This is a genomic window from Actinomadura litoris (genome assembly GCF_009733595.1).
Lineage (GTDB): Bacteria > Actinomycetota > Actinomycetes > Streptosporangiales > Streptosporangiaceae > Spirillospora > Spirillospora litoris.
Map to the genome: position 1 here is coordinate 399673 of NZ_WOFH01000008.1, position 49687 is coordinate 449359.

At 74.1% G+C, this 49687-nt stretch carries 51 protein-coding genes (1 of these 51 cut by a window edge); 28 read left to right on the top strand and 23 right to left on the bottom strand.

Going from position 1 to position 49687, the window contains the following annotated elements:
- Both GNZ18_RS23965 and GNZ18_RS23970 read right to left on the bottom strand, forming a co-directional pair.
- Positions 1–205, bottom strand: the 5' portion of a protein-coding gene (locus tag GNZ18_RS23965) for a polyprenyl synthetase family protein (protein WP_156218759.1). The gene continues 875 nt to the left of window position 1, outside the view; only the first 205 of its 1080 coding nucleotides appear in the window; the start codon lies at positions 203–205; its stop codon lies off the left edge, out of view.
- Positions 206–340: 135 nt separating this feature from the next.
- Positions 341–1072, bottom strand: a complete 732-nt coding sequence (locus tag GNZ18_RS23970) for an IclR family transcriptional regulator (protein ID WP_173390874.1) — start codon at positions 1070–1072, stop codon at positions 341–343.
- A 629-nt stretch (positions 1073–1701) separates the two neighbouring features.
- Here GNZ18_RS23970 and GNZ18_RS23975 point away from each other — a divergent pair.
- The 3 genes from GNZ18_RS23975 to GNZ18_RS23985 are packed head-to-tail and all read left to right on the top strand — an operon-like array spanning position 1702 to position 4834.
- Entirely contained in the window at positions 1702–2607 is a 906-nt protein-coding gene (locus GNZ18_RS23975) for a metallophosphoesterase family protein (RefSeq protein WP_156218761.1), read from the top strand.
- A 53-nt stretch (positions 2608–2660) separates the two neighbouring features.
- Entirely contained in the window at positions 2661–3887 is a 1227-nt protein-coding gene (locus tag GNZ18_RS23980) for an MFS transporter (RefSeq protein WP_214619971.1), read from the top strand.
- Positions 3884–4834, top strand: a complete 951-nt coding sequence (locus tag GNZ18_RS23985; protein WP_156218762.1) for a beta-propeller domain-containing protein — start codon at positions 3884–3886, stop codon at positions 4832–4834. The genes GNZ18_RS23980 and GNZ18_RS23985 overlap by 4 nt, the downstream gene beginning before the upstream one ends.
- Before the next feature lie 95 nt (positions 4835–4929).
- Here the strand turns inward: GNZ18_RS23985 and GNZ18_RS23990 are convergent, their stop codons facing one another.
- Positions 4930–7572, bottom strand: coding sequence for a bifunctional acetate--CoA ligase family protein/GNAT family N-acetyltransferase (locus GNZ18_RS23990; RefSeq protein WP_156218763.1), 2643 nt, complete (start codon positions 7570–7572; stop codon positions 4930–4932).
- Between the two features lie 187 nt (positions 7573–7759).
- Complete coding sequence (locus GNZ18_RS23995; RefSeq protein ID WP_173390875.1) at positions 7760–8635, bottom strand: universal stress protein; 876 nt, start codon at positions 8633–8635, stop codon at positions 7760–7762.
- A 227-nt stretch (positions 8636–8862) separates the two neighbouring features.
- Here GNZ18_RS23995 and GNZ18_RS24000 point away from each other — a divergent pair, with 227 nt between their 5' ends.
- From GNZ18_RS24000 to GNZ18_RS24015, 4 genes are read left to right on the top strand one after another with little or no spacing between them, the layout of a single operon-like run.
- Positions 8863–9234 carry a hypothetical protein gene (locus tag GNZ18_RS24000; protein ID WP_156218765.1) on the top strand — a complete coding sequence of 124 codons (372 nt, stop codon included), beginning with the start codon at positions 8863–8865 and terminating at the stop codon, positions 9232–9234.
- 43 nt (positions 9235–9277) lie between these two features.
- A complete protein-coding gene (locus GNZ18_RS24005) occupies positions 9278–9505 on the top strand; it encodes a hypothetical protein (RefSeq protein ID WP_156218766.1) in 228 nt (75 codons plus the stop codon).
- A gap of 24 nt (positions 9506–9529) precedes the next feature.
- Complete coding sequence (locus GNZ18_RS24010) at positions 9530–10372, top strand: universal stress protein (RefSeq protein WP_156218767.1); 843 nt, start codon at positions 9530–9532, stop codon at positions 10370–10372.
- Positions 10373–10418: 46 nt separating this feature from the next.
- Positions 10419–10871 (top strand): pyridoxamine 5'-phosphate oxidase family protein, encoded by a 453-nt coding sequence (locus GNZ18_RS24015; RefSeq protein WP_156218768.1) that lies wholly within the window; start codon positions 10419–10421, stop codon positions 10869–10871.
- A gap of 44 nt (positions 10872–10915) precedes the next feature.
- Here the strand turns inward: GNZ18_RS24015 and GNZ18_RS24020 are convergent, their stop codons facing one another.
- Positions 10916–11071: a hypothetical protein gene (locus GNZ18_RS24020; protein WP_156218769.1), complete on the bottom strand. Its 156-nt coding sequence runs from the start codon at positions 11069–11071 to the stop codon at positions 10916–10918.
- 219 nt (positions 11072–11290) lie between these two features.
- On the opposite strand from GNZ18_RS24020, the gene GNZ18_RS24025 reads away from it, so the two are divergent.
- Complete coding sequence (locus GNZ18_RS24025; RefSeq protein ID WP_156218770.1) at positions 11291–11968, top strand: CBS domain-containing protein; 678 nt, start codon at positions 11291–11293, stop codon at positions 11966–11968.
- Positions 11969–11974: 6 nt separating this feature from the next.
- Positions 11975–13468, top strand: coding sequence for a bifunctional aminoglycoside phosphotransferase/ATP-binding protein (locus tag GNZ18_RS24030; protein WP_156218771.1), 1494 nt, complete (start codon positions 11975–11977; stop codon positions 13466–13468).
- Between the two features lie 12 nt (positions 13469–13480).
- Here the strand turns inward: GNZ18_RS24030 and GNZ18_RS43745 are convergent, their stop codons facing one another.
- The 7 genes from GNZ18_RS43745 to GNZ18_RS24065 all read right to left on the bottom strand — a co-directional run bounded on the left by GNZ18_RS43745 (position 13481) and on the right by GNZ18_RS24065 (position 18670).
- Positions 13481–14443: a 4Fe-4S dicluster domain-containing protein gene (locus GNZ18_RS43745; protein WP_312874693.1), complete on the bottom strand. Its 963-nt coding sequence runs from the start codon at positions 14441–14443 to the stop codon at positions 13481–13483.
- A 135-nt stretch (positions 14444–14578) separates the two neighbouring features.
- Positions 14579–15109: a hydrogenase maturation protease gene (locus GNZ18_RS24040; protein WP_156218772.1), complete on the bottom strand. Its 531-nt coding sequence runs from the start codon at positions 15107–15109 to the stop codon at positions 14579–14581.
- Positions 15106–16401 (bottom strand): Ni/Fe hydrogenase subunit alpha, encoded by a 1296-nt coding sequence (locus tag GNZ18_RS24045; RefSeq protein ID WP_156218773.1) that lies wholly within the window; start codon positions 16399–16401, stop codon positions 15106–15108. The genes GNZ18_RS24040 and GNZ18_RS24045 overlap by 4 nt, the downstream gene beginning before the upstream one ends.
- The gene (locus GNZ18_RS24050; protein WP_156218774.1) at positions 16385–17176 is read right to left on the bottom strand and encodes an NADH-quinone oxidoreductase subunit B family protein; all 792 of its coding nucleotides are present in this window, start codon (positions 17174–17176) and stop codon (positions 16385–16387) included. Before GNZ18_RS24050 ends, GNZ18_RS24045 begins: the two co-directional genes overlap by 17 nt.
- A 2-nt stretch (positions 17177–17178) precedes the next feature.
- Positions 17179–17979 carry an FAD/NAD(P)-binding protein gene (locus GNZ18_RS24055; protein WP_156218775.1) on the bottom strand — a complete coding sequence of 267 codons (801 nt, stop codon included), beginning with the start codon at positions 17977–17979 and terminating at the stop codon, positions 17179–17181.
- Between the two features lie 5 nt (positions 17980–17984).
- Positions 17985–18458 carry a cyclic nucleotide-binding domain-containing protein gene (locus GNZ18_RS24060; protein ID WP_214619983.1) on the bottom strand — a complete coding sequence of 158 codons (474 nt, stop codon included), beginning with the start codon at positions 18456–18458 and terminating at the stop codon, positions 17985–17987.
- A gap of 8 nt (positions 18459–18466) precedes the next feature.
- Entirely contained in the window at positions 18467–18670 is a 204-nt protein-coding gene (locus tag GNZ18_RS24065; RefSeq protein ID WP_156218776.1) for a DUF1918 domain-containing protein, read from the bottom strand.
- 296 nt (positions 18671–18966) lie between these two features.
- Here GNZ18_RS24065 and GNZ18_RS24070 point away from each other — a divergent pair, with 296 nt between their 5' ends.
- The 3 genes from GNZ18_RS24070 to GNZ18_RS24080 all read left to right on the top strand — a co-directional run bounded on the left by GNZ18_RS24070 (position 18967) and on the right by GNZ18_RS24080 (position 21004).
- Positions 18967–19182 carry a hypothetical protein gene (locus GNZ18_RS24070; RefSeq protein WP_156218777.1) on the top strand — a complete coding sequence of 72 codons (216 nt, stop codon included), beginning with the start codon at positions 18967–18969 and terminating at the stop codon, positions 19180–19182.
- Between the two features lie 395 nt (positions 19183–19577).
- The gene (locus GNZ18_RS24075) at positions 19578–20462 is read left to right on the top strand and encodes a universal stress protein (protein ID WP_156218778.1); all 885 of its coding nucleotides are present in this window, start codon (positions 19578–19580) and stop codon (positions 20460–20462) included.
- A 137-nt stretch (positions 20463–20599) separates the two neighbouring features.
- On the top strand, positions 20600–21004 hold the full coding sequence (locus GNZ18_RS24080) for an STAS domain-containing protein (protein ID WP_156218779.1): 405 nt from the start codon (positions 20600–20602) through the stop codon (positions 21002–21004).
- A gap of 34 nt (positions 21005–21038) precedes the next feature.
- Here GNZ18_RS24080 and GNZ18_RS24085 read toward each other — a convergent pair whose 3' ends face one another.
- The 3 genes from GNZ18_RS24085 to GNZ18_RS24095 form a co-directional block, all read right to left on the bottom strand.
- Entirely contained in the window at positions 21039–21884 is an 846-nt protein-coding gene (locus GNZ18_RS24085) for a universal stress protein (protein ID WP_246250226.1), read from the bottom strand.
- Positions 21885–21960: 76 nt separating this feature from the next.
- Entirely contained in the window at positions 21961–22818 is an 858-nt protein-coding gene (locus tag GNZ18_RS24090) for a universal stress protein (protein ID WP_156218781.1), read from the bottom strand.
- A 73-nt stretch (positions 22819–22891) separates the two neighbouring features.
- Entirely contained in the window at positions 22892–23455 is a 564-nt protein-coding gene (locus tag GNZ18_RS24095) for a DoxX family membrane protein (protein ID WP_156218782.1), read from the bottom strand.
- A gap of 239 nt (positions 23456–23694) precedes the next feature.
- Between GNZ18_RS24095 and GNZ18_RS24100 the strand changes: the two genes are divergently transcribed.
- The 5 genes from GNZ18_RS24100 (at position 23695) to hypE (ending at position 31154) form a co-directional block, all read left to right on the top strand.
- Complete coding sequence (locus tag GNZ18_RS24100; RefSeq protein ID WP_156218783.1) at positions 23695–26280, top strand: cation-translocating P-type ATPase; 2586 nt, start codon at positions 23695–23697, stop codon at positions 26278–26280.
- A gap of 92 nt (positions 26281–26372) precedes the next feature.
- Positions 26373–28715 carry a carbamoyltransferase HypF gene (hypF, locus tag GNZ18_RS24105; RefSeq protein WP_156218784.1) on the top strand — a complete coding sequence of 781 codons (2343 nt, stop codon included), beginning with the start codon at positions 26373–26375 and terminating at the stop codon, positions 28713–28715.
- Positions 28716–28720: 5 nt separating this feature from the next.
- Positions 28721–29026: a HypC/HybG/HupF family hydrogenase formation chaperone gene (locus GNZ18_RS24110; protein WP_156218785.1), complete on the top strand. Its 306-nt coding sequence runs from the start codon at positions 28721–28723 to the stop codon at positions 29024–29026.
- Positions 29023–30111: a hydrogenase formation protein HypD gene (gene hypD, locus GNZ18_RS24115; protein ID WP_214619991.1), complete on the top strand. Its 1089-nt coding sequence runs from the start codon at positions 29023–29025 to the stop codon at positions 30109–30111. The genes GNZ18_RS24110 and hypD overlap by 4 nt, the downstream gene beginning before the upstream one ends.
- Positions 30108–31154 carry a hydrogenase expression/formation protein HypE gene (gene hypE, locus GNZ18_RS24120; protein WP_156218786.1) on the top strand — a complete coding sequence of 349 codons (1047 nt, stop codon included), beginning with the start codon at positions 30108–30110 and terminating at the stop codon, positions 31152–31154. The genes hypD and hypE overlap by 4 nt, the downstream gene beginning before the upstream one ends.
- A 13-nt stretch (positions 31155–31167) precedes the next feature.
- Here the strand turns inward: hypE and GNZ18_RS24125 are convergent, their stop codons facing one another.
- The gene (locus GNZ18_RS24125; RefSeq protein ID WP_156218787.1) at positions 31168–32178 is read right to left on the bottom strand and encodes an Acg family FMN-binding oxidoreductase; all 1011 of its coding nucleotides are present in this window, start codon (positions 32176–32178) and stop codon (positions 31168–31170) included.
- Positions 32179–32339: 161 nt separating this feature from the next.
- Between GNZ18_RS24125 and GNZ18_RS24130 the strand changes: the two genes are divergently transcribed.
- On the top strand, positions 32340–32801 hold the full coding sequence (locus GNZ18_RS24130) for a pyridoxamine 5'-phosphate oxidase family protein (RefSeq protein WP_156218788.1): 462 nt from the start codon (positions 32340–32342) through the stop codon (positions 32799–32801).
- On the opposite strand, the gene GNZ18_RS24135 is transcribed toward GNZ18_RS24130, so the two are convergent.
- Complete coding sequence (locus GNZ18_RS24135; protein WP_156218789.1) at positions 32796–33308, bottom strand: universal stress protein; 513 nt, start codon at positions 33306–33308, stop codon at positions 32796–32798. The genes GNZ18_RS24130 and GNZ18_RS24135 overlap by 6 nt on opposite strands.
- 358 nt (positions 33309–33666) lie before the next feature.
- Here GNZ18_RS24135 and GNZ18_RS24140 point away from each other — a divergent pair, with 358 nt between their 5' ends.
- From GNZ18_RS24140 to GNZ18_RS24170, 7 genes are all read left to right on the top strand, one after another.
- Positions 33667–34284, top strand: a complete 618-nt coding sequence (locus GNZ18_RS24140; RefSeq protein WP_156218790.1) for an amino acid permease — start codon at positions 33667–33669, stop codon at positions 34282–34284.
- A gap of 12 nt (positions 34285–34296) precedes the next feature.
- Entirely contained in the window at positions 34297–35511 is a 1215-nt protein-coding gene (locus GNZ18_RS24145; protein WP_214619996.1) for an arginine deiminase, read from the top strand.
- Positions 35508–36443, top strand: coding sequence for an ornithine carbamoyltransferase (gene argF, locus GNZ18_RS24150; RefSeq protein WP_156218791.1), 936 nt, complete (start codon positions 35508–35510; stop codon positions 36441–36443). The genes GNZ18_RS24145 and argF overlap by 4 nt, the downstream gene beginning before the upstream one ends.
- Entirely contained in the window at positions 36440–37339 is a 900-nt protein-coding gene (locus GNZ18_RS24155; protein WP_156218792.1) for a carbamate kinase, read from the top strand. The genes argF and GNZ18_RS24155 overlap by 4 nt, the downstream gene beginning before the upstream one ends.
- A complete protein-coding gene (locus tag GNZ18_RS24160; protein ID WP_156218793.1) occupies positions 37336–38151 on the top strand; it encodes a DUF6544 family protein in 816 nt (271 codons plus the stop codon). The genes GNZ18_RS24155 and GNZ18_RS24160 overlap by 4 nt, the downstream gene beginning before the upstream one ends.
- A 103-nt stretch (positions 38152–38254) precedes the next feature.
- Complete coding sequence (locus GNZ18_RS24165; RefSeq protein ID WP_173390876.1) at positions 38255–38686, top strand: universal stress protein; 432 nt, start codon at positions 38255–38257, stop codon at positions 38684–38686.
- Between the two features lie 241 nt (positions 38687–38927).
- Positions 38928–39503 carry an Rv1733c family protein gene (locus GNZ18_RS24170; RefSeq protein WP_156218795.1) on the top strand — a complete coding sequence of 192 codons (576 nt, stop codon included), beginning with the start codon at positions 38928–38930 and terminating at the stop codon, positions 39501–39503.
- 13 nt (positions 39504–39516) lie between these two features.
- On the opposite strand, the gene GNZ18_RS24175 is transcribed toward GNZ18_RS24170, so the two are convergent.
- The gene (locus GNZ18_RS24175; protein WP_156218796.1) at positions 39517–41238 is read right to left on the bottom strand and encodes a sensor histidine kinase; all 1722 of its coding nucleotides are present in this window, start codon (positions 41236–41238) and stop codon (positions 39517–39519) included.
- A gap of 139 nt (positions 41239–41377) precedes the next feature.
- Between GNZ18_RS24175 and GNZ18_RS24180 the strand changes: the two genes are divergently transcribed.
- Both GNZ18_RS24180 and GNZ18_RS24185 read left to right on the top strand, forming a co-directional pair.
- Positions 41378–42067, top strand: coding sequence for a response regulator transcription factor (locus GNZ18_RS24180; RefSeq protein ID WP_156218797.1), 690 nt, complete (start codon positions 41378–41380; stop codon positions 42065–42067).
- 68 nt (positions 42068–42135) lie between these two features.
- Positions 42136–42570 carry a pyridoxamine 5'-phosphate oxidase family protein gene (locus GNZ18_RS24185; protein ID WP_156218798.1) on the top strand — a complete coding sequence of 145 codons (435 nt, stop codon included), beginning with the start codon at positions 42136–42138 and terminating at the stop codon, positions 42568–42570.
- Between the two features lie 56 nt (positions 42571–42626).
- On the opposite strand, the gene GNZ18_RS24190 is transcribed toward GNZ18_RS24185, so the two are convergent.
- Both GNZ18_RS24190 and GNZ18_RS24195 read right to left on the bottom strand, forming a co-directional pair.
- Positions 42627–43502: a universal stress protein gene (locus GNZ18_RS24190; protein WP_156218799.1), complete on the bottom strand. Its 876-nt coding sequence runs from the start codon at positions 43500–43502 to the stop codon at positions 42627–42629.
- Between the two features lie 53 nt (positions 43503–43555).
- The gene (locus GNZ18_RS24195; protein WP_156218800.1) at positions 43556–44053 is read right to left on the bottom strand and encodes a flavodoxin domain-containing protein; all 498 of its coding nucleotides are present in this window, start codon (positions 44051–44053) and stop codon (positions 43556–43558) included.
- Positions 44054–44359: 306 nt separating this feature from the next.
- On the opposite strand from GNZ18_RS24195, the gene gap reads away from it, so the two are divergent.
- Positions 44360–45358: a type I glyceraldehyde-3-phosphate dehydrogenase gene (gap, locus tag GNZ18_RS24200; RefSeq protein ID WP_156218801.1), complete on the top strand. Its 999-nt coding sequence runs from the start codon at positions 44360–44362 to the stop codon at positions 45356–45358.
- 76 nt (positions 45359–45434) lie between these two features.
- On the opposite strand, the gene GNZ18_RS24205 is transcribed toward gap, so the two are convergent.
- The 3 genes from GNZ18_RS24205 to GNZ18_RS24215 all read right to left on the bottom strand — a co-directional run.
- Positions 45435–46475: a zinc-dependent alcohol dehydrogenase family protein gene (locus GNZ18_RS24205; protein WP_156218802.1), complete on the bottom strand. Its 1041-nt coding sequence runs from the start codon at positions 46473–46475 to the stop codon at positions 45435–45437.
- Between the two features lie 234 nt (positions 46476–46709).
- Entirely contained in the window at positions 46710–47813 is a 1104-nt protein-coding gene (locus GNZ18_RS24210) for an acetate/propionate family kinase (protein WP_156218803.1), read from the bottom strand.
- Positions 47814–47831: 18 nt separating this feature from the next.
- The coding region (locus GNZ18_RS24215) for a phosphoketolase family protein (RefSeq protein WP_156218804.1) at positions 47832–49687 on the bottom strand (1856 nt) is incomplete at its 5' end.

Genomic DNA, 49687 nt, shown 5'->3' on the forward strand with positions numbered 1-49687 from the left:
CACGCCATCCCCAGTAGCAGAGCATCGGCCGGATTCGCTTTCCGCCCGACAGAACATACGGTCGGAGCAGTTCGAAGGCCGACGCGTCGTCCAGCCGGCTCAGTTCGCCCAGCCGATCGTCGAGGAACTCGGCCAACGCGCGGTCGATCCGCCCCTTCACCTCCAGCGCGGCCGCGGCGGACGTGGACCGTGTACCCGCTGTCATCGCCCCTTCGCCTCCCAGCCTGGGAATCAACCGTCGGACCAGCACGCTGCCGCCCCGGGCTCCCCGCCACCAGCGGCTGTTCCGCTGCCCGGAACAACCGCGTCCCGCGCACGGAGACCCGGCGCGGACCGCTCCTCACCCGTGGCGTGTTCCGCAGGCCACGACGGACATCGCGTAGGCGGTCCTTCGCAGCAGCGGGGCATGGTGCACGGGATCGAACCCCCGGGCTCGGCCCGCGAGCGACACGGCGGCGATGACCTCGCCCTTGCGGTCGCGTACCGGCGCGGCCACGCAGTACACACCGGCCGTGAGATCTCCGTAGTTGTAGGCCACCCCCTCGCGGCGGATGCCGGTCAGCACCGACTCCAGATCATGCCCGTTCGCCCGGACCGGCCCGTCGTGCGCCGGCTCCGGCGCGATCTGGCCGGGATGCGGCCGGTAGGCGAGGAGCAGCCGGCCCCCCGCGGTCAGGCGCGCCGGTGCCCGGTCGACCCCGTCGGAACGGCTGGCGACCCGATCGCGCCCGTAGACGCGGTCCACGTAGACGACCTCGTCGTCTCGCAGCACCACGAGGTTGACGGTCTGGCGACTCGCCTCGTACAGGCCGACCATGTGCGGAAGCAGTCCGCGGCGAAGTCGCCGTATCCGGCTTACCCGGTGGTCCGCCGGGGGCACGAGCCAGCTCACCCCGTCGTTCAACCGGTAGCGGGTACCGTTGCGGCGCACCAGGCCACCCTCAAGCAGGGCGCCGAGCAGGCGGTACGTGGTCGTCTTCGCGAATCCGGTGCGGCGGGCCAGTTCCGACAACGTCAGCGAGGACGGCGCCGTCGCGAGCGCGGCCAGGAGCGCCGTCGCCTTCCCCGCCATGCTCAGGGCCGTGTTCTCCCGCCGGCCTCTCGCCCCGCGCGGGTCCGGCGGCGCGGCGCCGGCGGGCCCGGCGGCCGGTAACGCGATCGGCTTTCCGGAAGCCGAGAAAGCGCACATTTCAACTCCTGTAAGGCGAATGTACCCGACGCCCGTTTTTATCACCACCATCTGGCTGAATTTTGGCGGGTGGAAATCTCTGCCGCGACCGGCGGGTCCGGCGAATTGTTCCGACGTGCGGCAGCGAGATCAAAGGCGCCGCGAGTCGCGCATTCCCTCGCTCTCGCGGAGCTTTGATCAACATTACGGCCTCGGGGGCGCGCGAGGGCGCGCCGCCGTCGACACCGCGGGCGCCCCCCCTGATCACCGCACGGTCGACGGCGGGATCGGGCGCCGCGGAATTGGTCCGGGTCGCCGCCGAGAAATCGTGTCAAAAATTGTGCTTACCGGTTTTGGGTTCGGAGGTTACCGGGGTGGCGCGATGGCCCTATTAATGACTCCGGTTTTTTACGGATCTTCGGGCTTCGGCGTCATTCATCCGATGGACGGCGGGTGCTCGCCGGGGCATTGCCGGGGCTTGTAATGGCGGAATTACCGTCCGGAGTGCTCAATTCCCCCGCAAAGGAGTGGACATGACCCGAAGCAGAAGCGCGGTCGCGGTCGCCCTCACGGGCGTGCTCGGGGCCGCCGCGATCGCGGCGTTCGCGCTGCCCGGCGGCGCGGCCTCGGCGGCGGCCGACCCGGTCCTCGTCGGCGCCGGCGACATCAGCAACTCCGGCAGCGGCGACACCGCGACGGCGGCGCTGCTCGACAACATCGGCGGGACGGTCTTCACCGCCGGCGACAACGTCTATGACAGCGGCACGACCAGCGAGTTCAACACCTACTACAACCCCACCTGGGGGCGCCACAAGGCGCGCACCCGGCCCTCCCCCGGCAACCACGACTACAACACGGCCGGCGCCACCGGCTACTACGGGTACTTCGGCGCCGCCGCGGGCGACCCGTCCAAGGGCTACTACTCCTACGACATCGGGAGCAACTGGCACGTCGTCGCCCTCAACTCCAACTGCGGGTCGATCAGCGGCGGCTGCGCGGCGGGCGGCGCGCAGGAGCGGTGGCTGCGGGCCGACCTCGCCGCCAACCCCAAGCCGTGCACCATCGCCTACTGGCACCACCCGCGGTGGACGTCCGGCGCCAACCACTCCCCCAGCACCGCCGTGGCCCCGCTGGTGCAGGCGCTCTACGACAACAACGCCGATGTCATCGTCACCGGCCACAACCACCAGTACGAGCGGTTCGCGCCGATGAACCCGAGCGGCGCCGCCGACAACGCGCGCGGCATCCGCGAGTTCGTCGCCGGGATGGGCGGGGCGAGCCACTACTCGTTCGGCACCATCCAGCCGAACAGCCAGGCCCGCAACAGCGACACCTACGGCGTCCTCAAGCTGACGCTGCACGCCGGAAGCTACGACTGGCAGTTCGTCCCGCAGTCCGGAAAGACCTACTCCGACAGCGGCACCACCAACTGCCACTGATACCAGGGGTCCCGGCGCGGCGGGGGCGCGCCGGGCCCGTCCAAGGAGCCGGCGTGTACCTTTCCACCCTCACCCGTCCGGGCAGGAGCCTCCGCGGCGCGGGCCCGGTCGCCGCCAACGTGGTCGCCCTCGGCGCCGTCAGCCTGATCACGGACGTCTCCGCCGAGATGGTCACCGCGATCCTGCCGCTCTACCTGGTGGTCGGGCTCCAGTTCAGCCCGGCGGCCTACGGGGCGATCGACGGGCTCTACACCGGCGCGACCGTCCTGCTCCGCCTCGCCGGCGGGTACGTCTCCGACCTCGTCGACCGGCGCAAGCCGGTGGCGCTGCTCGGGTACGCCGCGTCCGCCGCCGCGAAGCTCGGGCTGCTCGCCGCGGCGGGCTCGGGCGCCGGGATCGGCCTCGCCCTCACCGCGGACCGCGCGGGCAAGGGCCTGCGCACCGCGCCCCGGGACGCCCTGATCACCCTGTGCACCCCGCCCGAGCAGCTCGGCCGCGCGTTCGGCGTGCACCGGACGATGGACGCCGCCGGGGCGTTCGCCGGTCCGCTCGTCGCGCTCGCCGTCCTCGCCGCCGCGCCCGGGTCCTACGACTCGGTCATCATGACGAGCTTCTGTGTCGCGCTGCTCGGCGTCCTCGTGCTCGTGCTGTTCGTCCGGGACGCGCCGGGGCCGCGGACCCGGCGCGAGGCGCTGCGCTGGCGGGAGCTGCTGCGCGGGCCCGCCGCGCGGCGGCTGCTCCCCGCCTCGTTCCTGCTCGGGCTGGCCACGATCGGGGACGGCTTCACCTACCTGCTGGTCGCCGAGCGCGCGGACCTCGCGCTCGGCTGGTTCCCGCTGCTCGCCGTCGCCACCAGCGGCGTCTACCTGTTGCTCGCCACGCCCGCCGGGATGCTCGCCGACCGGGCCGGGCGGCTGCCCGTCGTGCTCGGCGGCTACCTGGCGCTCACCGCGACCTACCTGCTGCTCGCGCTCGCGTCCGGCGGCGGGCTCCGGCTCGTCGGCGCCACCGTCGTCCTGCACGGGGTGTTCTACGCCGCGACCGACGGCGGGCTGATGGCGCTCGCCGGGCCGCTGCTCCCGGCGGGCCTCCGGACGACCGGCATCGCGCTCGTGCAGAGCGGGCAGGCGCTGGCCTACCTGGTGTCGTCGGTGCTGTTCGGGGCGGCGTGGCAGGTGTGGGGCACGCGTCCGGCGCTGCTGGGCGCCGCCGCCGTCAGCGCCATCGCCCTCGCCGGGACCGCCGCCGTCCTCCGTCCGTCAGAAAGGGCCGTCCATTGAACACGCGCTCCCGCGCCGCCGCCCTGGCGGTTTCGGCCGTGCTTCTCGCCGCCGTGGCGGTCACCTACACGGTGTCGCACGACGCGGAGTCCGCGCCCGCCTCGGGCCGGACGTCCGCCGACGGCCGGCGGCTCCAGTTCCTCGCCAACGGCCGGCTCTCCTACACGTCCCCGCCGGGGTCGCGGCGGGTGACCTCGGTGGTCTGCGACCGGGCCTACGCCGCCGCCGGCACCGTCGCGTGCCTGCGGCCGGTCGGGGCGCTGAGCGCGGGCGCGCTGGTCGTCATGGACGCCGGGCTGCGCGAGCGGCGGCGCGTCCCGCTCACCGGGTTCCCCAACCGGCTGCGGGTGTCGGCGTCCGGCCGGATGGTCGCCTGGACGCTGTTCATCGACGGCCACAGCTACGCGACCACGGGGTTCTCCACCCGGGCGGGCATCCTCGACACCCGGACCGGGCGCCTCGTCACGACCCTGGAGGACTTCACGATCATCAAGGACGGCGCCCCGTACCGGAACCGGGACGTGAACTTCTGGGGCGTCACGTTCGCCGCCGACGACAACCGGTTCTACGCGACGCTGTCCACGGGCGGCGGGCGCCACCTCGTCCAGGGCGACTTCGCGGCCCGGACGGTCCGGACGCTCGCGCCCGGCGTCGAGTGCCCGTCCCTGTCACCCGACGGCACCCGCCTGGCCTTCAAGTCCGCCGTCGCCGGGAACCCGAAGCGCGGCTGGCGCCTGTCGACGCTCGACCTCGCCACGCTGCGCAGGACGCCGCTCGCCGAGACCCGCGGCGTCGACGACCAGCCCGTCTGGCTGGACGGCCGCACCGTCGGCTACACGCTCCAGCTCAGCGACGGGAAGAACCAGACGTGGGCCGTCCCGGCGTCCGGGGGCGGAAGGCCGCGGCTCCTGCTCGACAACGCGAGTTCGGTGTCGCCGCCCCCCTGAGTGTTTTCGGCCACCGAGTCGGACGATCCCATCTACAGCCGGGGCCTCGTGCAGCGGATCTCGACCCGGCTCGCCGCCATGCGCGAGAGTGCCGGTCAGCGGAGACGGCGCAGGTAGGGGTCCCATGCCCGATGGGGGGCGAGGCGGAGGCGGGCGTCGACGGCCACGGCCCCGTCGGGGCGGACGATCGTGGGGTTGAGGTCGAGTTCGATGATCTCGGGGTGGTCGGCCGCGAGCCGCGACAGACGGAGCAGGGCGTCGCGCAGTGCCGGGACGTCCCCGGCCGGGCGGGCGGCGTGGCCCCTGAGCAGGGTGGACACGCGGGGTTCGCGGATCAGCTCGTCGGCCTCGCCCGCCGTCAGCGGGGCCAGCCGGGCCGTACGGTCGGCCAGCGCGTCGGTGTCCACGCCGCCCGCCCCGAAGATCACGACGGCGCCGAAGACCTCGTCCTGGACGGCGCCGCACAGCAGCTCGACGCCCTCGTCCGCCATCGCCTGGACGAGCACGCCCTCCAGATCGGCGCCGAAGCGCCCGGCCAGGCCCTCGAAGGCGGCGCGGACGGCCCGCTCCCCGTCCAGGTCAAGGCGCAGCGCGCCCGCCGCCGACTTGTGCAGGACCCCGGGGACGTGCGCTTTCAGCGCCACCGGGGCGGCCAGCTCGCGGGCGGCGGCGACGGCCTGGTCGGCGGTCTCCGCCCAGCGCCAGGGGGCCAGCGGCAGCCCGTAGGCGTCCAGCAGCCGGAAGGCGGCGGCGGGCGGCAGCCAGCCTCCGGCGGGGTTGTCGACCAGGAAGCCAGCGATGATCGCCGCCGCCTCGTCCGGGCGGAGTCCGGGCAGGGCCGGGGGCTGTTCACGGGGGAGGTCGCGGCGCCGGGCGTAGGCGCGGGCGTGGGCGAGCGCGCGGACGGCGCTCTCGGGATAGGCGTAGCAGGGCACGCCCGTCTCGGTGATCACGACGTTCTCGGCCTGGCCCAGCACGACCGCCGCGGTCGGCTTGGCGGTGCCGCCGAGCGCTTCCCGCAGGTCGGCGAGCGCCGTCGGGGCCACCAGGGCCAGGACGGCGTCGACCGACGCGTCCGCGGCGATCACGTCGAGCGCCTCGCGGAACGCGTCCGCGGAGACGGCGGCGGTGGTGTCGACGGGGTTGGCGGTCGCCGCGCAGGCCGGGAGCATCCGCGCGAGACGCGCCCGCGTCTCCTCGCCCAGGGGCGGGACGGTGAGCCCCGCGTCGGCGCACGCGTCGGCGGCCAGCACCCCGGCCCCGCCCGCGTTGGAGACCACCGCCACCCTCGGGCCGCCCGGCGCCGGCTGGGTCGCCAGCAGCGCCGCCGCGTCCACCAGCTCGCCGAGGTCGTCGGTCGCGACGACGCCGGCCTGCTCGAACAGCGCCCTGCGGGTGGTCTCCGGGGTGGCGGCGGCGGCGGTATGGGACGCGGCGGCCCGCGCGCCCGGCGCGGACCGCCCGGCCAGGACGGTCAGCAGCGGCATCCGGGCGGCGACCCGGCGGGCCGTCCTGGCGAACTTGCGGGGGTTGCCGAACGACTCCACGTGCAGGATCCCGAGCCGCGTCGTCTCCTCCGACTCCCACCACATGAGCATGTCGTTGGCGCTGACGTCGTACTTGTCCCCGACGGAGGCGAAGGAGGAGACGCCCACGCCCAGCCGGGACAGCTCCTCCAGCAGCGCGATCCCGACGCCGCCCGACTGGACCGCCACGCCCGCGCGGCCGGGCGCGGGGTGTCGGGCGCCGAACGTCGCGTCCAGCGAGACGCCGGTGTTGGCGACGCCCAGGCAGTTCGGGCCGACCAGCCGCATCCCGTGCTCGCGGCAGACGGCCACGAGCTCCCGCCCGTCCGCCGCGGTCAGCCCCGAGCTGATCACCACGATCGCGGCGGCCCCGGACCGCCCGCAATCGGCGGCCACGCCCACCACGGCGTCCGCGGGCACCGCGACGACCACGAGGTCGGGCCGCTCCGGCAGGTCGGCGAGCGTCGCCACGCAAGGGACCCCGTGCAGGTCGGCCCCGGCGGCGTGCGGGTTCACCGCGAAGACAGCGCCCTTGAAGCCGCCGGAGACGATGTTGCGGACGACCTCGGCGCCCACCGTCCCGCGCCGCCGGGACGCCCCGATGACCGCGACCACCCGCGGCCGCAGCAGCGGTTCCAGGCTCGCCACGTCCGCGCGCCGCTCCCGCTCGGCCACCGCGTCGAGGTATCCGTCGTCGGAGACCAGCGGCAGCGTCACCTCCACGAGGTTCTCGGCGAAGCGGCGCCGCGCGGGCATCCCGGCGTCGGCGAAGACCCGCAGCATCGCGGTGTTCGCGGCGAGCGCGTCGGCGCGGAAGGCCGCGACCCCGCGCGTCCGGGCCAGCGACCCGAGGTGCTCCAGCAGCAGCGTCCCGACACCGCGCTGCTGCACGCGGTCGGCGACCACCAGCGCGACCTCCGCCTCGCCCGGCACGCCGGTCGGCTCGTACTCGGCCACCCCGACCAGCTCGCCGCGCAGCCATGCCCCGAGCGCCGCGTGGTCGGTGCCGCTCGTCCGGCAGATCCGGTCGGCCACCTGTGCGCCCATGCCCCGGTTGAGACCGAAGAAGCGCAGGTAGAGGCTCTCCTCGCTCAGCTCGCGGTGCAGGTCGCAGACCGCGTCGAAGTCGGACGCCCGCAACCGCCTGATCTCCACCTGGACGCCGTCGGTCAACAGCGCGAACACCGGCGCGCTGGGAGGGTTTCGTGTCATGTCCCCAGCGTCGGACGGGACGGGCCGCCGGATCAGGTCCCCAAGGTCATCGCTCCCCGGGACCTTCGTCCCTCCCCCGGCCGGCCCGTGGCGCCGGACGGCGGCTCCACCGGCACCGCCCTGCCCATGGCCGGGCCCCGGCGCGGAGGCGTGGACTCCTCGCCGGGGCCGTGGGAGACACCGCGGGCTAGCCGCCGACGCCGCTCTCCGAGGCGTGGACGACCACCACCGTGCAGGGGGCGTGGTGGACCAGGGCGTGGCTGACGGAGCCGAGCAGCAGCCCGCGGAAGCCTCCGAGACCCCGCGAACCGACGACGAGCAGGCCGGCGCCGTCCGCCGCGTCCATGAGGACCTCCCGGGGCGTCCCGGCGACGACCTCGGCCGTCGCCTTCACCGAAGGGTGGACCTCGCGCAGCGGGATCACCATGCGCTCCAGCCGCGACTCGGCCGCGCTCCGCATGCCGGCCTCGTCCACCAGTGGCGGCAGGTCCCCTCCGGGCAGGCGGTCCCAGACGATCACCGCTCTCAGATCGAGCCCGCGGGAGTCGGCTTCGGCGAAGGCCACGGCCAGCGCCGCACGGGACGCCGGTGAGCCGTCCACCCCCACCACGACCGGGCCCGGCTCCGGGCCCGTGTCGGCGCCGCCTCGGACGATCACCACGGGACAGGTCGCGTGCGCGGCGACCTGGGCGCCGACCGAGCCGAGCACCAAGCCCACGAAGCCGCCGACGCCCCGCCGGCCGAGCACGATCAGGTCGGCGGTCCTTCCCGCCGCGACCAGTTCCGCCGCCGCTCGCCCGCGGGCGAGCACCGCGCGGACCTTCAGGTCGGGCGCCGCGCCCCTCAGATGCTCGACGCCCGCCTCCAGGGTCCGCCCCGCCATAGCGCGCAGATCGGCGGTGGGCACGGCGATCGGGGCGCCGACATAGACGTCCCACGTGTGCAGGACGGTCAGCGGCGCCCCGCGCGTCCGGGCCTCGTCCGCGGCCCAGTCCAGCGCCCGGACCGCGCCCTCGGAGCCGTCGTAACCGACGACCACGCCCGTGATCGGCTGTTCGTTCATGCTCTCCCCCACCGTCGAATCCATCGGCGTTCTCTCTGATCAGGCTCACCTCCGGGCGTTTCGCGGGGGAAGGGGCGTCCGTCCGGACCGGGCGGGACCTTCGGCCTTTCGGCGTCACCGCGCCGAGGCCCAGACCTCCGGCGCCCCGGAGGGGCCGAAGGTCCCTGGGCCCGCCTCCGGCACGGACCGATGCTGAGAGCGCTGACCCTTCGCAGAGGAGACCGAGGATGCCTGGCACAGACTCATACGAACTTGACATCCATCTCACGGCCACCAGGGACGTGCCGCAGGAGGACATGCGGCACGCGCGCGAGGTCGTCGTCCGGGCACTGGCGTACGTGCCGCGTCCGATCCTCTTCGCGAAGGCCACGCTCAGCGTTCTGCCGGACCCCGCGGTGCCCCGCCCCCACCTGGTCCATTTCCAGGCGGATCTCAACGGCATGCCGGTCAACGCCCACGCCGCGGCGGCGACGATGCCCGAGGCCATCGCGCTCGCCGGAGTCCGGCTGCGCACCAGGGCGGAGAACATCACCCGCCGCCCCGAGCACCACAAGGCGCACCGGCACCCCCAGGGGGACCGGAACGGGCACCGCCTCTGACGTGTCGCCGACCGGCGGCGCGCCGACACGAGGGAGCATCGCAATGACGAGGCAGATCACCCCTGGATTCTCCGTCCTGTCCCTGGAGAACCGCATCGCGGTCCTGGAGCGGCAGGTCGCCCTGCTGACCGAGGCGGCCACGCTGATGGCCGCGGCTCTGGAGGGCACCCCCCTGGACCCGCCGAGCGACGGCGGCGCGGAGCCGGCGCCGTTGCGGCGAGCGCGCGAACTCCTGCTCCTGCCGCCGCTGAGGTCCGGCGCTCACCGTTGACGACGACCATCCAAGGAGAGGCATATGTCCGAGCGACGCACGGCGATCCTCGTCGGAACCGATGGTTCCGCGCGATCCGAGCGCGCCATCGCCTGGGCGGCCGACGAGGCCGCGCGGTCCGGTCGGGAACTGCGCATCCTGCACGTCCTGAAGACCCGCCACCGCCTGTTCGCGGAGAGCGCGACCTACGACGGGCCATCGCGGGAATCCCAGAAGATCCTGGAGGACGGACGCGACGCGGCCTCCCGCCGACAGCCCGGCATCAAGGTCGAAACCATGATCGTCCACGACCGGAGCGTGGCGGACGGGCTGCGGCAGTACGCCGACGAGGCCGCGATGGCGGTGATCGGCGATCGCGGCCTGGGCGGGTTCGCCGATCTGCTCCTCGGCTCCACCGGCCTGCATCTCGCCGGGCGCTTCCCCGGCCCGGTGGTCGTCGTCCGCGGCCCGGCGGAGCCGACCGCGGGCGAGGTCGCGGCGGGGCTCGACCTGCTGGAGGACCCCGCGCCCGTGCTCGACCACGCCTTCGCCGCGGCGGCGGCCCGGGGGGCGCGGCTGCGCGTCCTGCACGCCTGGCGCCCGGCGGTCCTCGCCATCGAGGCGGGGGTGGACCTGCGCGCCGCGACCGACACCTTCCGCGGCCATCTCGCCGCGGCCGTGGCCCCCTGGCGCGAACGCCTACCCGGCGTCGAGGTCGTCGAGGACGTCGTCATCGGGCATCCGGTGGAGATGCTGGCATCGGCCTCCGGGAACGCCGAGCTGCTGGTGGTGGGGTCCCGTGGCCGAGCGCTCCCGCTCGGTTCCGTGAGCCACGGCGTGATCCACCACGCCCGCTGCCCCGTCGCGGTCGTCCGCCCTCACGGCTGACGCCCGCTCCGCGACGTCCCGGGGCGTGTGACACCATCGAGACATCATGACCAGCGAGCTGGAACCGCTCGATCCCGGAACATGCCTGGCGCTGCTCCAGGACGTGCCGGTCGGACGGATCGCCTGGGCCGGGCAGGACGGGACCGTCACCGTCCTGCCGGTCAACTTCGCCATGGACGGGGACGCGCTGGTCTTCATGACCGCGCCGGGCGCCAAGCTCGACGCCGTCCGGGGCGGCCGGCCCCTCACGTTCGAGGCCGACGACCTCGAACCCGCGCTGCGCACGGCGTGGAGCGTGCTGCTGACCGGCCCGGCGGAGGTCGTCACCGATCCGGCCGAGACCGAGCGGCTCGGCGCCCTGCCGCTCGCCCCGTGGGCCCGCCCGGCCGGGGCGCGGTTCGTCAGGCTCACCCCCCACAAGATCACCGGGCGGCGCATCCCGCTCCATCCAGGCGGGGTGACCAGCGAGCGGGTCGACCCCCCGGACGACCCCGGCTGACCGGCCGCTCCACCGGCGGCAGGGCTCACACGCTCACCGACGGGTCAGGCGGCTTCGACCTCGACCTCGGCCCCGGCCTCGATGCCGACGTCCATGCGCGGCGCGTCGAGGATCGAGTCGTGGACCGTGCAGGCCATGACCGCGTCCAGCAGCGTGCCGCGCTCCCCGTTCTCGCGGTGCACGACCGCCATCTCGCCCACCGGGCTCCCTTCCCCGTGTTCGATGACTCGTCTTCGGTCTCGATTTCCGGGGTATTCGCAGGTAGAGCCGAAGGTATCCGGGGGCGGGCAGGGCCGTCCGCGCTTGCCCGCCCCTTTTCGGGCCGAAGGTCCCTGCCGGGCGGGACTCCGGGCACTGACCCGCGGGCGGCCTGCGGCGAGAGGGTGGGAGCGGTTCAGGGAACCCCCGGAAGGAGAGCCATGAAGCGCCTCACGGTCGAGGACGTCATGACCAGGGACGTCGTGACGGTGACCGAGGAAACCCCGTTCGTGGAGATCGCTGAGGCCATGACCCGGCACCGCATCAGCGCGGTCCCGGTCCTGGACGCCGAAGGCCGCCTCGTGGGCGTCGTCACCGAGTCCGACCTTCTCCGCAAGGAGGAGTCCAGAGACGACACCGGGCGGCGGCGCCTCGGGTTGTGGCGCCGCACCCGCGCCGACGCCAAGGCGGGAGCCGTCGACGCCCGGGGGCTGATGACCTCTCCGGCCGTGACCGTCACGCCCGGGACCGGTGTCGCGGAGGTCGCCCGGCTGCTGAACTCCCGCGGTTTCAGGGCCGTTCCGGTCGTCGGCCCCGACGGGCGCCTGGCCGGGATCGTGGCCCGCCGCGACCTGCTGTCGGTCTTCCAGCGCTCCGACGCCGACATCCACGACGAGATCGTCCGGGAGGTCCTGGTCTGCCGGCTGTGGCAGGACCCCGCCGTCCTGCGCGTCCGCGTCCAGGGCGGGGTCGTCCACCTCACCGGCCGCGTCGATCTGAAGAGCCTCGTCCCGGTCGTCGTGCGGATGACCGCCGCGACCGAGGGCGTCGTGGACGTCGTCCAGGACCTGGACTACGACCACGACGACACCCACCCGACCGCCTACCCGAGGGCCTGAGCGGCCATGAACGAGAGCGTGCACGGCAGCACGGATGGCGGCGCCGCCGTCACCGAGACCCACATCGGCGTGGTCTTCTTCGTCGGCGACCGCGCCTACAAGCTCAAGAAGCCGGTGGACCTCGGGTTCGTGGACTTCGGCACCCCCGAGCTGCGCGCGCGGGCCTGCCGGGAGGAGGTCCGCCTGAACAGGCGCTTCGCCCCGGACGTGTACCTCGGCGTCGCTGAGGTGAGCGCGCCCGGCGGCGGCGTTTGTGACCACCTGGTCGTCATGCGCCGGATGCCCGCCGCCCGGCGCCTGTCCACCCTGGTCGAGGCCGGGGCGCCGGTGCGGGACGCGCTGCGCGACGTCGCGCGCGCCCTGGCGGCCTGGCACGCGCGGGCGCCGCGCGGCCCCGACATCTCGGCCCAGGAGACCCGCGACGCCGTGAGGGAGCGCTGGCGCGCGGGCTTCGACCAGGTCAGGCCCTTCCACGGCGAGGTGATCGACGCCGGGACGGCGGCCGAGATCGAGGATCTCGCCACGACGTTCCTCGCCGGACGCGAGGCCCTGTTCGACGCGCGCATCGCCGACGGACGCGTGGTGGACGGCCACGGAGACCTGCTGGCCGGTGACATCTTCTGCCTGGACGACGGCCCGCGCATCCTGGACTGCCTGGAGTTCGACGAGCGGCTGCGCTGGCTGGACGGCCTGGACGACGCCTCGTTCCTCGCGATGGACCTGGAACGCCTCGGCGCCGCCGACCTCGCGACGGCCTTCATCGGCTGGTACACCGACTTCGCCGCCGACCCCGCCCCGCCCTCGCTCCGCCACCACTACATCGCCTACCGCGCCTTCGTCCGCGCCAAGGTCGCCTGCCTCAGGCACGGCCAGGGCTCCCCGGACGCCGCCGCCGAGGCGCGGTCCTACGCGGACGTCGCGCTGCGGCACCTGCGCGCCGCGCAGGTGGGGCTCGTCCTCGTGGGCGGGCTGCCCGGGACGGGGAAGAGCACGCTCGCCGGAGCGCTGGCCGACCGGCTCGGCTGCTCGGTGGTCGGCAGCGACCGCGTCCGCAAGGAACTCGCCGGGCTGGAGCCGCTGCGGCCGGCCCCGGCGGACTACGGCGCCGGGATCTACGACCCGGAATGGAGCAGGCGCACCTACGGCGAGCTGGCGGCGCGCGCGGAGCGGCTGCTCGGGCTCGGCGAGACGGTGGTGCTGGACGCGTCCTGGACCTCGACGGAGAACCGGGACCTCCTCGCCGCCGTGGCCGGACGGACGCACGCGAACCTGACGCCGCTGCGCTGCGAGGCCCCCGAGGACGTCTGCGCCGAGCGCATGCGGAGCCGCCCCCGGGGCGCGTCCGACGCCGACGCCGGGATCGCCGCGGGCATGCGCGCGCACGCCGCGCCCTGGCCGGAGGCGATCACCGTCGACACCGGCGGAGCGCTGTCGGACGCCCTCTCCCAGGCTCTCGCCGCCGTCCGGCCGCACGGGGCGCCGGCCGACCCGGAGTGCTGAGGGGCCGGGCGTTCACGGGGCCTCGGCGCGCAGGGCCGCGACCTCGGCGGTGAGGTCGATGCCGACCGGGCACCAGACGACGCACCGGCCGCAGCCCACGCAGCCCGACGAGCCGAACTGGTCGTGCCAGGTGCCGAGTTTGTGGGTCAGCCACTGCCGGTAGCGGCTCTTGGCGGAGGCGCGCACGTTGCCGCCGTGCAGGTGGGAGAAGTCGAGGTCGAAGCAGGAGTCCCAGAGCTGCCAGCGCTCGGCGTGGTCGCCGGTGAGGTCGGTGGTGTCGGTGACCTTGGTGCAGAAGCAGGTGGGGCAGACCATGGTGCAGTTGCCGCAGCTGAGGCAGCGTTCGGCGACGTCGTCCCAGCGCGGGGAGTCCAGGTTCTCCGCCATGAGGTCGCGCAGCCCGAGCGCGGGCATCTCGCGGCCCATCCGATCCGCCGCCGCCCGCACCTCCGCGCGGGCACGCTCGACGTCGGCCCCGGCGGCGGCGCCGGAGGGCACGTCGGCCATGACGGCCGCGCCGGCCTCGGTGCCGATGTCGACGACGTAGCGCGGGCCGTCGTCGTCGACGAGCTCGGTGAACGCGAGGTCGTATCCGGGGCCGGCCTCCGGTCCCGTCCCCATGGAGACGCAGAAGCAGGTCTCACCGGGTTCCGTGCAGTTGACGGCGATGATGAAGGCGCCCTGGCGCCGTGCCCGGTAGTCGGGGTCGACGTCGCGGCCGCCCATCAGGACGCGGTCCTGGACGGCGATGGCCCGCAGATCGCACGGCCGCACGCCCAGGAAGGCGTATCGGGGCGGATCAGGCGCCTGGTCGCGGACCTCGAACCCCTCGCCGGTCCGGTCGGCGTCCCACAGCTTGACCCGGGGCCGATGCAGGAAAGGCTTCCAGGACTGGGGGCCCGCCGTGTGGGCGAACGCGGCGCCGTCGCCGCGCCGGTGCACCGGTAGCCGCCGGGCCGCAGCGTGACGCCCCACCCGTAGGGAAGATCGTCGGCTGAGGACAGCTCGTCCAGGACGATCGCGCCGTCGCGGACCGTCGGGCCGACGACCGTGTAGCCCGCGCGGCGGAGCGCGTCGTACAAGGGGGCGAGGGTTCTCAGCTCCCTGTTCTCAGGCGTCATCTTTCCTCCCTGGTGCATCGGTTCCATCGGATGTCGCGGGCACGGGTCGTCCAGGCTCATGGGGGCCGCAGAGCGAAGCGGGTCGCGGAGCGAGCCGGGCGGTGAGGCGCCGGGTGAGGGAGTCGACGGCGGCGGCGACCCGCGGGGTCAGCCCCCGGCCGAAGCCGAACTCGCTCCCCTCGATGGCCAGCACCTCCAGGACGCGGGGCATCCGGCCGACGGCGGCGCCGAGCGCGACGGCGTCGCCGAGCCCCAGGGAATGGCCGGTGACCGGCGGGGCGGCGAGCGCCGCCGTGTCCAGGCCGAGTTCGTGGACGCGGCCGGGCGAGGGCGGATCACAGCGCACGGCGTCCACGACGATCGCCAGGTCGGCGCCGGCCCACAACTCGATCAACCGGGCGGGTTCGCCGTCGGTCACCGCGAGCGTGACGCCCACCCGGCCGCGCAGCGCTTCGACGGCCGCCGGTCCGGCGCCGTCGTCCCGGCGGAACTCGTTGCCCACGCCGATGACGATGGTCATGTCCGGTCCACGGTGAGGTCGAGGAAGTGGGTGGAGCAGGAGATGCACGGGTCGTAGTTGCGGATCGCCTGTTCGCAGCGGCCGGTGAGGCTCGCGTCGTCCAGGTGCAGCCGGGGCGCGACGAAGCGCCGCAGGTCGTCCTCGATCGCGGTCTGGTTCTGCGAGGTCGGCGGGACGATCCGGGCGGCGGTGATCAGCCCGTCGGCGTCCAGGTCGTAGCGGTGGTACAGGACTCCCCGCGGCGCCTCGGTGACACCGTGGCCGGTGCCCGCACGCGGCGGCACCGGGACGGCGGGACGGGGCGGCGGCTCGTAGGCGTCGATGATCCGCAGAGCCTCGTCGATGGCGTACACGACCTCGACGGCGCGGACGAGCACGCTGCGGAACGGGTTGCGGCATTCGGCGCCGAGCCCGGCCGCCGCCGCGGCCTCCAGGGCGAGCGGGGAGAGCTTGTCGCGGTTGAGGGCGTAGCGGGCGAGGGGGCCCGTGAGGTAGACGCCGCCGTCGGTGAAGCGGGCGTGCAGCGCCGTGGAGTGCGGGACCTGCTCCTCGACGATGTGCTCCTCGAACGCGGCGGCGGGGAAGGCCCGTCCGGCGCTGGTGCGGAGCGTCCCGCCGTCGAGGGGGTACCGGTCGGCGGACAGCGCCAGGTACTCGTGCTCGTGGACGAAGTCGGGGAACTCGAACATCGCAGCCCACCGCACCGTGGCGAGCGCGTCGTCCAGGGCCGGCCGCAGCGTCTCGGCGAGCGCGGCCATCTCTCCGCGCGAGGGGGCCCGGTAGAAGCCCCCGACGCGGACGTTCACCGGATGGATGGCACGGCCGCCGATGACCTCCATCAGCGTGTTGCCCGCCTTCTTCAGCCGCAGGCCCCGTTCGACCACGGCCCGGTGGTCGCGCGCCATCTCGACCGCGCCGGGGTAGCCGAGGAAGTCGGGGGCGTGCAGCAGGTAGATGTGCAGGGCGTGGCTCTCGATCCACTCGCCGCAGTAGAGAAGGCGCCGGAGCTCGGTGAGGGCGGCGTCCACGGCCACTCCGCACGCGTCCTCGATGGCCAGGCAGGAGCTCATCTGGTAGGCGACGGGGCATATCCCGCAGATCCGCGCGGTGATGTCCGGCGGCTCGGTGTGCGCCCGGCCGCGCAGGAACGCCTCGAAGAAGCGGGGCGGCTCGTAGATGTTCAGCCGCACCTCCTCCACGTCCGTGCCGCGCACGCGGACGTACATCGCGCCCTCGCCCTCGACCCGCGCGAGCGCGGAGACGTTCAGCGTGCGGTCATTGCGGTGGGTCATCGCCGCTCTCCTCCGGCCCGCCTCCGGGTTCCTCACGGAAGGCGGAGACGTTGAATGTGGACAGGACGCGTTCGGTCTCGTCCTCGGTCATGTCGAGCCAGGGCAGCAGAGCGCGGGTGTTGGGCCGGGCGCCGCTCCAGTTCGGAGTGGGGCCGAAGCAGCCGTAGCAACCACGTCCATAGGCGGGGCAGATGGCACCGCAGCCCGCATGGGTGACGGGGCCGAGGCAGGGTGTGCCGTGGGCGACCATCACGCAGACGTTGCCGCGGTTCTTGCACTCGAAGCAGACGCTGTGGGCGGGGACGTCGGGCTTCCGCCCGGTCAGGTGGGCCGACAGGACCTCAAGGAGCTGGCGGCGGTCGATCGGGCAGCCGTGCAGCTCGAAGTCCACCGGGACGTGCGCCGCGATGGGCGTGGAGTCGGCGAGCGTCTCGATGTACTCGGGGCTGGCGTAGACGACGGAGGCGAACTCGCGGACGTCGGCGAAGTTGCGCAGGGCCTGGACGCCGCCGGCGTTCGCGCACGCCCCTATCGTGATCAGCTTCCGGGAGATCGCCCGGACGTGCCGTATCCGCTCCAGATCCTCGGGCGTGGTGACCGACCCCTCCACCAGCGAGACGTCGTACGGCCCCTCTCCCACGGCGGCCGTCGCTTCCAGGAAGTGGGCGATCTCGATCCGCCCGGTGAGGGCGAGCAGCTCGTCCTCGCAGTCCAGCAGGGTGAGCTGGCAACCGTCGCAGGAGGCGAACTTCCACACCGCGAGGGTGGGTCTCATGGTCACAACTCCTTGACGGCCATGAGGGGCACCGCGCTCTCATAGGGCACGACGGGGCCGTCGCGGCAGATCAGCAGCGGGCCGAGCTGGCAGTGCCCGCACCAGCCGATGCCGCACCGCATGCTGCGCTCCAGCGACACCCGGATCCGGCCGGGGTGCGTCCCGAGCCCCGCCAGGGCCTGCGCGGTGAGCCTCATCATGATCTCGGGGCCGCAGACGTAGGCGGCGGCCCGCGACGGATCGACGTCGGCGGAACCGGCCAGCGCGGTGATCAGGCCCACGTGGCCCGTCCACCCCGGCGCGGGCCGGTCCACGGTGACCTCCACCTGCGCGCCGCGTGCCCGCCAGGTCTCCAGCTCGTCCTCGAACAGCAGGTCGCCCGGAGTGCGGGCGCCGATCAGGACGGCGACGCGGCCGTAGTCGTCCCGCCGGGCCAGCGCCCTCAGGATCGCGGGGCGCAGCGGCGCGAGCCCGATGCCCCCGGCGGCCAGCACGAGGTCGCGGCCGCGCGCCTCGTCCACGCCCCAGCCGGTGCCGAACGGCCCGCGCAGGCCGATCACCTGCCCGGCCTCCGCCCGGCACAGGGCGCCGGTGACGGCGCCCACCGCCCGGATCGTCTGCTCCAGGACCGGACGGGTGCGGCTGACCGAGATCGGCACCTCACCGATCCCGAACGCGTACATCATGGTGAACTGTCCCGGTTCAGGCTCGGGTATCGCCGCCCCCACCGGGGCGAGGGTGAGCGTGACCGTCTCGGCGGTCTCGGCCCGTTTCGCGACCACCCGGTACGGGACGGGCGCCATGGGCGTCACCTGGGCTCCCCGGGGTGCGCGTACAGGTCGAGCACCCGGATCCGGGTCGCCTCCAGCCGGTCCAGCATCACGGTCCCGAACCGCAGCGCCATGTCGTAGCCGAGTTCTGGATCCGTGGCGCCCAACGTCCGCACGAGAGGCCCGTCGAACCGCGTCGCCTCGACGGGCCGGACGGCGACGGCGCCGAAGCGCCACCGGTGCGGAGGGAACAGCCACGACCAGCCCAGAACGGCGGAGGCCTCCAACGTCTCCACCACCACCGGGCCCCGCCCCGGCACATGCAGGTCCAGGGCGACCGTGCCGGAGCGGATCACCCAGAACGACTCGGCCGTGCCGTTCTCCTCGAAGACGCGGCGCCCGGCCGGGAACTCCACCACGCGGCCGGCGGTCGCCAGCCGGGCGAGGTGCGGGCCCGGCATGCCGTGGAAGAACCGCTCCCGTCTCAGGTCGTCGGCCGAGACCCGGTCCATCGCGGACGTCACCTCGGCGGGGCCGGCGCGGCGTGCCGTTCGATCACGGCGTCGGCCGCCGGGTAGAAGGTGCTCTCATGGCCGTCGTCCCACTGGACGACATACGGCGGAGCCCCGTCCCGGCCGTGCACGTCGATGATGAGCGCCTTGCGGTCCGGCTCCCCCACCTGGTGCCCGCGGACGACCACCCAGTCTCCCTTTCTCGCCTGCATCACTCCTCCTTCACCTCGTACCGATCTCAGCCTGATCCGTGCCGGCCGCCGCGCGGCAGGGACGAAGGTCCCTCATTCGGCTCGGATTCGGTCCCGCTCCAGAGGTCCGATCGCGCGCCGGGGGCGCCCTCGCCGCCGGGAGGGGCCGGTAGGCCAAAGTCCCGTCCGCAGGGGCGTATCGGCCCTTAGATCCCCGCGTCGGCGGGGTCAGCCTGAGAGGGACGACTGGAGGATCCGATGAAACAGACGTTGTCTCCCTGAAGCGGCTGGCACGTGTCGCCGCGGCGCAGGCCGACGTGCCGTTGGGGAGGATCGCGACCCCGCTGCCGCCCGACCGCGTCGTCGGGCCCGACGATCCGGCCTCCGGGCTCCTGGCGCACGGTCCCGTGGCGGGCGACCTCATCGCGGTCGTGGCCGCCGACCACCATGTGGTCGGCACGGTCACCACCGGCGACGTCGAGCGTCTGCTCCAGCGCGACCGCCTGCGCAAGGTCCCGGCGCACACCACCTGACGCGCGGGGCGGGGTGCCCCTGGTCCCCCGGGCTCGGGCCCTTCGGCCGCTGAGAGGCCGGAGGCGCCCGGCCTATAGATCCCCGTCGGAGCGCGCGAAGACCAGGGAGCTCAGCGGCGCCCCGCGTGGCGAGATAGCCGTTGCGCAACGTGCAAGCGCTTCCCGGAGCCCTTCGGTGGCGGGATCGTCACCGTCATAAGCCAGAATCCACCGGCCCAAGGGCCCTTCCTCACCAGGGTCGTCCGTTCGGCCTCCGACGGGGCCGGGCTCTCACCCTCCGGCGCCGCGACCGGCGGTGGTCCGACTGGGGACCTTTGGCACCTCCGGAGCGGGTATCCGATGCGGAGACTGGTATCGAGAGCGATTCCTGCTCGACGTTCGTGGGGAGGCGGACGATGGGAAGGCTGCCGAGGAATCAGCGACCGAACGTGCTGTTCGGCTATGACGGCACCCAGGAGAACGACGCTGCCCTGCGCTGGGCGGTCGCCGAGGCCCGGACGCGAGAGCTCGCGCTGGTGATCTGCCATTGCTGGCACTGGCCGTACCCGCCGGGACACGTGGACGACAACGCCGAGGCGGTCATCAGGCGGGCGGGCGAGAGGCTCCTGGAACGCGGTGCGCGCCGGGCGCGTGATCTCGGCGCGGACACGGTGCGCAGGCGGTTGAGGAGCGAACCGGTGCGCGAGGCGCTGGTGCGCGAGTCCGAGGACGCCGAGCTGATCGTGGTCGGCACCCACGAATGCCACCGGCTGGCCGCCGGGTCAACCGCGATGCGCCTGCCGGCGCAGGCGCGCCGTCCGGTGATCGCCGTCCGGCACGCGGCGCCCTCGCGCGGCCTCGTGGTGGCGGGGGTCGACGGCTCCGCGGGCGGGGAGGCGGCGCTGGGCCTGGCCGTCGATGAGGCCGTCCTGCGCGGCTGGCCTCTGCGCGTGGTGTACGGAGCCTGGGAACCGGGCGCGGTACCCGAATCCGAGCTGCCGCTGTTCACCGACAAGGCGCGGCTGGCGCGGACGCGCGCCGCCATGCTGGAGCGGGTCACCGCGCCGTGGCGTGAGCGCTGCCCCGACCTCGACATGCAGGTCTCGCTGGTCCTGGAACGGCCCCGCGAAGCCCTGCTGGACGCGGCGCGCGACGCGGACCTGCTGGTGGTGGGCGACCGCGGCACCGGCCAGATCGACCCGCTCCTGCTGGGCGCGACCAGCTCGGCGATGCTCCACCACGCTCCCTGCACCGTCGCCATCGTCCCGCAGGCGGGGCCGCCCAGCGGATCGTCCGTATAGGGTTCTTCGCCCGGCAAGGACGTTCAGGCGGCCCACGGCGGACGTTGGCGGGTCGCCGCCGGGACCTTCGTCCCTAGGGTCGGGGCACGCGGACGCCGGAGGCTGGAGGGAACGTCAGCCGCACGAAGGGATCCGTCATGAGCACCCACGCCGTCTCGCCGGATGCGGCCTCCCAGGTCGGCGCCGCACTCCGGATCGACACCGCACCGGCGCGGAGAACGGCGCATCCCCGCGGCGCCGCGTCGCGGGCGCGGGTCGCGGTCGCCGGGGAACTGGACATCGCGACGAGCGGGCTGTTCCGCGTCGGACTGGCCGGCCTGATCCGTTCGCAGGGCCCGGACATCGTGATCGACGCCTCGGCGCTGACGTTCTGCGACGCGCGGGGCGTCGCGGCGATCGTGGCCGCCGGCGACCTGGCCGAGCGCCAGGGCGGCTCGGTGACCCTCACCAGGGTCCGCCCGCAGGTCGCGAAGGTGCTGCGCATCACCGGCGTCCACCGGCGGTTCGTCCGTCCGGGCGCGGCCTGGCCGCGGCGCGGCTGAACGACCGCTCTCCGATCATGGAGCGCTGTTCCGCTCAGCCCAGACCTCGCTGGACGACGGCCACCGTGCAGGGGGCCTGCTGGAGGATGGCGTCGCTCGTCGCGCCCAACGCCAGTGGTTCGACCACGCCCGTCCCGCGAGCGCCGACGACCACCAGGGCCGCCTCGTCGGCCGCCTCGAACAGGGCCTCGCGCGGTGACCTCAGCACCAGCGACGTCGTGGCGGCGACCTGGGGGTACTTCACGAGCCAGGGGGCGACGGCCCTCTCCAGGACGGTCCCGCACACGCGCCGGAGCGCGGCCTCGTCCCCGAAGATCGAGAGGTCACCGCCCGGTGCGGCGCCCGGCTCCCAGCAGCCGTACACCGCCCGTATCCGCCAGCCGCGCAGCGCCGCCTGCTCGAACCCGAACCCCAGCGCGGCGTCGCCGCCCGAGGATCCGTCGACGCCCACGACGACCAGCCCCTCCTCGGGCGCCGCCGACCGGACGACCACGACCGGACGGTGCGAGCGCGCGGGAAGCCGCAGCGCCGTCGATCCCACGGGCAGCCCGTCCGGCTCGTGGGAACCGACCACGATCAGGTCGGCCTCGTGCTCCATGTGGAGCAACGCCGAGGCGGCGCCGCCGTCCGTCAACCGCTTGCGGACCTCCAGTTCGGGGGCCAGGTTCCTGGCCAGGGCCACACCGTGGTCGAGCAGCCGCTCGCCCGTCCGCTTGACGATCGCCATGCCCTCGCGGTCGATGTAGTCACGCGGGTACGGCCAGCGCCAGGCGTGGCAGACGGTCAGCGGCAGCCGCCGCAGCCGCGCCTCCCCGACCGCCCACCCCAGGGCGCGTTCGCTCTCGTCCGTGCCGTCGTATCCGACCAGTACGTCGCTCATACGTCCTCCTGATTCCATCGACCGCGTCCAACGCACCGCGTGCGGGAACGGCGGGTCCGGCAGACCTGGGTCTTCGTCAGTCCCGATGGGGCGCGATGGCCACCGGGCATGCGGCGTGGTGCAGCAGCGCCTGGCCCACCGAGCCCAGCAGCAGCCCGCGGAAACCGCCCGCTCCCCGGGACCCGACCACCAGGAGCGCGGCCTCCTCCGCTGCGTGGAGCAGCACCTCGCGGGCGGATCCCCGCACCACCTCGGTCCGCACCGCGATCTTCGGGTTCTGCTCGCGGAGCGGCGCGACGAAACGCGCGAGCCGTTCCTCGGCCAGCTCGCGCAGGCCCTCGGCGTCGACCAGGGGCAGCCCCTCGGCGTCGGCGGAGCCGGGCCACGCCAGTCGCACGACCAGCTCCGTCCGGCGGAGGTCGGCCTCGGTGAACGCCAGGGCCAGCGCCTCCAGCGAGGAGGCCGACCCGTCGACGCCCGCGACCACCGGGCCGGCGGCGCCGCCCCGGCGCGCCCCGGACCGCACGACCACCAAGGGGCAGGGGGTGTGCGCGGCCAGGCCGGCGGCCGTTGAGCCCAGCAGCAGGCCGGCGAAGCCGCCGTGGCCGTGCGAGCCCACCACCAGCAGTTCCGCGTTCGCCGCCGCCTCCAGCAGGATCGGGGCGGAAGCGCCGTTCCCGAGCAGCGCCCGTACGTCGCCGGTGTCCTGCCGGGCGTGCTCCACGCCCTCCGCCAGGACGCGTTCGGCGGCCACCCGCAGATCGGTGATCGGAATCGCCATCGGCCCCGCGCTCGCGTAGGTGCCCCAGGCGTGGCACACCGTCAGCGGGACGCCCCGCAACCGGGCCTCCTCGGCGGCCCACCGCACCGCCCTCCCGCTCTGCGCGGAGCCGTCGTAACCGACGACCACCCCGTCGCTCCGCCGTTCGCTCATCATGTCTCCTCGGTGCCGTCGAGCGTGGACGCGATGCCGGGGGCGCCCGTCCGAGCGCCCCCGGCGGGATCGGTCACTTGAGGACGGGGAAGCGCTTGACCAGGCGGGTCTCGCCCCACCAGCGGCCGAGGCCGAGGGTGTCGCCGGCGCTGACCAGCGCCAGGCCGACGATCAGCAGCGCGTCGATCAGGTGGTCGTCCATGAACACGTTGTTCTCCGGGGGCAGGACCACCGACCACATCATCACCAGCAGCGCCGCGCCGCCCGCCGCGGCGATCCGCATGCCGACGCCGAGGACGAGCGCGGCACCGATCCCCGCCAACCCGATCATGAACAGCCAGTCCGCCCAGGCGGCACCGGCGATGCCGTGGTAGAAGCCGGTGAGCGGGCCCTCCGGCGAGTGCTTGAGGAACCCCTCGGTGGGGCTGCCGCCGTCGACCCACGCCTTGGCGGAGGGGGTCTCGTGCCCCAGGCCGAATGTCTTGTCCAGGAACGCCCACACGAACACCCAGCCCAGCGCGAGGCGGGCCACCGCCCACACGTAGCGCGCCGCGGGCGACTCGGTCAGCGGCCGGGGCACCACCACGCGGATCAGCGTGCCGCGCCCGGCGCGTGTCTTGTGCTCGGAAACCGTCATCGCCGTCTCACCTTCTACTAGATCGTCGTTGGTACGTCCTTGATCCAATCCCGCCGTCGCACCCGGCTGTAGGCACCTTCGGCACCCGGCCCGAAGGACCTTGGTCCCCGCCTCCGGGCCCGATCGACCCCCTCGGCGCCGGTCGGCGCGAAGGGTTCGGAATCCCCCATCAGGGGGACCTTCGCCTCTGCGGCCACGAGGTCGCGGGCGGCACGGTGAAGCCGACAGGAGGTGCGACGATGACGACCGCCGAGCCCGCGTATCGCAGGTCCGCCGCCGATGTGGCGCGCGAGCTGGGTGTGGACGAGCGGCGCGGGCTGTCCTGGGACGAGGCGCGGGCGCGGCTGGCGCGGGAGGGGCCCAACACTTTGCCCGCCGCGCGGGGGCGGGGCCCGGTGGTGCGGTTCCTGCTCCAGTTCAACAGTCCGCTGATCTACGTCCTGCTGGTGTCGGCCGGGGTGACGGCGCTGCTGGGCGAGCATGTCGACGCGGTGGTGATCCTGGGCGTGGTGGTCGTCAACGCCGTGGTCGGGTTCGTCCAGGAGTCGCGGGCGGAGAAGGCCCTCACCGCGCTCGCGGCGCTGACGGAGACGACGGCGACGGCCGTGCGGGACGGGGCGCGCGTCACGCTCCCGGCCGCCGGGCTGGTGCGCGGCGACTTGGTGGAGCTGGAGGCGGGCGGCAAGGTCCCCGCCGACCTGCGGCTGCTGCGGACCGACGAGCTGGCCGTCGACGAGTCGGCGCTCACCGGCGAGTCGGTGCCCGCCGCCAAGGACCCGGCGGCGCTGCCCGAGGCCGCGCTGGCCGATCGCGCCGGGATGGCCTACTCCGGGACGCTCGTCACACGCGGCCGGGGCGCCGGGATCGTCGTGGCGACCGGCGCGCGGACCGAGCTCGGCGACATCCACCGGCTCGTCCACGACACCGGCGCGGTCCAGACGCCGCTGACCCGCAAGATCGCCCGGTTCGGGGCGCTGGTCACGGTCGCGGTCCTGGCGCTGGCCGTGCTGACGTTCGCGGTCGGCACGCTGCGCGGACGCGGCGCCGCCGAGATGCTGACGGCCGCCGTCGCGCTCGCGGTCGGCGCGATCCCCGAGGGGCTCCCCGCCGTCGTCACGATCACGCTGGCGCTCGGCGTCGCGCGGATGGTCGGGCGCGGCGCCATCGTCCGGCGGCTGCCCGCCGTCGAGACGCTCGGCGGCACCACCGTGATCTGCACCGACAAGACCGGCACGCTCACCCGGAACCAGATGACGGTCACCGCCGTCACCGCCGGAGGGCGCGACTACACCCTCACCGGAACCGGTTACGCGCCGTCCGGGACCCTTGAGCGGGACGGGGAGCCCGTCGACCTCGACGGCCATCCCGCGCTGCGCGAGACCCTGCTGGCCGGGGCGGCGTGCAATGACGCGGAACTCGTCCAGGACGGCGACTCCTGGCAGGTGGCGGGCGACCCGACCGAGGGCGCGCTCCTCACCAGCGCCGCCAAGGCCGGGCTCGGGGCCGCGCCGCCCCGCGTCGCCGCGCTGCCGTTCACCTCCGAACGCCGCTTCATGGCCACGCTCCACGAGGACGGCACGGTCTACGCCAAGGGCCCCGTCGAGCGCATCCTGGAGCTCTGCGACGACGCCCCCGCCGACGTCACCGCCCGCGCCGAGGAGTTCGGCCGCCAGGCGCTGCGCGTGCTGGCCTTCGCCAAGGCGCACACCGGCGCGGGACACCTGGACGATCTGCCGCCCCTGACCTTCCTCGGCCTCCAGGCCATGCTCGACCCGCCGCGCCCCCAGGCCGCGCGGGCCGTCCGGACCTGCCACGACGCCGGGATCCAGGTCAAGATGATCACAGGGGACCACGCCGCCACGGCCCGCGCCATCGGCGCCCGCGTCGGCCTCGGCGACGGCGCGGCGATGACCGGCGCCGAACTCGCCGCCGCCGACCCCGGCCGCGTCGCCGCCACCACGGTGTTCGCCCGCGTGTCCCCGGAGCAGAAGCTCCGCCTCGTCCAGGCCCTCCAGGACGCGGGCCACGTGGTCGCGATGACCGGCGACGGCGTCAACGACGCCCCCGCGCTGAAGCAGGCCGACATCGGCGTCGCCATGGGGCGGACCGGCACCGACGCCGCCAAGGAGTCGGCCGACATGGTCCTCACCGACGACGACTTCGCCTCGATCGAGCGGGCGGTCGAGGAGGGGCGCGGCGTCTTCGACAACCTCGTGAAGTTCATCGTGTGGGCGCTGCCGTCCAACATCGGGCTCGGGCTGGTGCTGGTCGCCGCGATCCTCGCCGGGACGGCGCTGCCGGTGCTCCCCCTCCAGGTCCTGTGGCTGAACATGACCGCCGTGCTCGTCCTCGGCCTGCCCTTCGCCGTCGAGCCCAAGGACGAGCACATCATGCGCCGCCCGCCCCGCGACCCGGCGCTGCCGCTGCTCACGCGCGCGATGACGCTCCGCGTCCTGCTGGTCTCGGCGATCCTGCTCGCCGGGGCGTTCGGCCTCCAGCACTGGGAGCGCGCCCACGGCGCCTCCACCGGGGAGGCGCAGACGATCGTCGTGAACGTCTTCGCCCTGACGCTCATGACGTACCTGTTCAACTGCCTGTCCCTGGACCGTCCGCTGCTGTGGCGGGGCGTCCGCCGCAACCCGTGGGTCGCCGTCAGCGCCGTGGCGCTCGCCGGGATCCAGGCCGTCTACACCTACGTCCCGGCGATGAACGACCTTTTCGACTCCGCGCCGCTGGACGGCCCCGCCTGGCTCCGCGTCGCCGCCGTCGCGCTCGTCTCCTACGTGCTCGTCGAACTCCTCAAACGCGTCCAGCGCCCCCGCTGATCCGTGTCGGTGCCGGCTAACGGGACCTTGGTCCCGGATTCTCGTGCCGGGCGGCCCTGCCGCGCGGTCCACCGGGCCGGTGTGCTGTCCTCATGACCAACGGCCAGGACGCCGGTGCCGGCGCGCGGCGGATCGAGGTGCGCGGGACCGTGCAGGGAGTCGGTTTCCGGCCGTTCGTCTACCGCCTGGCCACGGCCCGCGGCCTGCGCGGCGACGTGCGCAACGCGGGCGGTGCCGTGGTCATCAGGGCCGCCGGTGACAACACGGCCCTGGACGACTTCGCCGCCCGGCTCGTCGAGGACGCGCCGCGGCACGCGTCGGTGACGGACGTGCTGACGACACGCCTGGCGGATGCGGCGCTCCCCGCGGGGTTCAGCGTTCTCGGCAGCGCCGCCGGTGCGGCGGCCGCCCGGGACGTCCCGCCCGACCTGGCCACATGCGACGCGTGCCTGGAGGAGCTGTACGACCCGGCCGACCGCCGGTACCGCTATCCGTTCGTCAACTGCACCGACTGCGGGCCGCGCGCCAGCATCATCGCGGGCCTGCCCTACGACCGGGCGCGGACGACCATGCGGGGCTTCGCCATGTGCGCGGCGTGCGCGGCCGAGTACCACGACCCGGCCGACCGCCGCTTCCATGCCGAGCCCATCGCGTGCCCCGACTGCGGTCCCCGGACGGCCTGGCGGCGCGGCGCGGCGGCGGTCGAGGCCCGCCCGGACGCGGCGGGCGAGGAGGCCGTGGCCGCCGCCGTGGCGGCGATCGCCGGGGGCGGGGTCGTCGCGGTCAAGGGGATCGGCGGCTACCAGCTGGTGTGCGACGCCACCGGCACGGGCGCGGTGCAACGGCTCCGCGCGGCCAAGGGGCGGGAGGCGAAGCCGCTCGCCGTGATGGTCGCCGATGTCGCGGCGGCGTCCGCGCTGGCCTCGCTGACCGCCGCCGACGTGGAGCTGCTGGCCTCCCCCGCCCGGCCTATCGTGCTAGCGCCCCAGGTGGGCGGAGCCGTGGCGCCGCAGGTGTGCTCCGGCATGCCCGACATCGGGATCTTCCTCCCCTACAGTCCGCTGCATCACCTGCTGCTGCGGGATCTGGCACGGCCTGTGGTGGTGACGAGCGCCAATCGCGCCGGCGGCCCCATGGTGATCGACGACGACGAGGCCGTCCGCCTGTTCGCACCCGTCACCGACGGTGTCCTCGCCCATGACCGGCCCGTCCTGGCCCGCCATGACGACAGCGTCGTCCGCGTCCGCGCGGGACGCCCGTCCACCGTGCGCCGTGCCCGCGGGTACGCTCCCGCGCCGCTGCCGCTGCCGGTGGCCGCGCCCGAACCGCTGCTGGCGCTGGGGGCACAGCTCAAGCACACCTTCACCGTGGCGTCCGGGCGGCGGGCGGTCCCCGGCCCGCACATCGGGGACCTGGAGGACGCGGAGACGCTGGAGGCGTTCGAGCGCTCGCTGGAGGCGCGGCTCGTCATCGAGGACGTCGATCCCGTGTACGTCGCCCACGACCTCCACCCCGAGTACCTGTCCACCAAGCACGCCGCCCGCTGGCCCGCCGAGCGGCGGATCGCCGTCCAGCACCACCACGCCCACGTGGCCGCGACCGCCGCCGAGCACGAGGTCGAGGGCCCGTTCCTCGGCGTGGCCTACGACGGACTCGGGCTGGGGGACGACGGCACCTTCTGGGGCGGTGAGGTCCTGCTGGCCACCTATGCGGGCTACCGGCGGCTCGGGCGCTTCTCCCGGGCCCCGCTGTGCGGTGGGGCCGTCGCCGTCCGACGCCCGGCCCGGATGGCGCTCGGCTACCTGTTCGGCGCCGAGGACCTGGGAGGGCCGGCCCTTGACGCGCCGCCCGCCGCCCACCCGGCGGCCCGCCTGCCCGAACGGGAGGTCGCGCTCGTGCGCCGCATGATCGACCGGCGGCTGAACTCGCCGCCCGCGTCCAGTGCCGGGCGCCTCTTCGACGCGGTGGCGGCCCTGCTGGGCGTCTGCGAGGACAACCGCTTCGAGGGGGAGGCGGCGATGCGCCTGGAGGCCGCGGCCGCAGGGCACGGCGACGCGGCACCGCTCGCCTGGCGGCTGGCCCGCCGCGACGGGCTGTGGGTCTACGACGGCGCGGCCACCCTCCGCGACGTGCTGGAGGCCCGGTCGAGCGGGGAGCCGCCGGGGGCGATCGCCGCGGCCTTCCACCACACCCTCGCCGCCGTCACCGCCGCCCTGTGCGAACGCGCCGGCGAGGAGACCGGCGTACGGACGGTCTGCCTCTCCGGCGGCGTCTTCCAGAACCGCGCGCTGGAGACCGCCGTCCGGGCGGCACTCGGCGGCGCCGGGTTCGAGGTCTTCGCCGGGGAGCGCGTCCCGGTGAACGACGGCGGTGTCAGCTACGGGCAGGCGGTGGTCGCGGCGGCGCGGCTGTCGGCCGCGACGAGCGAGGAGTGAGCGTCATGTGCCTGGGCATCCCGGGACGCGTCATCGAGGTCCATGGTGAGGACCCGCGCATGGGCGTCGTCGACTTCGACGGTGTCCGCCGCGAGGTCTGCCTCGCCTTCGCCCCCGACGCGGACGTCGGGCAGTACGTCATCGTCCACGTCGGGTTCGCCATCAGCACGGTGGACGAGGAGGAGGCCGCGCGCACGCTCGCGGTGATCCGCGCGATCCCCGACGCGCTGGCGGCCGAACTCGGGGCGGACGAGGAGCCGCCCGTCCCGGCGGGCCGCCATCCTGCGGCCGGCATGGAGGGGACGCCGTGAGATATCTCGACGAGTACAGGGACCCCGCCGTGGCACGGCGGCTGCTGGCCGGCCTCCGCTCCACCGCCACCCGGCCGTGGACGATCATGGAGGTGTGCGGCGGGCAGACGCACACGATCGTCCGGCAGGGCATCGACGAGCTGCTGCCGGCGGGGATGCGCATGATCCACGGCCCCGGCTGCCCGGTCTGCGTGACCCCGCTGGAGACGCTGGACCGGGCCCTCGCCATCGCCGCCGACCCGGAGGTCATCTTCACGAGCTTCGGCGACATGCTGCGGGTCCCGGGGTCTTCGGGCGACCTGCTCGGGCTGCGGGCGCGCGGCGCCGACGTACGGGTCGTCTACACGCCGCTGGACGCCGTCCGCCTGGCGGCCGACCATCCCGACCGCCAGGTGGTCTTCTTCGCGGTCGGCTTCGAGACGACCGCCCCCGCCAACGCCATGGCCGTGCTGCGCGCCCACGCCCTGGGGCTGGACAACTTCTCGATGCTCGTCAGCCACGTGCTGGTCCCCCCGGCGATGACCGCGATCCTCGAATCCGAGGACAACCAGGTGGAGGCGTTCCTGGCGGCCGGGCACGTCTGCGCGGTGATGGGATGGACCGAGTACGAGCCCATCGCCGCCCGCCACCGGGTCCCCGTCGTGGTCACCGGGTTCGAGCCGCTCGACCTGCTGGAGGGCATCCTGATGGCCGTCCGCCAGCTTGAGGACGGCCGCCACGAGGTCGAGAACCAGTACGCCCGCGCCGTGCGCCGCACCGGCAACACCGCCGCCCAGGAGGCGCTGCGCCGGGTGTTCCAGGTGACCGAGCGGTCCTGGCGGGGCATCGGCCCCATCCCCGCCAGCGGCTTCGCCCTCGCGCCCGAGTTCGCCGCCCACGACGCCGAGCGGCGCTTCGGCGTGGGCGGCCTGACCTCGGCCGAGGACAGCGGCTGCATCGCGGGCCCGATCCTGCGGGGAACCAGGCTGCCCACCGACTGCGCCGCCTACGGCACGTCGTGCACCCCCCGCCGCCCCCTGGGCGCACCGATGGTCTCCAGCGAGGGGACGTGCGCCGCCTTCTACAACGCCGGGAGGACGCGATGACCGATCCGACGATGGCGAGCTGCCCGGTCCCGGCCGCGGAGACGGAGCGGATCCTGCTCGGGCACGGCTCGGGCGGGCGGCTGATGGCGGAGCTGCTGCACGACGTGGTCGGCGCGGAGCTGGGCGGCGACGTCACCGCCGAGGACGCCGCGATCGTGGACCTCGGCTCCGCGGAGGCGGTGGTCAGCACCGACTCCTTCGTCGTCACGCCGCGCTTCTTCCCCGGCGGCGACATCGGCTCCCTGGCCGTCCACGGCACCGTCAACGACCTGGCGATGCGGGGGGCGAGACCGGTCGCGCTGAGCCTCGCCTACATCGTCGAGGAGGGCCTGCCGCTGGCCGAGCTGCGCGCGGTGACCGCGTCGGTGGCGCGCGCGGCGGCGGCCGCCGGCGTCCGGGTGGTCACCGGGGACACCAAGGTCGTCGGACGCGGCGCCGCGGACGGGCTCTACGTCACGACCACCGGCCTCGGCCTGCGCCCGCCGGGCGCCGCGCCGTCGGCGGTCCGGGGACGCCCCGGCGACGCCGTCCTGCTCTCCGGCCCGATCGGGCTGCACGGCACCGCGATCCTCAGCGCCCGCGAGCGGCTGGGCTTCGAGGCCGAGATCGCCTCCGACAGCAGACCACTGCACGCGCTGGTCGCCGCGATGATCGAGGTCGGCGGGGAGCGGGTGCACGCGTTGCGCGATCCGACCCGGGGCGGCCTCGCCAGTGCCCTCAACGAACTCGCCGAGTCGTCGGCCGTGGGAGTGGAGCTGGACGAGGAGTCGATCCCCGTCCCGCCACCGGTGGCCGCCGCCTGCGCGCTGCTCGGCCTGGACCCCGTGCACGTCGCCAACGAGGGCTGCCTCGTCGCCCTCGTCGCCCCGGAGGCGGCGGACGCCGTCCTCGCCGCGATGCGCGCCCGCCCCGACGGCGCCGGGGCCGTCAGGATCGGGCAGGCCACCGCGGGCCATCCCGGCCGCGTCCAGATGCGCACGCTGCTCGGTTCGGCCCGCGTCGTCGACATGCTGGTCGGCGAGCAACTCCCCCGCATCTGCTGAGGTCGGCGCCGGCTCAGGGTTCCTCGGTCAGGACGTCCTCCAGCGGGCGGCGGACGCTGGCCAGGTCCTCGGTGTCGGGGACGCCGAGCCGCAGCAGCAGCTGCGGATGGCCGGCGCCGCAGAAATGGGTGCGAACGAACGCGCGCAGCTCCGGGATCTGGAGCGCCTGCGTGTGGTAGGCGGCGGCGAACCCGTGCTCGGACGCGCGCAGCAGGCTCCGCTGGAGTCCCTGCCCGGCCCGCAGCCAGTCGGCGGGCTCGTCGCCAGCGGTGACCAGCAAGAGCACCACACCGGCCGGCGGTGTCTCCGTCCCGTTCGCGGGTTCCATGCCCCAGCCCCGCCCGCGCGCGAAGTCACGGGCGGCGAAGTGCGGCTCGGTGCGCGGTGCGGTGCGCGGATAGGACTCGTGCTGGACGCCGTCGGCGCGGCGGCTGCCCGGGGCCGGGGCCCAGCGGGCGATCTCGCTCGCGTAGGAGGGGGTGCGGCGCTGGATGTGCTCGGCGGCGTTGTTGAGCGCGGCCAAGGCGCCCTTGACGTGCGCGTCCACGGCCTGGATGAACCGGGCGCCCTCGGTCTCGGCCTCGCTCCGGACCGCCGCCAGCACGGAGTCGGGGACGGGCTCGGCCGTGAACCCGCCGCGATGGCTGCGGCGCCGACGGACCTGTCCGTGCATCAGCCGGGTGTAGTCCTCGGGCTCCTCACCCGGGACGGCCTCGACGTCGGCCAGCAGGTGCGGGCGGTCGGGATCGGGCAGCAGCACGACCTCGGGGTCCAGGCCCCGCGCCCGGAGCCCCAGCCGGAGGTTGAACAAGGCCGCGCCGCAACTGATCAGCATCTCGCGGCCGTCGGGGTCGGCGACGCCCAGCCGGCGGTCGGCGTCGGCCCGCAGGCTGACCCGCGAACCCCGCGACGTGAACCGCCACGGCTGGGTGTTGTGGATCGACGGGGCCCAGACCGCGTCCCCCACGGCGGCCCGAAGGGCCTCCACCCGGAGATCTGCGGCGGTGTCGTGTCGTGATCGCATGCTTCCTCCCCAGTTTTCATCGCTTCCAGACCATCACGCCCGTACGCGTGCCGGGCAGGGCCGAAGGTCCGCGCCGTCCGGGACGTCCGCCCGCCGAACCGCGTCCGACCAGGGACGTTCGCCTCTGACACGGCCCCCGCCCCGGCACCGAACCTGGACGCATGAGAAACGATGGGACGAGTTCGAGGGCGCTCGACCGCGAGGAATGCCTCGCGCTGCTGCGGTCGGCTCCCGTCGGCAGGGTGGTCTACACCGACCAGGCACTGCCGGCGATACAGCCGGTCACCTTCGCCGTGGACGGGGACGAGACCCTGGTCATCCGTACCATGCCCGGCTCGAAGTTCGAGACCGCGCTGCGCGGCGCCATCGTCGCGTTCGAGATCGACGACATCGACGCCGCGGCCCGGACGGGCTGGGCGGTCACCGCCGTCGGACGGGCCCGCGCGGTCACGGACGAGTCCGAGGCGAGGCATCTGGCGCGGCTCCTGCCGCGGCCGTGGGCGCCCGGCGCGCGTGAGGCGTTCATCCGCATCACCTGCCGCCAGGTCTCCGGCGTGCGCCTCGCCTCCGCGCATCTCTTCGAGATCCCTTCCCGGTCGCGGGCCCTGCCGGGCGTCTCATGAACCGGGGCGGCCCAGCGGCCCACGGGCCGGGCGGGATCCGCGAGGGCGCCATTCCGCCGGAACCACGAGCACGGGCTGGTGCGCCGACTCCAGGACGCGCGTGACCCACGGAGCGAGCACCGCGCGGTCCGCCGAGGCGGAGTTCTCCGCGCGGCCGAGAACGATCAGGTCGGGGCCGACGCGGCGCGCCTCGTCCAGGACGCGCCGGGCGACGTCCCCGGAACGCCGGACCGTCTGGAGCCTCACCTCCTCCAGATGCGCGAGGCGTTCGATGTGGCCGAGCACCGTGCGCGCGGGCGGGTGGGTGGGGCCGTCGCCGTTCGGCACGTCGAAGGTGCCGGCGGTGGCGGTGGCGGTGGCGGTGGCGGTGGCGACCAGGGCGCCGTTGGGCACGACGGCCACCGCCGTGATCCCGGCGTGCAGCGTTCGCGCCAGTTCCACGGCGTACCGGGCGGCGGCGAGCGCCGCGGGCGAGTCCTCGACGGCGAGCAGCAGGCGGGCGGACATGGTCTCTCCCGGAGGTCAGGGCACCGGTCTCGGGCCAGGTGCCTCGGTCGCTTCGTCCCACATGCTCGCGACCGGCACCGCCCGCTTCCAGGGTCGGACGCCCGTCGCCGCGGGCCGAAGGTCCCTTTCCGGCGGCGGCCGCGGTTCCGCCCGAGGCCCGTCCCGCCGGAATCCCTACCGCGTGCCCCGGTCGGGACGGGCGGACCGCGGAAGGAGGACCTTGGTCCTTGCCTCCCGGGGACGGACGCCCGGCGCCCCACCCCGCCCACGGTGGTCGTCTGGAGTCGCCGCGAACCGCGGCCGACGAAGGAGGCGCTCATGAGGGCGAGGCCCCGCGCACCGCGAGCTCGGGGTCTGGATGGCCTCCGCACTCGTGGTCGGCAACATGACCGGGTCGGGCGTGTTCCCGCTGCCGAGCCCGCTGGCCGAGCACGGGCCGATCAGCCTGATCGCGTGGGGGTTCACCGCGACCGGGGCGATGCTGCTGGCCCTGGTGTTCGCGCGCCTGGCCCGCGCCTGTCAGCGCACCGGCGGCCCCTACGCCTACGCGCGGCGGACCTTCGGCGACTTCGTCGGCTTCCAGACGGCGTGGGGGTACCGAATCGCCGTGTGGGCGGGCAACGCGGCGATCGCGGTGGCGTCCGTCGGCTATCTCGCTCGTTTCCGGCACGCCCTGGCCACCGACAGGATCCTCGCCGCCGGGGTGGGGCCGGCGGCGGTCTGGTCGCTGACGGCGGTCAACGCCTACGGGGTCCGGCAGGCGGGCGCCGTACAGGTGGTGACGACGGTCGTCAGGCTCGCACCACCGCTGCTGGTCGCGGTGGGCGGGCTCTTCTTCGTGAAGTCCGGCAACTCCGGCGAGTTCAACGCCGGCGGGGGCAGCGCCCGGCGGACGCCCGTCCCGGCGGCCGGCGATCACCCGGCGGGCCGGCCCGGCCCGGCCGGCGAACCCGGACCCCCCGCCCAGGCCGCGTGAAAGGACAGGCCCGTGTTCACCGTCTCCTCCGAGGTCGGACGGCTGCGGCAGGTGCTGCTGCACCGCCCCGACCTGGAACTCCTCCGCCTCACCCCGGCCAACAAGGACGACCTGCTCTTCGACGAGGTGCTGTGGGCCAAGCGCGCCCGCCAGGAGCACGACGTGCTCGCCGACGCGCTGCGCGAACGCGGCGTCCGGGTGCACTACCTCGCCGACCTGCTCGCCGAGACGCTCAAGATCGACGAGGCCCGGGCGCAGGTGCTCGACCACACCGCCGCCGACGCGGCGCTCGGCCCGACGCTCGCCGGGCCCGTCCGCGCGGTGCTGGAGGAGTTCGACCCCGGCACGCTCGCCCGGCATCTGATCGGGGGGCTCACCAAGGCAGAGCTGGGCCTGGCCGTCCACAGCCTGCTGCTGGCCTCCCTGGACGACGGCGACTTCGTGCTGCCGCCGCTGCCCAACCACCTGTTCACCCGCGATCCGTCCGCGTGGGTCCACGGCGGGGTGACGCTGCACCCGATGGCCAAGGCCGCGCGGCGCCGCGAGACAGCGCACCTCTCCGCCGTCTACCGGCACCACCCGATGTTCACCGGGCACCCCTTCCCCGTCTGGTACCCGGGCGGGGACTTCGCGCTGCCGCCCATCGAGGGCGGGGACGTCCACGTGCTCGGCGAGGGCCTCGTGCTGATCGGGATGAGCGAGCGCACCACACCGCAGGCCATCGAGCTGCTCGCCCAGCGGCTGTTCACCGCCGGGGCGGCGCGGCGGGTCATCGCCGCCCGGTTGCCGGCGCGGCGCGCCTTCATGCACCTGGACACCGTCATGACCATGGTCGACCACGACGCCTTCACCGTCTACGCCGACCTGCCGCCGCTGCGCTCCTACACGCTCACTCCCGGCCGCGACCACGGCCGGGAGGTGCTGGTGCACGAGAACGAGGCGCTCTTCCCGGCGATCGCCCGCGCGCTCGGCGTGGGCCGCGTGCGCGTCCTCGCCGCCCGGCAGGACGTGCGGGCCGCCGAGCGCGAGCAGTGGGACGACGGGAACAACGTCCTCGCCGTCGAGCCCGGCGTGGTCGTCGCCTACGAGCGCAACGTCACCACCAACACCATGCTCCGCCGCCACGGCGTCGAGGTCGTCACCATCCCCGGCGGCGAACTCGGCCGCGGGCGCGGCGGTCCCCGCTGCATGTCCTGCCCCCTCCAGCGAGACGAGGCCACCCCATGAAGGACTTCCTGCGCATCACCGACCTGACCAGCGACGACCTGGCGCTGCTGCTGGAGCTCGCGGCCGGCTTCCAGGACAAGCCCGGCTCCGCCCAGGACCTGCTCACCCACCGCATCGTGCCGATGTACTTCGCCAAGCCGTCCACCAGGACACGGCTGTCGACCGCGGCGGCCGTGGCCCGGCTCGGCGGGACGCCCGTCACCGTCGGCCCCGACGAGTTGCAGCTGCGCCGCGGGGAGACCATCGGCGACACCGCCCGCGTGATGGGCTCCTACGCGGCGGCCATCGTGATCCGCACCTACGCGGACGCCGACGTGCGCGGGCTCGCGGCGGCGGCCCCGATCCCCGTGATCAACGCGCTGACCGACGGGCACCACCCGCTGCAGGCCGTCGCCGACCTGCTCACCGTCCAGGAGCACTTCGGGCGGTTGCGCGGGCTCCGCGTCGCCTACCTCGGCGACGGCGGCAACGTCGCCCGCAGCCTCATGGAGGCCGCCGCGCTCACCGGGATGGACGTCGCGATCGCCTCCCCGCCCGGCCACGAACCACCGGAGAGGGCCGTGGTGTCCGCCACCGCCGCGGCCCGCCGCCGCGGTGGACGGGTCGCGCTCACCCACGACCCCGCCGAGGCGGTCAGGGGCGCGAGCGTCGTCTACACCGACGTCTGGCTGTCCATGGGAGACCCCGACCGGGAGCGGACACGGCGCCTCAGGACGCTGGCGCCCTACCGGGTCGACGAACGGCTCATGGCCCTGGCGGGCGGCGACGCCGTCTTCATGCACTGCCTGCCCGCCCACCGCGGCCAGGAGGTCACACCGGGCGTCATCGACGGCGGCCGGTCGCTGGCCTTCCGGCAGGCCGCCAACCGGCTCCCCGCCGCGCAGGCCGTCCTGTACGCGCTGCTCACCGAACGGCTGGAGGGGCACCGATGAGGATCGTCGCGGCCCTCGGCGGGAACGCGCTGCTGCGTCGGGGCGAGCACCCGAAAGCGTCCGTCCAGGTGTCCCACGTCCGTGAGGCCGTCCGCGGGCTCGCAGACCTGGCGGTCGGCAACGACCTGGTCGTCACCCATGGCAACGGCCCCCAGATCGGCCTCCTCGCCGTCGAGAGCGCCGCCGACCCGGCGCTCTCGACGCCCTACCCGCTGGACGCCCTCGGCGCCCAGACCCAGGGCGTGATCGGCTACTGGCTCGCCCGGGAGCTGCGCCGCCACCTCCCCGGCCGGGAGGTGGTCGCCCTCCTCACCGAGACCGTCGTCGACCCCCGCGATCCGGCGTTCGCCCGGCCCACCAAGTTCGTCGGCCGGGCCTACCCGGCGCCCGACGCGGGCCGCCTGCACGCCGAGCACGGCTGGACCATGCGCAGGGACGGCGACTTCTGGCGCCGCGCCGTCCCCTCCCCCGAGCCGAGCGGCATCGTGGAACTGCCGACCATCACCCGCCTCGTCGAGGACGGCTGCCTGGTCGTCGCGGTCGGCGGGGACGGCGTCCCGACCGGCCCCGACCACCGCGGCGTCGAGGCCGTCGTGGACAAGGACCTCGCGAGCGCCCTGCTGGCGGCGCACCTGAAGGCCGACATGCTGCTCCTGCTCACCGACGTCCCCGCCGTCATGCGCGGCCACGGCACCGCCGCCGCGCGTCCCGTCCGCGAGGCCACCCCGGCCGCGCTGCGCGACATGCGCCTGCCGGACGGCTCCATGGGCCCCAAGGCGGAGGCGGCGTGCCGCTTCGCCGAGAGCCGCCCGGGCGCCGTCGCGGCGATCGGCTCGCTCACCGAGGCCACCGCACTCCTGGCGGGGGCGGCGGGCACGAGGGTCGAGGCCCCGTGACCGGTCGCCGCGGGCACCCGGCGCGAACCGACCGCGCCCGGTGGCCCGCCTCGGCGGTTCCCCGGCCACCAGCCCCGGTCCGCCGCGACTGGGCCGACCTGGCCCAGCCGACCCCGGAACCGGGCCTGTTCGAGCCCGCCATGGCCGACCACCTGCCCGAGCCCGTCCGGCGCTGGCTGCGCCACGCCATCGGAAAGGGCGTGCCGCTGCACGGTGCGGCTCGATTGCGCATGCACGGGCGTATCCGCCTCGGCTCGTGGTGGCCCTTCGAGGCGACGCAGATCCTACGGCCGCCGACCGGGTTCATCTGGGCGGCGAAAGCGCGCGTGGCGCACCTGCCGGTCGCGGGCTTCGACCGCTACAGCGGCGGCGACGGCCAGATGCGGTGGCGGCTGCTGGGCGCGCTCCCCGTCATGTCGGCCGGCGGGCCGGACATCACCCGCAGCGCGGCGGGACGGCTGGCGAGCGAGTTCGTCCTCGTCCCGGCCACGGCGCTGTCCCCCTTCGTCACCTGGGAGCCGGTGGACGGCGAGCGCGCCGTCGCCCACGTCGCCATCGGCGGATCGGTGCACGCGGTCACCCTCACGGTCGCGCCGTCGGGCGCGCTGACGACCGTGACGCTCCCCCGCTGGGGCGACCCCGGCCGGGGCCCCTTCGGTGAGCACCGCTTCGGCGTGGTGGTCCACCGCGAGGCGGACTTCGGCGGATGCACCGTCCCCGCGTCGCTCAGCGCGGGCTGGTGGTACGGCACGGACCGCTGGCCGGAGGGCGAGTTCATCCGGTTCCAGGTGGACCACTACGAACACTTCTGACCCCCTGGGCCGAAGGTCCCGCGCCCCCGGGACGGTCGGCACTGCCGCGAGCGGCGGCCCGGCGCGAGTCTGGAAGTGACCCAAGGAGGCTCACATGCAGGTCATGCCCGATCAACGGTGCGTCGTCGTCGGCGTCGACGGGTCGCCGAACTCGCTGGCCGCGCTGCACCGCGCCGCCCGCGAGGCCGTCGACCGCCACGCGCGGCTGGACGTCGTCCACGTGCTGGCCCCCGGGACCGGGACCAGGCCCCGGCTGCTGCGGACCGCGACCGAGTGGTTCCGGCTGCGCGACCTGGTGGCCCGCGCGATCCCCCGGTCGCAGCACCTCACCACCCGGCTCCGGATCGCCTACGGCGACCCCGGGAAGGAGCTCGCGGAGGCCGCCGGACACGCCGAGCTCCTCGTCGTCGGCGCCCGCGCGCACTCCGAGTACGGCAACCGGTTCGGCGGCGACACCGTCCCCGCCGTGCGGCAGGGGACGCGGTGCCCCGTGGTGATCTGCGCCGACGACACGGCCGGCGACGAGACCGCCTGACCCCCGGCACGGCATACCGGAGACGATCGCGCCACCGTCCCGCCCTCGGATCGAGGGCGGGTTCATGGCGTGTCCGGCGGGCTTCCGCGACCCGCGCCCTGGACGCGTCCGGCCGGGACGTTCGTCCCGGCCGAGCGGGCGGAGAGCGCTCCGAACGTCCGTGCCGGCAGGGACATCGGTCTCTGCGCAGGCCCTGGCCGGCGTGCCTAGCCTCGCCTTAGACGAGCTTGAGGAGGCGGGCATGAGGCCGACGGGACGACGGCCGAGCCTGGACCGGCTACGGCGACGAATCGGCTTCGACCGCAACGATCTGCGCCGCTCTGTGGATCGCGGGCAGTGGATGCTGGGCATCGCGCTGCTGATGCTCTTCCTGAGCCTGGCCCCACCGCTGTGCCTGCGGGCCGGGCGGGCCGCGTACGGCTCCGGCGTGGACGCCGAGCGGTCCGAGGCGGCGACCCGGCACAGGGTCGAGGCCACCGTGGTCAAGGTCGACCACCGGCGCTCGGGCCGCGCACTCACCGTGACCTGGCGTGACCCCGACGGGACGGCCCGGACGGGGTCGTTCACGGCGTTCCGCGGCGGCACCGTGGGTGAGCACCGCGCGGTATGGGCCGGGCCGTCGGGCGTCACGGACGAGCCGCCGCAGCGGCACGCGCGGACGATCGCCGACGCCCTCACCGCCGTCCTCGGAGCCGCGGCGGCCCTGGGAGCGCCGCTGCTCGGCGTGTACCTGCTCGTCCGGTACCGCTGCGACCGGCGGCGATACCGTGCGTGGGCCGCCGAATGGGCGCAGTGGGACACCCGCCGGATCCCCTGACGCGGCGGCGCCCTCAGCCGTCCGCCAAGGGGACGCACCAGACCAGCGTGGTGCCGCCGTCCAGGCGGGGCCGGGTGCTGAACGAGCCGCCCAGCCCCTTCGCGCGCTCCTCCATGTTGCGCAGACCGCTGCGGCGGCCGCCCTCGGGGATGCCGACGCCGTCGTCCTCCACCCGCAGGGTCAGGTCGTGGTCGCCGACATCGATCACCACGATGGCCTCGGACGCCCGGGCGTGCCGGGCCACGTTCGACAGCGACTCCTGAAGCACCGCCAGGAGATGCTCACCGGTCTGATCGTCCACGGCGGTGTCCAGCAGGCCGTCCAGCCGGACGGTCGGCGCGAACCCGAGGTTCCGCGCGGCCGTGTCGACCAGCTCGTGCACCCGGCCGCGCAGCGACTCCTCCTCGGCCGCGGCCTGCAGGGCGAAGATGGACGAGCGGATCTGCCGGATGGTGTCGTCCAGGTCGTCCACCGCGCGCTGCACCCGGGTCGCGACCTCGGGCTTCTGGGTGATCTTGATCGCGGACATCAGCGTCATCGCGGTGGCGAACAGCCGCTGGATCACGGTGTCGTGCAGGTCCTTGGCGATCCGGTCGCGGTCCTCCAGCAGCAGCAGGCGCTCGGTGTCGCGGCGGCTCGCCGCGAGCTCCAGCGCCACGGCCGCCTGGGCGGCGAACGGCTCCAGCAGCCGCTGGGTCCCCTCGGAGAACACCGCGCCGCCCGGAGCGTTGACCACCGAGATCATTCCCCGTGCCGCGCTCCCGACCCCGAGCGGCACCACCAGCATCGGGCCCACCTCCACCTGCGTGGGCACCCCCGCCTCACGGGCCGCCTCCTGCCCGTCGGCGACGCGGAGCGCGACGCCCTCGGTGAACACCTTCCCGGCGACCGAGTGGTCCAGCGGGATGCGCAGATCCCTCAGCGCCTCGGCGTTCATGCCGTCGGCGGCCTGCACGGTGAACGTCCGCCCGTCCCCGCCGACGACCGCCACCGCCGCGAGGTCGGCGTCGGCGATCTCCCGGGCGCGCACCGCGACGAGCGCGGTCACCTCGTGCGGGTCGGTCCCCGACAGCAGCGCCGTCGAGATCTCCGCCGACGCCTCCAGCCACCGCTGCCGCCGCCGCGTCTCCTCGTACAGCCGGGCGTTCTCGATCGCGACACCGGCGGCGGTCGCCAGCGCCGACACCACGACCTGGTCCTCCTCCTCGAACTCCCCACCCCCGGCCTTCTCGGTCAGGTAAAGGTTGCCGAAAACCTCGTCCCGCACCCGGATCGGCACACCGAGGAAGCTCCGCATCGGCGGATGGTTGGCCGGGAAACCGTACGACTCGGGATGGTCGGCCAGGTCGGGCAGCCGCAGCGGGCGCGGCTCCTTGATCAGCAACCCGAGGATCCCGTGCCCGTGCGGCCAGTGCCCGATCGCCTCGATCTCGTCCTCGCCGACCCCGACGGTGATGAACTCGACCAGGTGCTCGCCCTCCTCGCCGATCACGCCGAGCGCGCCGTAGCGGGCGTCGACCAGCGTCGTGGCCGACTCGATGATCCGCCGCAGCACCGAGGCCAGGTCCAGCTCGCCGCCGATCGAGACCACGGCCTCCAGCAGCGCGTGCACCCGGTCCCGCGTGGCCCGCGCGGTTTCCAGGCGCGCCTGCAACTCCGTCAGCAGATCGTCCAACTGCAACTGGGGAAGGATCATCCGGGCGGGTTCCTCACCGAACCCTGACACTGGAGCCATGGATGTCAGTATTCCCGTCCCGGCTTGCCGGTGTCAGCTTCGGGACCTTGGTCCCGGGATCGTGGGACCTGATGTTCTTGGTGGCCGCCTCCGGCGCGGGTAGCGTCGGGGTAAAGACACGACGGCAGGGGACGGGACGATGACCGGCAGCGACCAGGAAGGCGGGGGCGCCATCCGGGTGTTCCTCATGGACGACCACGAGGTCGTCCGCCGAGGTGTGGCGGCCCTGCTGTCCTCCGAGGACGACATCGAGATCGTCGGCGAGGCCGGCTCCGCGGCGCACGCCCTCGCGCGCATCCCGGCGGCCCGCCCGCATGTGGCCGTGCTGGACGTCCGGCTGCCCGACGGCGACGGCGTGAGCGTCTGCCGCGAGATCCGCTCGCGGATGCCCGAGGTGGCGTGCCTGATGCTCACCTCGTTCGACGACGAGGAGGCGCTGTTCCAGGCCGTCATGGCGGGGGCCGCCGGATACGTCCTGAAGCAGATCCACGGCTCCGACCTGGTCGGCGCGGTCCGCACGGTCGCGTCCGGCCAGTCGCTGCTGGACCCCCGCAGCACCGCCCGGATGCTCGAACGCATCCGCACCCGCCAGGAGAAGAAGGACCCCCTTGAGGCCCTGTCGGATCAGGAACGCCACATCCTCGAACTCATCGGCGAAGGGCTGACCAACCGTCAGATCGGCGAGCGGATGTACCTGGCGGAGAAGACCGTCAAGAACTACATCTCCAGCATCTTCGCCAAACTCGGAATGAGCCGCCGGACCCAGGCCGCGGCGTTCGCCGCGCAGCTCAAGGCCGACGCCGCCCGCCAACCGGGACACGAGGCATAGGACGCCCGGCACCGGCGTCGGGACCTTTGGCCCTGACGCTCGTGCTCGCTTCAGGGGATTCTGAGGACATGCAATTCGACCATGGCGGGCTGGAGATCCTCGATACGGACGAATGCCGTGCCCTGCTCTCCCGCGCGGTCATCGGACGCATCGTGTTCACCGACCGCGCCCTCCCGGCCGTGCAGCCCGTCAACTACGCCCTCCACGGCACCGACGTGGTCATCCGCACCGCCCGCGACTCCAGGCTCGCCCGCGCCGCCACCGACACCGTCGTCGCCTTCGAGATCGACGACTTCGACGCCGATACCCGCACCGGCTGGTCGGTGGTCGTCGTCGGCCGCGCCAGGCTCGTCACCGAGCACGAGCAGATCGCCGTCCTCCAGGGCCTGCCGCTGCACAGCTGGGTTCCGGAGGAACGCGACCACTTCATCACCGTCCGCACCGAACTGCTCTCCGGACGCAGGATCCCGCACACTCCCATGGCCTCGGCGAAGGCCTGCTGAGGGCGGCTCGCCGAGGGGCGGCCGGGTTGAGCGCACGGCCGCCCCCGAGTGCCCGGTCAGTCCCGCGGCGAACGGACCACGGCGACGGGGCAGGCGGCGCGGTGCAGCATCGCGTGACCGACCGAGCCGAGCAGGAGCCCGGTGAACCCGCCGCGCCCCCGCGAGCCGACCACCAGCAGTTCGGCGCCGGCCGAGGCATCCGCCAGGGCCCGGACGGCCCGGCGGTAGACGACCTCCCGCGCCACCTCGACCTCGGGGAACCGCTCGCACCATCCAGCGAGCGACTCCGCGAGGGCGCGTTCCCTCTCGGCCCGCGCATTCTCCGGATCGAACGCCGGAGGGCGCAGGGCCTCCGGCGCGGTGGACGCCGGGTGCGTCCACGCCAGAACCGCGCGCAACCGGGCGCGCCGCAGGGCCGCCTCCTCGAAGGCGAACCCGATCGCCGCGGCGCTTCCGGCCGAGCCGTCCACCCCGACCACGACCTCCCCGTGGCCCCCGTCGGCGGCCTCACCGGCTGGGACGATCACGGCGGGGCGTTCCGCGTGCGAGGCGACCTGAAGCGCGACCGACCCCAGCACCAGTCCGGTGAGGCCGCCGGTGCCGCGCGTGCCGGCGACCAGCATCAGTGCGTCCCGCGCCTCTTCCATCAGCACCTCGGCGGCGTTGCCTCCCCGCTGGACGCCAGTCACCTCCACGCCGGGCGCGCGCTCGCGGGCGACGGCGACGGCACGGCCGACGATCTCCTCCCCACCGTCCAGCAGCCACTTCCGCACCGCCCCGGCCCGCGGATCCACCGGGACGTCGAACAGCCAAGGGGCCACGACAAGGACGACGCGCAGTGAGGCGCCTCGGCGGGCGGCCTCCTCGGCCGCCCATGCGGTCGCGGCGAGGCTCTGCTCCGAGCCGTCCGCTCCGACGACGATCTGGTTCATACCCGCACGCTAGGGCACCGCCGTGCCGCCACCCGAGGACCTTGGTCCTTCGATCATGTACCGACCGTCAGGATTTCCCGGGCGACCTCGCCCGCCCAGGCCCGGACGTGGTCGTGGTCCCGGTAGTCGCCGCCCGCGCGTTTCGCGATCTTGGAGGCGAGGAGGCCGCGGGCGTCGGGGGCGAGGCTGCCGCCGAACGTGGCGTGGCCCCTGGCGCCCAGCCTGCGGGCGACCTTGGCGACGCCCGGCACCGGGTCCACGTCCTTCTCCTCGGCCGTGTGGTCGAGGGGGCCGCTGCTGAACAGCCATACCGGCCGCGTGGCCAGCTCCTCGGCGAACCGTTGGGCGAAGTGCCGCGCCTCACGGTGCCAGCGCCCGGCGTAGAGCGCACCGCCGAGAACGACGGCGTCATATCCGTCGACGGAGGGGACCGAGCCCGCCGACCGCACGTCGGGCTCCATCCCGGACGCGCGCAGCTCCGCGCCGATCCAGTCGGCGATCTCGGCGGTGCCGCCCCGCTCGGACGCGTAGGCGACCAGCACACGGACCATGACGACTCCTTCGCTGGCGCCCGGGCCGCGGCGGCCGACCGCCGCTCGTACTCCCGGACTGGGAACTCCAGCCTCCGCCCACGCCCGCGCGGGGGGCAGTGGCCTCCGTCCGGGGTTCGGGGGACCTTCGGCCCCGCGGCCGCATCAGGTGCCGGACGTGCCGCCGGGTCGGGACCTCACGGCCGATCCGTGATGACCAAGGTCCCTAGGGCCGCGCCCCCGATCGGCGAACCCTGGAAACGCGATCCAGGACGTCCGCGGACACGGGCCCTGGACGACCACAGGCCCGGTGAACAGGAGAAGACGATGGCACCTGCGGTGGGGATCAACGGATTCGGCCGCATCGGCCGCAACTACCTGCGGCTGGCGCTGGAGCGCGGGCAGGAGATCGCCGCGATCAACGACATCGCCGACACCGCCACGCTCGCGCACCTGCTCATGTACGACTCCACCTACGGAAGGCTCGGCCGGACGGTCGAGCACGACGGCACGGCCCTGGTCATCGATGGCCGCCCGATCCCCGTGACCGCCCACCACGACCCGCGCGACCTCGACTGGGGCTCCGTCGGCGCCGAGATCGTCATCGAGTCGACCGGCCGGCTGCGCAGGCGGGAGGACGCCGCCGCGCATCTGAAGTCCGGGGCGCGCAAGGTCGTGCTGTCCTCGCCCGGCAAGGGCGTGGACGCCACGGTCGTGATGGGCGTGAACGAGCGGACCTACGAGCCCGACCTGCACACCGTCGTCTCCAACGCCTCGTGCACGACCAACTGCGTCGCGCCGATGGCCAAGGTGCTCCACGAGACCTTCGGCGTCGTCAAGGGCTTCATGACCACCGTCCACGGATACACCAACGACCAGAACCTCCTCGACTCCCCGCACAAGGACCTGCACCGGGCCCGGTCGGCGGCCGTGAACGTGATCCCGACCAGCACGGGCGCCGCCCGCTCGGTCGGGGTCGTGATCCCCGAGCTGGCGGGACGGTTCGACGGCATGGCGCTGCGCGTGCCCGTGGAGGACGGCTCGCTCGTGGACCTCGCCTGCCTGCTGGAGCGGCCGACGACCGCCGAGGAGATCAACGAGGCGTTCGCCGAGGCCGCGGGCGGCTCCCTCGCGGGGATCCTCCGCTACAACACCCACCCGATCGTCTCCCGCGACGTGATCGGCGACTCCGCGTCCTGCGTCTTCGACGCGCCGCTCACCCAGTCCGGCGGCGAGCTGGTGAAGATCTTCGGCTGGTACGACAACGAGTGGGGCTACACCTGCCGCCTGGCCGACCTCGTCGACCACATCGCCGCCCGCCTGTGACCGCTCCCCTGAAGCCCCTGAAACCGCGCGGCCGCGGTCTCCGGACGGAGGCCGCGGCCACCGCGCGGGACGCCGCTCACCTGGTCAGGACGACCTTGAGCGCCCCGGTCCCGGCGGCGTCCGCGAACACCTCGTAGGCCTGGGGGAACTCCTCCAGCGCGAAGTGGTGGGTGACGAACCGCCCGGCGTCGAGCTGCCCGCCGGTGATCAGGCGCATCAGCGTGGGCGTGGAGAAGGTGTCCACCAGGCCGGTGGTGATCGTGATGTCCCGGATCCACTGCTCTTCCAGATGCAGCGCCGCCGGACGGCCGTGAACGCCGATATTGGCGATCCGCCCGCCCGGACGTGCCAGGGCCACGGCCGACTCGAACGCGTCCGGGACCCCGACCGCCTCGATCGTCACGTCCGCCCCCAGCCCGCCGGTCATCTCCCGGACCACCGGGAGCGGGTCCTCCCGGGAGTTGTTCACGGTGACGTCCGCGCCGAAGGCCCTGGCCGCATCCAGCCGGCCGTCGGCGAGGTCGACGGCGATGACGTGGCTCGGGCTGAACAGCCGCGCGCCCATGACCGCCGACAGCCCGATGGGGCCGGCGCCGACGACGGCGACGACGTCGCCCGGCCGCACCCCGCCGTTGAGCACGCCGACCTCGTATCCGGTCGGCAGGATGTCGGCGAGCATCAGCACGTCCTGGGGCGCGGCTCCGGCGGGCACGGGATGCGTCGAGGTGTCGGCGAACGGCACCCGGACGTACTCGGCCTGGGTTCCGTCGATCGTGTGGCCGAGGGTCCAGCCCCCGCCGCCCAGGCACTGGCCGTAGCGGGTCTCGCGGCAGAACCGGCACGTCCCGCACGCGGTGATGCAGGAGACCAGGACCTGGTCCCCCGGCTCGACCGTCCGCACGCCCGGCCCGACCTCCTCGACCGTCCCGACCGCCTCGTGCCCGAGGATCCGCCCGCCGGTGACCTCTGGAACGTCGCCCTTGAGGATGTGCAGGTCCGTTCCGCAGATCGTCACCGCGTCGACGCGCACCACCGCGTCGCCGGGATCGGTGATCACCGGGTCGGGGACCTCCTCCCACGCCTTCTGCCCGGGGCCGTGGTACACCAGCGCTCGCATGACGGGCCTCCTTCGTCACCGTTGCTCACCGTCACTTCGAGGCTCGCCCCGCCCCGTCCGGCGCGACCAGTGCCGAACGTCCCAGCCGGGAGGGACGTTCAGTCGCCGGTGAGGTCCCGGCGCCCGAACGGCGCACCGCCCCCCCAAGGCCAGGAGGGCGCCCGCCACCGCCATCGCGACGGTGTCCATGGCACTCCCCCGAGGTCGGAGAAACACCTTCGCCGCAGAGCCGCGCTAGGGCGCCGCGGTCCCCGTCAGGGCCGAGCGGGTTCCCGCGGCGATCTCCAGGTCCTCGCGGGCCGTGACCACGATGGTCGCGACCCGCGCGCCCGCCGGGCTGATCAGGGCGTCGCCGCGGGCGGCGGCGTTGAGCGCGGGGTCGATCTCGGCGCCCAGGTGGGCCATCCCCGCGACCAGCCGCCGCCGCAGGTCGGGATCGTGCTCGCCCACCCCGCCGGTGAACACCAGGGCGTCGAGACCGCCCAACGCCGCCGTCATCGCGGCGGCGGCGGCGCGCAGCCTGTGGTGGTACACCGCGAGCGCCGCCTCCGCCGCCTCGTCACCCGACGCGGCACGAGCCCGCAGCCGGCGCATGTCGCCCGTGCCGGCCAGGGCGCGCAGCCCCGACCGGTGTTCGAGGACGTCGCCGATCTCCCTGGCGGGGACGCCGTGGGCGAGCAGCCACAGCGGAATGCCCGGATCGATCGCCCCCGCCCGGGTCGCCATGACGAGGCCGTCCAACGGTGTGAAGCCCATCGTGGTGTCGACCGACCGGCCCCCGTCCACCGCGGCCAGCGACGCCCCGGCGCCCAGGTGGCACACCACCATGCGCAGGCCGGACGGGGCGGCGCCGAGCAGCTCCGCCGCCCGGCGCGTGGCGTAGGCGTGCGACAGGCCGTGGAAGCCGTACCTGCGCAGACCGAACCGCTCGCGCCATTCGACCGGCAGCGCGTAGGTGGCGGCGGCGTCGGGCAGGTCCGCGTGGAAGGCGGTGTCGAAGCAGGCCACGGCGGGGACGCCGGGCAGCGCCCTCCGGATCTCGCCGAGCGCGTACAGCGACTGCGGCTGATGCAGCGGCGCCAGGTCCGCCAGCGCGTACAGCCGCTTGGTGACCTCCTCGTCGATCAGCACGGGACGCGTGTGGTCACGGCCGCCATGGACGAAGCGGACGCCGACCGCGTCGGGTCGCGGCAGTCGCGCCACCTGTGCGAGCACGCGTTCGGCTTGGCGGTCCGCGCCGCCGGTGGGCAACTCGATACGCGTGTGAAGGGCATCGTCCGGCTCCAGCAGGCTGATCTTGAGGCTGCTGGAACCTGGGTTGACGGTGAGGATCCGCATCACGACTCCTTGGGCTTTTCAGTAGGGCCAGGTCCAGTCGCGGATCTCGGGGGCGTCCTCGCCGTGTTCGCGCGTGTGGGCGCGCAGCCGGAGCCGTTCGTCGGCCATGCGCTGTCGGATGTGGGCGACGCGGCCGCCGAGGGTGGGGACGCGGTCGATGACGTCCATGACGAGGTGGAAGCGGTCCAGGTCGTTGAGCATGACCATGTCGAACGGCGTCGTCGTGGTGCCTTCCTCCTTGTAGCCGCGGACGTGCAGGTTGTGGTGCCCGTTGCGGCGGTAGGTGAGCCGGTGGACGAGGTACGGATAGCCGTGGAAGGCGAAGATGACGGGCTTGTCGGTGGTGAACAGCGCGTCGAACTCGGCGTCGGACAACCCGTGCGGGTGCTCCTCGACCGGTTGCAGGCGCATGAGGTCGACCACGTTCACCACCCGGATCCTCAACTCGGGGAGGAAGCGCCGCAGGATGTCGACCGCCGCCAGGGTCTCCAGCGTGGGCACGTCGCCCGCGCACGCCAGCACGACGTCGGGGTCGGCGCCCTCGTCGGTGGAGGCCCATTCCCAGATGCCGATACCGCGCACGCAGTGGTGCTCCGCCTCCTCCATCGACAGCCAGACCGGCGCGGGTTGCTTTCCGGCGACGATGACGTTGACGTAGTCGCGGGAGCGGAGGCAGTGGTCGCCCACCGACAGCAGCGTGTTGGCGTCCGGCGGCAGGTACACCCGGACGATCTCGGGCTTCTTGTTCATCACCACGTCCAGGAAGCCGGGGTCCTGGTGGGTGAAGCCGTTGTGGTCCTGCCGCCACACATGCGAGGACAGCAGATAGTTCAGCGAGGCGATCGGACGCCGCCACGGCAGCCCGCGCGTGACGTTCAACCATTTCGCGTGCTGGTTGAACATCGCGTCCACGATGTGGATGAACGCCTCATAGCTGTTGAACAGCCCATGCCGTCCGGTCAGGAGGTAGCCCTCCAGCCATCCCTGGCACAGATGCTCGCTCAGCACCTCCATGACCTGCCCGCCGCGGGCCAGGTGCTCGTCGGTGTCGCGCAGTTCGCCCTCGAAGGCCCGGTCGGTCACCTCGAAGACCGCGCCCAGCCGGTTGGACGCCGTCTCGTCCGGTCCCATGATCCGGAAGATGCGCGGGTTGCCCGCGACGACATCACGCAGATAGTCGCCGAGGACCCGAGTGGCCTCAGCGGTGGCCGTACCGTGCCTGTCCACCGGCACGGCGTAGGCACGGCGATCGGGCAGGGCCAGCGGGCGCAGCAGCAGACCGCCGTTGGCGTGCGGGTTCGCGCTCATCCGCCGCTCGCCCCGAGGCGCCGATGCAAGAAGCTCCGCGACCGGACGCCCCTCGTCGTCGAACAGCTCATCCGGACGGTAGGAGCGCAGCCACGCCTCCAGTTGCGCGAGGTGCTCGGGATTGTTCCGAACCCCGGAGAGCGGGACCTGATGGGAGCGCCACGTCCCCTCCACCGGCAGACCGTCGACCTCCTTCGGCCCCGTCCACCCCTTCGGCGTACGCAAGATGATCATCGGCCAGCGCGGCCTGGCGGTCGCCCCGCCCTGACGGGCCGCGTGCTGGATGGCCTGGATCTCCTCCAGCGCCCGATCCAGCGCCGCCGCCATCTCGCGGTGCATGACGGCGGGCTCGTCCCCTGCCACCACCAGGGGCGCGTACCCATAACCCTCGAAGAGCCGGACCAGCTCCTCCTCGGGGATCCGGGCGAGCACCGCCGGGTTCGCGATCTTGTAGCCGTTCAGGTGCAGGATCGGCAGCACGGCGCCGTCGTGCACCGGGTCGAGGAACTTGTTGGAATGCCAGCTCGCCGCCAGCGGCCCCGTCTCGGCCTCCCCGTCCCCGACGA

Bases quoted from the DNA above. Each gene is read 5' to 3' on its own strand.
- GNZ18_RS23970 (WP_173390874.1), bottom strand. From the start codon at position 1,072: ATGGCGGGGAAGGCGACGGCGCTCCTGGCCGCGCTCGCGACGGCGCCG.
- GNZ18_RS23975 (WP_156218761.1), top strand. From the start codon at position 1,702: ATGACCCGAAGCAGAAGCGCGGTCGCGGTCGCCCTCACGGGCGTGCTC.
- GNZ18_RS23990 (WP_156218763.1), bottom strand. From the start codon at position 7,572: ATGACACGAAACCCTCCCAGCGCGCCGGTGTTCGCGCTGTTGACCGAC.
- GNZ18_RS23995 (WP_173390875.1), bottom strand. From the start codon at position 8,635: ATGAACGAACAGCCGATCACGGGCGTGGTCGTCGGTTACGACGGCTCC.
- GNZ18_RS24000 (WP_156218765.1), top strand. From the start codon at position 8,863: ATGCCTGGCACAGACTCATACGAACTTGACATCCATCTCACGGCCACC.
- GNZ18_RS24005 (WP_156218766.1), top strand. From the start codon at position 9,278: ATGACGAGGCAGATCACCCCTGGATTCTCCGTCCTGTCCCTGGAGAAC.
- GNZ18_RS24010 (WP_156218767.1), top strand. From the start codon at position 9,530: ATGTCCGAGCGACGCACGGCGATCCTCGTCGGAACCGATGGTTCCGCG.
- GNZ18_RS24015 (WP_156218768.1), top strand. From the start codon at position 10,419: ATGACCAGCGAGCTGGAACCGCTCGATCCCGGAACATGCCTGGCGCTG.
- GNZ18_RS24025 (WP_156218770.1), top strand. From the start codon at position 11,291: ATGAAGCGCCTCACGGTCGAGGACGTCATGACCAGGGACGTCGTGACG.
- GNZ18_RS24030 (WP_156218771.1), top strand. From the start codon at position 11,975: ATGAACGAGAGCGTGCACGGCAGCACGGATGGCGGCGCCGCCGTCACC.
- GNZ18_RS24040 (WP_156218772.1), bottom strand. From the start codon at position 15,109: ATGACCATCGTCATCGGCGTGGGCAACGAGTTCCGCCGGGACGACGGC.
- GNZ18_RS24045 (WP_156218773.1), bottom strand. From the start codon at position 16,401: ATGACCCACCGCAATGACCGCACGCTGAACGTCTCCGCGCTCGCGCGG.
- GNZ18_RS24050 (WP_156218774.1), bottom strand. From the start codon at position 17,176: ATGAGACCCACCCTCGCGGTGTGGAAGTTCGCCTCCTGCGACGGTTGC.
- GNZ18_RS24055 (WP_156218775.1), bottom strand. From the start codon at position 17,979: ATGGCGCCCGTCCCGTACCGGGTGGTCGCGAAACGGGCCGAGACCGCC.
- GNZ18_RS24060 (WP_214619983.1), bottom strand. From the start codon at position 18,458: ATGGACCGGGTCTCGGCCGACGACCTGAGACGGGAGCGGTTCTTCCAC.
- GNZ18_RS24065 (WP_156218776.1), bottom strand. From the start codon at position 18,670: ATGCAGGCGAGAAAGGGAGACTGGGTGGTCGTCCGCGGGCACCAGGTG.
- GNZ18_RS24075 (WP_156218778.1), top strand. From the start codon at position 19,578: ATGGGAAGGCTGCCGAGGAATCAGCGACCGAACGTGCTGTTCGGCTAT.
- GNZ18_RS24080 (WP_156218779.1), top strand. From the start codon at position 20,600: ATGAGCACCCACGCCGTCTCGCCGGATGCGGCCTCCCAGGTCGGCGCC.
- GNZ18_RS24085 (WP_246250226.1), bottom strand. From the start codon at position 21,884: ATGAGCGACGTACTGGTCGGATACGACGGCACGGACGAGAGCGAACGC.
- GNZ18_RS24090 (WP_156218781.1), bottom strand. From the start codon at position 22,818: ATGAGCGAACGGCGGAGCGACGGGGTGGTCGTCGGTTACGACGGCTCC.
- GNZ18_RS24095 (WP_156218782.1), bottom strand. From the start codon at position 23,455: ATGACGGTTTCCGAGCACAAGACACGCGCCGGGCGCGGCACGCTGATC.
- GNZ18_RS24100 (WP_156218783.1), top strand. From the start codon at position 23,695: ATGACGACCGCCGAGCCCGCGTATCGCAGGTCCGCCGCCGATGTGGCG.
- hypF (WP_156218784.1), top strand. From the start codon at position 26,373: ATGACCAACGGCCAGGACGCCGGTGCCGGCGCGCGGCGGATCGAGGTG.
- GNZ18_RS24110 (WP_156218785.1), top strand. From the start codon at position 28,721: ATGTGCCTGGGCATCCCGGGACGCGTCATCGAGGTCCATGGTGAGGAC.
- hypE (WP_156218786.1), top strand. From the start codon at position 30,108: ATGACCGATCCGACGATGGCGAGCTGCCCGGTCCCGGCCGCGGAGACG.
- GNZ18_RS24125 (WP_156218787.1), bottom strand. From the start codon at position 32,178: ATGCGATCACGACACGACACCGCCGCAGATCTCCGGGTGGAGGCCCTT.
- GNZ18_RS24130 (WP_156218788.1), top strand. From the start codon at position 32,340: ATGAGAAACGATGGGACGAGTTCGAGGGCGCTCGACCGCGAGGAATGC.
- GNZ18_RS24135 (WP_156218789.1), bottom strand. From the start codon at position 33,308: ATGTCCGCCCGCCTGCTGCTCGCCGTCGAGGACTCGCCCGCGGCGCTC.
- GNZ18_RS24140 (WP_156218790.1), top strand. From the start codon at position 33,667: ATGGCCTCCGCACTCGTGGTCGGCAACATGACCGGGTCGGGCGTGTTC.
- argF (WP_156218791.1), top strand. From the start codon at position 35,508: ATGAAGGACTTCCTGCGCATCACCGACCTGACCAGCGACGACCTGGCG.
- GNZ18_RS24155 (WP_156218792.1), top strand. From the start codon at position 36,440: ATGAGGATCGTCGCGGCCCTCGGCGGGAACGCGCTGCTGCGTCGGGGC.
- GNZ18_RS24165 (WP_173390876.1), top strand. From the start codon at position 38,255: ATGCCCGATCAACGGTGCGTCGTCGTCGGCGTCGACGGGTCGCCGAAC.
- GNZ18_RS24170 (WP_156218795.1), top strand. From the start codon at position 38,928: ATGAGGCCGACGGGACGACGGCCGAGCCTGGACCGGCTACGGCGACGA.
- GNZ18_RS24175 (WP_156218796.1), bottom strand. From the start codon at position 41,238: ATGGCTCCAGTGTCAGGGTTCGGTGAGGAACCCGCCCGGATGATCCTT.
- GNZ18_RS24180 (WP_156218797.1), top strand. From the start codon at position 41,378: ATGACCGGCAGCGACCAGGAAGGCGGGGGCGCCATCCGGGTGTTCCTC.
- GNZ18_RS24185 (WP_156218798.1), top strand. From the start codon at position 42,136: ATGCAATTCGACCATGGCGGGCTGGAGATCCTCGATACGGACGAATGC.
- GNZ18_RS24190 (WP_156218799.1), bottom strand. From the start codon at position 43,502: ATGAACCAGATCGTCGTCGGAGCGGACGGCTCGGAGCAGAGCCTCGCC.
- GNZ18_RS24195 (WP_156218800.1), bottom strand. From the start codon at position 44,053: ATGGTCCGTGTGCTGGTCGCCTACGCGTCCGAGCGGGGCGGCACCGCC.
- gap (WP_156218801.1), top strand. From the start codon at position 44,360: ATGGCACCTGCGGTGGGGATCAACGGATTCGGCCGCATCGGCCGCAAC.
- GNZ18_RS24205 (WP_156218802.1), bottom strand. From the start codon at position 46,475: ATGCGAGCGCTGGTGTACCACGGCCCCGGGCAGAAGGCGTGGGAGGAG.
- GNZ18_RS24210 (WP_156218803.1), bottom strand. From the start codon at position 47,813: ATGCGGATCCTCACCGTCAACCCAGGTTCCAGCAGCCTCAAGATCAGC.